This window comes from Pseudoprimorskyibacter insulae (assembly GCF_900302505.1).
Taxonomy (GTDB): domain Bacteria; phylum Pseudomonadota; class Alphaproteobacteria; order Rhodobacterales; family Rhodobacteraceae; genus Pseudoprimorskyibacter; species Pseudoprimorskyibacter insulae.
In genome coordinates this window covers 1-57,671 of the sequence record NZ_OMOJ01000014.1, presented here as the reverse complement: position 1 = coordinate 57,671, position 57,671 = coordinate 1, and the positions used below count along the sequence as shown (strand labels likewise).

At 62.8% G+C, this 57,671-nt stretch carries 36 protein-coding genes and 2 pseudogenes (1 of these 38 running past the window's edge); 16 read left to right on the top strand and 22 right to left on the bottom strand.

Features of this window, described 5'->3' with window-relative positions:
• Positions 1-95, bottom strand: the start of a protein-coding gene (gene rfbC, locus PRI8871_RS18035; protein WP_108887593.1) for a dTDP-4-dehydrorhamnose 3,5-epimerase. The gene continues 466 nt to the left of window position 1, outside the view; only the first 95 of its 561 coding nucleotides appear in the window; its start codon is at positions 93-95; its stop codon lies beyond the left edge, outside the window.
• A gap of 98 nt (positions 96-193) precedes the next feature.
• A complete protein-coding gene (locus PRI8871_RS18030) occupies positions 194-1,183 on the bottom strand; it encodes a replication initiator protein A (protein ID WP_108887606.1) in 990 nt (329 codons plus the stop codon).
• A gap of 453 nt (positions 1,184-1,636) precedes the next feature.
• Between PRI8871_RS18030 and PRI8871_RS18025 the strand changes: the two genes are divergently transcribed.
• Both PRI8871_RS18025 and PRI8871_RS18020 read left to right on the top strand, forming a co-directional pair.
• The gene (locus PRI8871_RS18025) at positions 1,637-3,034 is read left to right on the top strand and encodes an AAA family ATPase (RefSeq protein WP_108887592.1); all 1,398 of its coding nucleotides are present in this window, start codon (positions 1,637-1,639) and stop codon (positions 3,032-3,034) included.
• Between the two features lie 14 nt (positions 3,035-3,048).
• Entirely contained in the window at positions 3,049-4,032 is a 984-nt protein-coding gene (locus PRI8871_RS18020) for a ParB/RepB/Spo0J family partition protein (protein ID WP_108887591.1), read from the top strand.
• A gap of 56 nt (positions 4,033-4,088) precedes the next feature.
• Here the strand turns inward: PRI8871_RS18020 and PRI8871_RS18015 are convergent, their stop codons facing one another.
• Positions 4,089-4,766 (bottom strand): ABC transporter ATP-binding protein, encoded by a 678-nt coding sequence (locus PRI8871_RS18015; protein WP_108887590.1) that lies wholly within the window; start codon positions 4,764-4,766, stop codon positions 4,089-4,091.
• A 10-nt stretch (positions 4,767-4,776) separates the two neighbouring features.
• Positions 4,777-5,847 carry a KpsE/RkpR family capsule polysaccharide export protein gene (locus PRI8871_RS18010; protein ID WP_245897951.1) on the bottom strand — a complete coding sequence of 357 codons (1,071 nt, stop codon included), beginning with the start codon at positions 5,845-5,847 and terminating at the stop codon, positions 4,777-4,779.
• Positions 5,848-6,109: 262 nt separating this feature from the next.
• Here PRI8871_RS18010 and PRI8871_RS18005 point away from each other — a divergent pair, with 262 nt between their 5' ends.
• From PRI8871_RS18005 to PRI8871_RS17995, 3 genes are all read left to right on the top strand, one after another.
• Positions 6,110-6,904: an ABC transporter permease gene (locus tag PRI8871_RS18005; protein WP_245897949.1), complete on the top strand. Its 795-nt coding sequence runs from the start codon at positions 6,110-6,112 to the stop codon at positions 6,902-6,904.
• 73 nt (positions 6,905-6,977) lie between these two features.
• Complete coding sequence (locus PRI8871_RS18000) at positions 6,978-9,287, top strand: glycoside hydrolase family 99-like domain-containing protein (protein ID WP_108887589.1); 2,310 nt, start codon at positions 6,978-6,980, stop codon at positions 9,285-9,287.
• A gap of 26 nt (positions 9,288-9,313) precedes the next feature.
• Positions 9,314-10,303 (top strand): hypothetical protein, encoded by a 990-nt coding sequence (locus PRI8871_RS17995; protein WP_108887588.1) that lies wholly within the window; start codon positions 9,314-9,316, stop codon positions 10,301-10,303.
• 60 nt (positions 10,304-10,363) lie between these two features.
• On the opposite strand, the gene PRI8871_RS17990 is transcribed toward PRI8871_RS17995, so the two are convergent.
• Both PRI8871_RS17990 and PRI8871_RS17985 read right to left on the bottom strand, forming a co-directional pair.
• Positions 10,364-12,340 carry a calcium-binding protein gene (locus PRI8871_RS17990; RefSeq protein WP_181389521.1) on the bottom strand — a complete coding sequence of 659 codons (1,977 nt, stop codon included), beginning with the start codon at positions 12,338-12,340 and terminating at the stop codon, positions 10,364-10,366.
• Positions 12,341-12,492: 152 nt separating this feature from the next.
• Positions 12,493-16,686 (bottom strand): beta strand repeat-containing protein, encoded by a 4,194-nt coding sequence (locus PRI8871_RS17985; RefSeq protein WP_108887586.1) that lies wholly within the window; start codon positions 16,684-16,686, stop codon positions 12,493-12,495.
• Between the two features lie 236 nt (positions 16,687-16,922).
• Here PRI8871_RS17985 and PRI8871_RS17980 point away from each other — a divergent pair, with 236 nt between their 5' ends.
• The gene (locus PRI8871_RS17980; protein WP_108887585.1) at positions 16,923-18,317 is read left to right on the top strand and encodes a phosphomannomutase; all 1,395 of its coding nucleotides are present in this window, start codon (positions 16,923-16,925) and stop codon (positions 18,315-18,317) included.
• Between the two features lie 219 nt (positions 18,318-18,536).
• Positions 18,537-18,956 carry a DUF4279 domain-containing protein gene (locus PRI8871_RS17975; RefSeq protein WP_108887584.1) on the top strand — a complete coding sequence of 140 codons (420 nt, stop codon included), beginning with the start codon at positions 18,537-18,539 and terminating at the stop codon, positions 18,954-18,956.
• 111 nt (positions 18,957-19,067) lie between these two features.
• Here the strand turns inward: PRI8871_RS17975 and PRI8871_RS17970 are convergent, their stop codons facing one another.
• The 5 genes from PRI8871_RS17970 to glmM are packed head-to-tail and all read right to left on the bottom strand — an operon-like array spanning position 19,068 to position 24,066.
• Complete coding sequence (locus tag PRI8871_RS17970) at positions 19,068-20,072, bottom strand: NAD-dependent epimerase/dehydratase family protein (RefSeq protein WP_108887583.1); 1,005 nt, start codon at positions 20,070-20,072, stop codon at positions 19,068-19,070.
• A 9-nt stretch (positions 20,073-20,081) separates the two neighbouring features.
• Positions 20,082-20,921, bottom strand: coding sequence for a 3-deoxy-8-phosphooctulonate synthase (gene kdsA, locus PRI8871_RS17965; protein ID WP_181389520.1), 840 nt, complete (start codon positions 20,919-20,921; stop codon positions 20,082-20,084).
• Positions 20,918-21,712 (bottom strand): 3-deoxy-manno-octulosonate cytidylyltransferase, encoded by a 795-nt coding sequence (locus tag PRI8871_RS17960; protein ID WP_108887582.1) that lies wholly within the window; start codon positions 21,710-21,712, stop codon positions 20,918-20,920. The genes kdsA and PRI8871_RS17960 overlap by 4 nt, the downstream gene beginning before the upstream one ends.
• Before the next feature lie 49 nt (positions 21,713-21,761).
• Positions 21,762-22,718: a KpsF/GutQ family sugar-phosphate isomerase gene (locus PRI8871_RS17955; protein WP_108887581.1), complete on the bottom strand. Its 957-nt coding sequence runs from the start codon at positions 22,716-22,718 to the stop codon at positions 21,762-21,764.
• Positions 22,719-22,725: 7 nt separating this feature from the next.
• Positions 22,726-24,066: a phosphoglucosamine mutase gene (gene glmM / locus PRI8871_RS17950; RefSeq protein WP_108887580.1), complete on the bottom strand. Its 1,341-nt coding sequence runs from the start codon at positions 24,064-24,066 to the stop codon at positions 22,726-22,728.
• Between the two features lie 216 nt (positions 24,067-24,282).
• Here glmM and galE point away from each other — a divergent pair, with 216 nt between their 5' ends.
• Positions 24,283-25,266, top strand: coding sequence for a UDP-glucose 4-epimerase GalE (gene galE / locus PRI8871_RS17945; protein ID WP_108887579.1), 984 nt, complete (start codon positions 24,283-24,285; stop codon positions 25,264-25,266).
• Positions 25,267-25,326: 60 nt separating this feature from the next.
• Positions 25,327-26,676 carry a calcium-binding protein gene (locus PRI8871_RS17940; protein WP_108887578.1) on the top strand — a complete coding sequence of 450 codons (1,350 nt, stop codon included), beginning with the start codon at positions 25,327-25,329 and terminating at the stop codon, positions 26,674-26,676.
• Positions 26,677-26,681: 5 nt separating this feature from the next.
• Here the strand turns inward: PRI8871_RS17940 and PRI8871_RS17935 are convergent, their stop codons facing one another.
• Positions 26,682-28,154 carry a calcium-binding protein gene (locus PRI8871_RS17935; RefSeq protein WP_108887577.1) on the bottom strand — a complete coding sequence of 491 codons (1,473 nt, stop codon included), beginning with the start codon at positions 28,152-28,154 and terminating at the stop codon, positions 26,682-26,684.
• A gap of 268 nt (positions 28,155-28,422) precedes the next feature.
• Here PRI8871_RS17935 and PRI8871_RS17930 point away from each other — a divergent pair, with 268 nt between their 5' ends.
• The 5 genes from PRI8871_RS17930 (at position 28,423) to PRI8871_RS17910 (ending at position 34,676) form a co-directional block, all read left to right on the top strand.
• Positions 28,423-28,971: a hypothetical protein gene (locus tag PRI8871_RS17930; protein WP_108887576.1), complete on the top strand. Its 549-nt coding sequence runs from the start codon at positions 28,423-28,425 to the stop codon at positions 28,969-28,971.
• Between the two features lie 28 nt (positions 28,972-28,999).
• On the top strand, positions 29,000-31,801 hold the full coding sequence (locus PRI8871_RS17925) for a glycosyltransferase (protein ID WP_108887575.1): 2,802 nt from the start codon (positions 29,000-29,002) through the stop codon (positions 31,799-31,801).
• A 70-nt stretch (positions 31,802-31,871) separates the two neighbouring features.
• Positions 31,872-32,813 carry a glycosyltransferase family 2 protein gene (locus PRI8871_RS17920; RefSeq protein ID WP_108887574.1) on the top strand — a complete coding sequence of 314 codons (942 nt, stop codon included), beginning with the start codon at positions 31,872-31,874 and terminating at the stop codon, positions 32,811-32,813.
• Between the two features lie 119 nt (positions 32,814-32,932).
• A complete protein-coding gene (locus PRI8871_RS17915) occupies positions 32,933-34,342 on the top strand; it encodes a DUF2793 domain-containing protein (RefSeq protein WP_108887573.1) in 1,410 nt (469 codons plus the stop codon).
• Between the two features lie 10 nt (positions 34,343-34,352).
• Positions 34,353-34,676, top strand: a complete 324-nt coding sequence (locus PRI8871_RS17910) for a hypothetical protein (RefSeq protein ID WP_108887572.1) — start codon at positions 34,353-34,355, stop codon at positions 34,674-34,676.
• Here the strand turns inward: PRI8871_RS17910 and PRI8871_RS17905 are convergent.
• Both PRI8871_RS17905 and PRI8871_RS17900 read right to left on the bottom strand, forming a co-directional pair.
• Positions 34,603-36,477, bottom strand: coding sequence for a glycosyltransferase family 2 protein (locus PRI8871_RS17905; protein WP_108887571.1), 1,875 nt, complete (start codon positions 36,475-36,477; stop codon positions 34,603-34,605). The two genes, PRI8871_RS17910 and PRI8871_RS17905, sit on opposite strands and share 74 nt — an antisense overlap.
• Position 36,478: 1 nt before the next feature.
• Positions 36,479-37,768, bottom strand: a complete 1,290-nt coding sequence (locus PRI8871_RS17900; RefSeq protein WP_181389519.1) for a glycosyltransferase 61 family protein — start codon at positions 37,766-37,768, stop codon at positions 36,479-36,481.
• Positions 37,769-38,076: 308 nt separating this feature from the next.
• On the opposite strand from PRI8871_RS17900, the gene PRI8871_RS20050 reads away from it, so the two are divergent.
• Positions 38,077-47,958: a calcium-binding protein gene (locus tag PRI8871_RS20050; RefSeq protein ID WP_108887569.1), complete on the top strand. Its 9,882-nt coding sequence runs from the start codon at positions 38,077-38,079 to the stop codon at positions 47,956-47,958.
• A gap of 78 nt (positions 47,959-48,036) precedes the next feature.
• On the opposite strand, the gene PRI8871_RS17890 is transcribed toward PRI8871_RS20050, so the two are convergent.
• The 7 genes and pseudogenes from PRI8871_RS17890 to PRI8871_RS17860 form a co-directional block, all read right to left on the bottom strand.
• The gene (locus tag PRI8871_RS17890; protein ID WP_181389518.1) at positions 48,037-48,576 is read right to left on the bottom strand and encodes an NUDIX hydrolase; all 540 of its coding nucleotides are present in this window, start codon (positions 48,574-48,576) and stop codon (positions 48,037-48,039) included.
• A gap of 35 nt (positions 48,577-48,611) precedes the next feature.
• Complete coding sequence (locus tag PRI8871_RS17885; RefSeq protein WP_181389517.1) at positions 48,612-49,586, bottom strand: glycosyltransferase family 10 domain-containing protein; 975 nt, start codon at positions 49,584-49,586, stop codon at positions 48,612-48,614.
• Between the two features lie 49 nt (positions 49,587-49,635).
• Positions 49,636-50,811, bottom strand: a complete 1,176-nt coding sequence (locus PRI8871_RS17880) for a nucleotide sugar dehydrogenase (protein ID WP_108887566.1) — start codon at positions 50,809-50,811, stop codon at positions 49,636-49,638.
• 51 nt (positions 50,812-50,862) lie between these two features.
• Entirely contained in the window at positions 50,863-52,296 is a 1,434-nt protein-coding gene (locus PRI8871_RS17875; RefSeq protein ID WP_108887565.1) for a mannose-1-phosphate guanylyltransferase/mannose-6-phosphate isomerase, read from the bottom strand.
• A gap of 46 nt (positions 52,297-52,342) precedes the next feature.
• Positions 52,343-54,301, bottom strand: a complete 1,959-nt coding sequence (locus PRI8871_RS17870) for an SGNH/GDSL hydrolase family protein (protein WP_108887564.1) — start codon at positions 54,299-54,301, stop codon at positions 52,343-52,345.
• An 88-nt stretch (positions 54,302-54,389) separates the two neighbouring features.
• Positions 54,390-55,355, bottom strand: a complete 966-nt coding sequence (fcl, locus tag PRI8871_RS17865; RefSeq protein WP_108887563.1) for a GDP-L-fucose synthase — start codon at positions 55,353-55,355, stop codon at positions 54,390-54,392.
• Positions 55,356-55,550: 195 nt separating this feature from the next.
• Positions 55,551-56,060: pseudogene (locus PRI8871_RS17860) on the bottom strand (IS3 family transposase); the annotation flags it as partial.
• A 51-nt stretch (positions 56,061-56,111) separates the two neighbouring features.
• Between PRI8871_RS17860 and PRI8871_RS17855 the strand changes: the two are divergent.
• A protein-coding gene (locus PRI8871_RS17855) for an IS3 family transposase (protein WP_370742174.1) occupies positions 56,112-57,252 on the top strand; the annotation gives its coding sequence in 2 pieces (ribosomal slippage) (positions 56,112-56,369 and positions 56,371-57,252; 1,140 coding nt in all).
• 35 nt (positions 57,253-57,287) lie between these two features.
• Here the strand turns inward: PRI8871_RS17855 and PRI8871_RS17850 are convergent.
• Positions 57,288-57,542, bottom strand: a pseudogene (locus PRI8871_RS17850) (IS3-like element IS1133 family transposase); the annotation flags it as partial.
• Positions 57,543-57,671: the final 129 nt, after the last annotated feature.

Genomic DNA, 57,671 nt, shown 5'->3' with positions numbered 1-57,671 from the left:
TTGTTCCAGCTTTCCGAGAAGAACCCGCGATGATCGCCGAAGCGCGGCGGGGTCAGGATCAGCACGCCATTGAGGGCGGTCTTTTCAATCTGCAAGGTCAGGCTCGCTATTCATAAATGGGCATCAAATTCATTTGATGGCTTAACAATCCGGGGGGGCGGAGTCATCCCCTGATTTGCTGCGACTGCACAGATCAGCGCTTGGCCAACCAGCCAAGGAAGGCCTTATCGGGCGAGCGCAGGCGCAGCCCGCCGCGGGCCTGCCAATGGGCGTGCCACTCGGCTTGCAGGGCGTAGACGTCGGCCCCCGGCACAAGGCGGCGCGCCTGATCCAGCGCATTCTGTGACAGGATCGGAACGGTGCCCGGTTCCAGCACCGCATCGCGGCGGGAAAAGCGCATCAGATCGCCCGGCTCTTCTTCGATGCGGTAATCGGGCAGAAGATCGGCGGCGATCATGTCGCGCAGCATCTTGCGGAACACCCGGCGCGGGCTGGCGCTGCCGGATTTCTTCAGCAGCGTATCAACCGAGACCGTCCAGCCCGCCTGCCGCCCGCAATGTTTGCGCGCCAGCTCATAGATGCGGCGCTCCAGGGGCTTTCGCAGGCGAAAGTAATCGCGGCTGAGGGTCAGGACCGATTTCGACAGCACCGCCCGGAACAGCCAGTCGCTGAGGGTGATGGCCACGCTGACCATGCGCCCGCCGCGCGTCTTGCGCACGATCTGCCAGCTTTCGATCAGGCCAAAGCCGGTGGTCACCTCTTGGCCGCCGGTTTCGAAATTGGTGGTGATGCGCGTGCCGGCCAGCCGTTCCAGCGCATCGCGCAGACGCTTGTACCCATCGCCCGAGGTTTCGCGATTGGTGGCCACCAGCAGATCATGCGCCTTCAGATGCAGGGTGCGCGAAATCGCCCGGCCCGCATTCACCGCCGCCATCAACTGGCTGATGCAATAGATCAGCACATCCTTGTCGTGGATCGTCGCCAGCCCCCGCACCGAGGGCGTGACTTCGATCTGCACGCCGTTATGCTCATAGCTGAGGATGCGCCGGTCAGGCCGGGTCGAGAGCGAGAACATCGGATGCTCCATCGAGCCCATGTCATCCTTGGGCGCGGCATCGAAGATGTCGCAGACGAAAAAATCCGCCGTAGGATGGTGGTCGGGCAAGAGCCCCGCGCGCGTCATCGGCCTGTTCCCATTCGCCTTGGGTCCGGGTTGGCCCCGGATCGCCATGCGAATCTGCTTCGTGGTTTCAATTACGCTGATCCTAAAGTTATCCACAGACCCCGTCCAGAAGCCCGCCCGCCAAAGACGTGGTTTCAGAGTCGGCTTGCCGTGGTTTCGGAATCGGATATTCGTGGTTTCAGAGTCAGGCTGCCCCAGCGGATGGCCCCAAGAAGTCTGAAACAAAAGGCTTTTCAGAAGTCACCCAGACCCCTTAACTATAAAATAACAGAAAAAATAACAGGGGCTGATTAAGACCCCCCTGTCCTTGCGCCATAAGATGCCCCCGCGAGCCTATGGCAAACCATTGAATATACTTAGAAAAGTAAAAGCGTCTCACTAGATGTGCGCAGAACGCTTCCATGTGCTGTCTTTTTCGATATACTGCGCAAAACACAGCACATTGAGGCAGCAATGGCACAGGACACCCCCGAGCTTCCCCCCTATTTCAACATCTCCCCCGACAGCGCGTTGCACGATCTGGGCCGCCCCGTGACAGCGGATGGCTTTGGCCAGATCGCCGAGCGCTGCCGTCTGGGCCGCGAAGATCTGTCCGGACGCGGGCTGAATGAGGCGGGCGAAAAGACGCTGCGCAAATTCTCCACCTGGGAAATCACCCGCTATCTGATCCCCGTCGCCCAGGCCCATTTCCGCCGGGTGCTGCGGCAGAACCCGCACCTGCCCCAAGGCGATAGCGAAACCGATGGCGGGGCCAAATGGTTCACCCTCGATGAGGTGCTGCGCCTGCGGGCCCATTTCGCCGCCGAAGGATCGAAGGCCAAGGAATACCGCCCCTACCGCCCCGAGGGGCTGCCTGCGAAAATGGTTGCGGTCGCCAATTTCAAAGGCGGGGTCGGCAAGACCAGCACGGCGGCGCATCTGGCCATGAGCGCGGCGCTGGATGGCTACAAGGTTCTGGTGATCGATCTGGACAGCCAAGGCTCGATGACCTCGATCTTCAATGGCAAGGTCGAGGACGAATGGCAGACGGTCTTTCCGCTGCTGGCCCGCCATTACGCCACCGCCCTGCAATCGGAAAACCGCGCCCGGATCGACCGGGGCGACGATCCCAAGCCGCTGGATGACACGCTGTCCGATGCGCTGAAGGTCAAGGCCCCCGATCTGATCCAGAAAACCCACTGGCCCAATATCGACCTGATCGGCGCACAGCTGAACCTCTATTGGGCCGAATTCCAGATCCCCGTCTGGCGGATGCAAGGGCGGAGCTGGAAGCTGTGGGATGCGCTGACCGAAACGCTTGAGGCGGATGGCGTGCTGGATGCCTATGACGTGATCTTCCTCGATACCCCCCCTGCCCTTGGCTATCTGACGATCAATGGTTTGGCGGCGGCGGATATCTTGCTGGTGCCGATGGGCGCGTCTTTCCTTGAGTTCGATTCCACCGGCCGGTTCTTTGACATGCTGCATTCGACCTTTGCCAGCATCGAGGAGGGCGAGAACATGGCCGCCCGCGCCCTTGGCCGGCCTGAACTGAGCTTTGAATGGGATGCGGTGCGCACGGTCATCACCCGGTTCGATGCCAGCCAGCAGGCGGAACTGGCCGCGCTGATGCAGGCCTACCTGGGCGATACGCTCAGCCCGCACCGGCAGGATTTCACCGCGCTGATCGGACAGGCGGGGGAACAGGCCGCTGGCATCTATGAGGCCGATTATCGCGACTTCAACCGCGAAACCTATGTGCGGGGGCGCGCCACGTTCGATCAGACCTATGCCGCCTTCAAACGGCTGCTTCTGGGCGTGTGGCGCCGCGAAGAGCTGAGCGAGGCCGACGCGGCCCGCGCCGCCAGCTGAGAGGAGACAGAGCCATGGCAAAACGCAAACGTCTGACCCCGCCGCCCGGCGATGTCTTTGGCACCGCCCCGGCATCGGCCCCCAGCAGCGCGGCCGCCGGTCTTGGGGCGCGGGCGCCGATCTCGCAGGTGGCGGGCGATGTGGCGGTGAACGCTGCCTTCGAACAGGTGCAGGCCGAATTGCACGCCGCCCAACGCGACGGGCGCATGGTGCTGCAATTGCCGCTGAGCGCGGTGCGTGAGGATCATCTGATCCGTGACCGGATGGCCTGCAACGCCGACGAAATGACCGCCCTGAAAGACAGCCTGCGCGCCCGTGGTCAGCAGACCCCGGTCGAGGTGACGGATCTGGGCAACGGGCAATACGGGCTGATCTCGGGGTGGCGGCGTCTGCGGGCGCTGCGTGAACTGGCGGATGAGGGCGGCGCGACCACGGTGCAGGCGCTGCTGCGCCGACCCGAGGACCGGCCCGCCGCCTATGTCGCCATGGTCGAAGAAAACGAGATCCGCGCCGATCTGTCCTTTTATGAGCGGGCGCGGATCGTGGTTCAGGCGGTTCAGGCGGGCGTGTTCGACAGTGACAAGGCCGCGCTTCAGAGCCTGTTTTCCAGCGCCTCCTTTTCCAAGCGGTCAAAGGTGAAATCCTTCATGCCCCTGGTTGCGGCCTTTGACGGTGTGCTGCGCTTTCCCGAACAGATCCCCGAACGTCTGGGTCTGGCGCTGTCGAAGGCGGTGCTGGCCGATGATGGGTTTGTGGGGGCCGTGGCCAAAACCCTGCACGCCGACATGAGCGCCGAGGAAGAGCGCAGCGCGCTGGAGGCTGCCCTGCGCGGCCCCAAACCTGACGCGGGCAACCGCCCTGCCCCCATGCCTGCGCCCGAACCCGTGGCCCCCGGTATCCGCCTGCGCGCCCGTGCGGGCCGGGTTGAGCTGGACGGCGACGGGGTGACGGATGCGATGATCGCTCAGTTGAAAGAGTGGCTCAAACAGGCGCAATAGGGTCTGATATCAGACTCTGCGCAAACCTTTCGCGCGCGAAAGTTCCCGCCTTTCGGCTATCGCAGCCAGGGCGGGAAATTACCCTTCATCGTATGTTCGTAATGCTCGATCGCTTTTTCGATCCGGGCGTAATAGAAGAACCGCGCGTTCTGCAAAACGATCCCCGAGGTACACAGCCGTTCGACCTGCGCCAGCGAGTGCGAGACGAACACCGCGCCGCTGGTCTTGAGCCGTTCTTGCAGCATGGCCTCGCTCTTGGCCTGAAAGCTGCCGTCACCCACTGCGGTGATTTCGTCGATCAGATAGGTGTCGAACTTCACCGCCATGGACATGGCAAAGGCCAGACGCGACCGCATGCCTGACGAATAGGTCCGCACCGGCAGATGGAAATGCGCGCCAAGCTGGGAAAACTCTTTGGCGAAGGCGGTCATTTCATCGGTGTCCACACCGTACAGGCGGGCGACGAATTTCACGTTTTGCGATCCGGTCAGATCGCCGTGGAAACTGCCGGCAAAGCCCACGGGCCAAGACACCGATCCGTGGCGGATCACCTCGCCGCTGTCGGGCTGGATCGTGCCTGCGATCAGCTTGAGCATGGTGGATTTGCCCGCGCCGTTCGGCCCGATCAGCCCCACGCATTCCCCCGATGGAAAGGTAAAGCTGATGTCGCGGGCCACCGGTTTGGCGACCCCGTTCAGACGGTAGATCTTGGTCAGGTTCCGCAGCTCGATCATGGCCCGGACCTCAGCGGCGATCCCGGAGGCTGTAATAGATCAGCACGCCAATCGACCAGATCAACAGCAGCATCGCGCCGGTCACGGCCGACAGCTGGAACCGTTCGGGATATTGCGATGAGCGCGGCAGCGACGGGCGGGCATAGGTCGCCAGATAGCGGCTTTGACGCTGGGCATCGGCCTGGGCGGCATCCAGCGCGGTCTGGGCGGCCAGATAGCTTTTCTGGGCGTATTCCACATCGACGGTCAGGCGCTCAAACTCGCCCAATAGGGTCGAATAATCCTGTCCGCTTTCAGGGTCACTGCCCCGGCCAAGGCCGAACTTCTGGCGCTCTTCCTCGATCAGGGTTTGGATGACACTGATGCGGCGTTGCGCGGTTTCGACGCGCGGATCGCTGTCGCGGGCGGTTTCCAGCAGCAGGTTCAGTTCAATGATTGCCCCGGCCAGCTGTGCCTCAAGCGAATTGACCAGACCAAGCTGGCCCTGAATATCGGCGCTGGGGTCGACAATGCGGGTTTCCGACCGGAAGCGGGTCAGCGCCTCGCGGGCGGATTTCAGCCGGGCCACGGCCTGTTCCAGATCTTCGCGGGCATAGCGCGTGGCGTCTTCGCGGGCGATGGCGGACAGATCGTTGATCATGGTGGTCGATTCCACGATCACCGCATTGGCGATGGCAAGGGCATCCTCGGGGGCGAAGGCCTTGACCTCGACCTCAAGCAGGCCGCTGCCCGCAGCATAGCTGACATGTACCATCTTGTTCCAGAACCGGACCAGATCTTCGATTTCGCCGCTCGTGTCATAGGCAAAGATCGGATCGGCCTCGGGGCGCGAATAGATCGTCTCCAGGTCCAGCTGATCGTCGATCTTTTCCACCAAGGACCGGCTTTGGATGTATTCGTAAAGGATATCCGTATCGGAGGAACTGCTGCCGCCCGACAGGCTGGCAAGCCCGCCCAACAGGCCACTGGCCAGCGAGGTTTCCTCAGAGCGGACGGCAAAGCCGAAGCTGGAGGCATATTGATCCTCGGCCACGAAATACAGGTAATGGATCGTGGCCAGCAGCGGGGCGATCACCACCATGAACACGCTGAACAGGATGACGAAATGCCGTTTGCGGGCACGGGCCTTGCCCGCATTCCGGGGGATCTTCGGGCTGGGCTTGGCCGGGGCAGCGGCCGGCTGTGCCGGCGGGGTCGCGGGTGCTTGCGAAATGGGTCCGCCCTCACGTGATGAAATACAATGCGGGTAGAATTCGGGTTTTCTCTCTCGCAATGCAAGGGGGAATCTTCTAGACCGGCAAGGGTCCGGCAAAGGCCGGACAGGCAGAATAAGGGTGGGGCGCGTGTCAGACGCAGTGATTGCCAAACCGCGATTTGTGTTCTTCCGATCGGTCTTTGCGCTGATGCTGCGGGAAATGAGCACGACCTACGGCCGGTCCCCCGGCGGCTATGTCTGGGCCTTCGCCGAACCGATTGGCGGGATTCTGGTGATGACGGCGGTCTTTGGCATGATTGCCCGGACCCCGCCATTGGGATCGAACTTTCCGCTGTTCTTTGCCACCGGCATGCTGCCCTTCGTCATGTATCAGACGACCTCGGCCAAGGTGGGGGTGGCGATCCGTTATTCCAAGCCGCTGCTGTCCTATCCGGGCGTGACCTATGTCGATGCGATCATGGCCCGGCTGTTTCTGAACACGCTGACGCAGGTGATCATCACCGTGGCCTTGCTGGTTCTGACGGCGGTTCTGTTTGGCGGTGAATACCGGGTGAATTATCTGGATTGCGCCCGCGCTTTTGCCATGGCCACGGCGCTTGGCTTTGGGGTGGGGGTGGTGAATTGCTATCTGATGAGCATGTTCCACCTGTGGCAATTCATCTGGTCGGTGCTGAACCGGCCTTTGTTCATTGTCTCGGGCATTTTCTTTCTGCTTGATCCCCTGCCCGAACATATCCGCTCGATGCTGCTGTGGAACCCGTTCGCCCATCCGATCATGATGCTGCGCCGGGGCATCTATGACACATATGACGCGGTCCATGTGTCCGAGCTGTACGTCTACGCCGTCGCATTGGTTCTGAGCGCGCTTGGGATGCTGCTTTTGCATCGGTTCCACGCGATCATTCTGGATGAGGGCGCGTAAGGGGGCAAAAGCGTTTGCCACTGCCGGGGGGCGTTGCTATTCCGTGCAGGTCTGCAAGTAGGACCAAATTCATATGACCGAAGATTTGAACAGCCCGTTCGCGCGGATTTCCCGCTTTCTGCGTGTTCTGTTTCTGACCAAAGAAGAACGTGCGTTTCTAAAAGCCGCCAAAGCCACAGATCTGTTTGATCCGGTCTTCTACAAAGGCGCCTACCCGGCCATCCACCCGTGGTTCCACAGGTTTCCGCTGCGCCATTACATCGTTTATGGCGAAAAGCGCGGCTATCGGCCGAACCCCGATTTCTCGCCCCGTGCCTATCTGCGCTACAACCCGGATGTGGATGCGCTGGGGATGTCGCCCTTTTATCATTACGTGATCGGCGGGCATAAGGAATCGCGGGTCACCAAGGAATTGCCCAAGGTCGAAGAGCTGCCGCAGGTCGAACGCAAGGTGCTGCGATTCGATCCGGAGCGGACCCGCGCCCGCTATGCCGTCGTGGCGCATATCTATTATCCCGACGTCTGGCCGGAATTCGCCGAGCGTCTGGCCAATCTGCCGATTGATTTCGACCTCTTTGTCACCCTCACCTATCGGGGCGAGGAAAGCGACGCGCTGAGTGCCGAGATCCAGCAGCAATTCCCCAGCGCCACGATCCTGCCGGTGCCGAACCGGGGCCGTGATATCCTGCCCTTTATGACGCTGGTCAATTCCGGCGGTCTGGACGGCTATGAGGCCGTGGCCAAGATCCACACCAAGAAATCCCCGCACCGCGAAGATGGCGACCATTGGCGTCAGCATCTGGTGGGCGGCATCCTGCCCGAAGAGGGCCTGCAAGAGCTGCTGGACACCTTCCTGGCCGATCCCGACAGCGCCTTCTGGGTGGCCGATGGTCAGCATTTCACCGGCACCGAATGGTGGGGCTCCAACTATGAGATCACCCAGCATCTGATGCGCCGCCTTGAGATCGAAATCGGTTGGGACATCCTCAGCTTCCCGGCCGGGTCGATCTATTGGATGACGCCGCTGATGCTCGGGCTGCTCAAGGCGATGCGTCTCGAAGAGGGGCATTTCGACCTTGAAACCGCGCAGGTCGATGGCACGCTGGCCCATGCGCTGGAACGGACCATGGGCTTTCTGGCCATGTCGGCGGGGCAGGGGGTCGTGCAGACCACGCAGCTGGTCGAAAAAGCCAAGGCACCCGCGCCCGAACCGCTGCCGCGCCCGGCCTTCACCAGCGCGTTCTACCTGCCGCAGTTCCACCCGATCGCGGAAAACGATGCCTGGTGGGGCAAGGGCTTTACCGAATGGCGCGGCACTGTCGCAGCGCAAAGCCTGTTTGCCGGTCACACCCAGCCGCTGATCCCGTCTGACTTGGGCTTTTACGATCTGCGCGTCACCGAAACCCTGGGCGAACAGGCCAAGCTGGCCAAAGAGGCCGGGATCGACGCGTTCTGTGTCTATCACTACTGGTTCGATGGCCGCCGCGTGCTGGAACAGCCGCTGGACCGTCTGCTAAAGCGCCCCGACATCGATTTCCCCTTCTACCTGTGCTGGGCCAATGAAAGCTGGCGGCGCAACTGGGATGGTCTGTCGGGCACGGTGCTGCTGGAGCAGACCTATAAGGACGGCTTCGAAGACAAGCTGGTCGAAGACAGCCTGCCCTATATGCGCGATGCCCGCTATATGCGCCCCGATGGCACGCGCCCGCGTTTCATGATCTACCGCCCCGAAGACATGCCCGACCCCGCAGGCAGCGTTGCGCGGATGCGCGAGGCATGGCGCAAGGCCGGCATCGGTGAGGTCGAGCTGGGCGCTGTCTGCTTCCACGTCGATGGCGAGAACCCGGTTGCGGATGACATCTTTGACTTCTGGGTGGAAATGCCGCCGCACGGGCTTGTCACCGGCGAGGATTTCCTGTTCGGCGGGCCTTTGGGCAACCATCTTGGCCGCGAGGTGCATGGTGCCTTCGAAGGGCTGATCTACGATTACAACAAGGTCATCGCCAAGTCGGTCAACGAAGACTACGTCGCCAGCCTGCCCGAAAACACCATCGTCGGCGCGATGCCCAGCTGGGACAACACCGCCCGCCGTGGCCTGAAGGCGCATATCGCCTATGGGGCCAACCCCGCGCGCTTTGGCTATTGGTTGCGCCGGATTGCCAAGCACCGCCTGCCCACATCGTACCGGCAAGAGCTGTTCGTGAACGCCTGGAACGAATGGGCGGAAAAAGCGGTGCTTGAACCGACGACGATCTATGGCGATCTTTACCTGCAAGAGCTGCGTCAGCGCACCATTGGCCGTGGGGCCAAGGCAGATGCGGCCCCCGCGCCGAAGCCTGCCAAGACCGCCCCGAAGAAGGCCGCGCGGAAAGCCAAGGCATAACCAGAAAAAAGAGGCCAGAGCCCATCGTGTCCAAAGTCATTCTGCATATAGGCACCCATAAAACCGCCACCACCACGCTTCAGGATATGCTCTGGGAAAACTCGGCCCTATTGGCCGAGCATGGGGTGGTCTATCCGCGCCTGAACAAACACACCGGACATCACGGGCTGGTGCTGAACTGGGATGGCCGGCCAAAGGTCTATGAACTGCCCAAGGGCAGTATGGGCACGCTTGAGGAATTGGCCGCGGCCCATGCCGAGGGGAATCAGACCCTGCTCCTGAGCAGCGAGGAGTTTTCCCGCAACCGTTCGCTCAGTGAGATGGACAAGATCCGCGATGCGCTGTCGGCCTTTGATGAGATCGAGGTGATCTGCGTGCTGCGCACCCAGTGGCAGTTCCTGCAATCGGTTTATCTGGAAGTCTCCAAAAGCCGCATCCCGCCGCGCCCGCCTGAACTGGTGGCGCCGATCATCGACAGCGGCACGATCGAGGGGCTTTGGGTCGATTACAACGGATTGCTGGATTGCCTGGAGGCGACCTTTAAGCCTGAACAGATCACGCTGATGGATTTTGACAGCTGCCGTAAGGCAGAGGGCGGCATCATCGGCAGCTTCCTGCGCCACATGGGCGTGGATCTGACGGTGGACCAGCTTGAGGTGGTCAATGAGGGCATGTCCAATGCCTCGCCCATGTCGCTGGCCTCATGGGCGGGCAATATCCTGTCCGAACCCTATGCCGCGCCTGATTGGTTGGTGGCCATGGCGACCGAGGCGATGCGGGCCGAGTTTGGCGACAAGGTCAAGCCGTGCCTGTTCACCCGCGAAGAGTTTCGCGCGTTGAAAGATCACTATGACACGCGCAACGAAGACCTGCGCAAGCGCCGCGCGCCCTATCAGCCCGATTTCAAGCTGACCCCGGCCACGCCCGATGGGCTGACCCTGTTCCGCAACGAAGTGCCCAGTTCGTTCTGGGTGCGGATGGGCCGCCGGATGGCTTATGAAATGCGCCACGCCTAAGGGATCAGAGTCTTTCGCATGCGAAAGACTCTGTAACAGGCTCTGATCGGGTAGGGGGCCTCAGGCCAGCAGGTCGAACACCTGCCCGGCAGCTTGGACGTTCAGCGATGTCTGGGCGTCGCCATCGACAAGCGCCCAAAGCAGAACGCCCGTGGTTTTGTGGGTGATGAACACCTCTTGCACGGTGTTCGATCCGGCGCTGGTCGTGGTGGCGCGCTGCACCAGGAAATCGGACTTGGTCGCGGCTGCGCCGTAGAACAGCACATCGCCCTGTGCGGCGTCATAGTCCTGAATCCAGTCGCTGCCATGGCCCGCGTTGCCGGTGTGGAAGAACTTATCCGCGCCTGCGCCGCCATTCACCCGGTCAAAGCCGAAGCCCCCGTTGATGAAATCGTTGCCATTACCACCGAAGATCAGATCGGACCAAGCCGACCCGGTCAGCACATCGTTGCCGTCGCCGCCAATGACGGTATCCACACCGTAACCGCCCTCGATGCTGTCATCGCCCGCGTCGCCGCGCAATTCGTCATTGCCGTAGCCGCCATCGATCAGATCGTTGCCCGCGCCGCCGAAAACGATGTCGCGTATGTCGGCCTCGGTGCTGCCGCCGCGGATGGTGTCATTGCCATCCCCGCCATTGAGCGTATCGGCCCCATCGCCGCCCAGCAGGCTGTCATCGCCGCCAAGCCCCAGCAGCGTGTCATTGCCTTCCAGACCTTCCAGCGTGTCGTTCTGGTCGGTGCCTTCCAGCCGGTCATTGCCAGCGGTGCCTTGGGGCAGGGCGGTGCTGACCAGCTCAAAATGGTCCACCGTCAGCGGCGTGCCGGATTGGTTATTGTGGAAGACATCCACGCGGGTGCCATCGCTCAGGGTGATGGTCGAGACATTGGTGAAGTTCTTGGTGACCGACTGAAGCACGGCCTGTTTGCTGGCAAAGCCTGAATCGACAAACCTGATCTTGTCCTGGGCCAGATCGAAATCCGACAGGTTGGCCTTGCCGCCACCAAAGGCGCGGATTTCAAACACATCCGCCCCGTCCTGACCAAAGAGCGTATCCGTGCCCAGACTATTGAGCAGCGTGTCATTGCCCGACCCGCCGATCAGCATGTCATCGCCCGCGTTGCCCGACAGGCTGTCATCGCCGGTCTGACCAAAGAGCGTGTCATTGCCCGACCCGCCCAAAAGCGTGTCACTGCCGGCATCGCCCTGGATCTGGTCATTCCCCGCCAGCCCGTCGATCAGGTCGCCAAGGTTGGTGCCAAAGACGGTGATATCATCGCCTGTGGTGACGATTTCAGGGGTGCTGCCTTGCTTGGTGTAACCGGCGATTTCATAGCCGATATCGGCCAAGATCGCCAAATCATATGTGGTGGGGACGGTGCGCGACCCGGTGGTCAGGCGCGGATCCATCAGCGTAGCGTCCGAGGCGTAGTCTTCTTGGATATGGCTGATATCGCCTTCCAGCGGGATGCCCACGCCATTGGTCACCGCCAGCGCGTTCGGCCCGTTGAACAGGGCGCCCGCGCCGATGCTGTCAAAGATCGGCGCTGATCCAATCCCCAGAACATGGGCGATTTCATGCAAGGCGACGCTGTAGAAATCGTTCTTGCCAGATACCGGCCCGGCCAGATCGAAATTCCAGGTGGCAGCGGTGTCAAAGCTAACGGTGCCGACGAAGGGTTCGAAATCGGTCACCGGGCCGGTGCCGCGGAAATCGCTCGACAGGCGGGCCTTGTAGATATCGCCATCCGCGCTGGAACCGTTATAGCCGCCAAGCCCCAGCGGCCCGTTCAGCGCATAGGCCCCGGCAAACAGCAACAGATCGTCAATCGGCGCATCCAGCGTGATGCTGACGGTCTGATTGCGGTCCGAGGGATTGGCGATGGTAAAGACTGTGCCGGTTGGCACGTCGTCGAATTCGTCTTGGATCAGGGCCTCCCACGCGTCGGCGGCGGCCTCTAGCGCGGCGCGGGCGTCGGGGTTGTCGAAGAAACCTGAGGTGTCGAACCGATAGTCGATGGTGATGTTGAAGCTCATCTTGGCCTCCTTGTCGGATCTGTCTGGTTGGTGGGCAAAGCCCGCGCGCCTGTGCCCCAGCATAGGAAATCCTCCGGCCTGTGGCTACGGAGGATTCCCGGACCATCGATGCGGAAAAGGGCAGGGGCCTTGGCCCCATGCCCGTGTCTGGGTCAGGCCAGCAGGTCGAACACCTGCCCGGCGGCTTGGACGTTCAGCGATGTCTGGGCATCCCCGTCCACAAGCGCCCAAAGCAGAACGCCCGTGGTTTTGTGGGTGATGAACACCTCTTGCACGGTGTCCGCCCCCGCGCTGGCGGTGGTGGCGCGCTGCACCAGGAAATCGGACTTGGTCGCGGCTGCGCCATAGAACAGCACATCGCCCTGCGCGGCGTCATAGTCCTGAATCCAGTCGCTGCCATGGCCCGCGTTCCCGGTGTGGAAGAACTTATCCGCACCCGCGCCGCCGTTCACCCGGTCAAAGCCGAAGCCCCCGTTGATGAAATCGTTGCCATTACCACCGAAGATCAGATCGGACCAAGCCGACCCGGTCAGCACATCGTTGCCGTCGCCGCCAATGACGGTATCCACACCGTAACCGCCCTCGATGCTGTCATCGCCCGCGTCGCCGCGCAATTCGTCATTGCCGTAGCCGCCGTCGATGCTGTCATTGCCATTGCCGCCATAGACGATGTCGCGCAGGTCCGCCGCGCTGTCACCGCCAAAGATGAAATCATCGCCGTCGCCGCCAATCAGCGTATCGGCCCCATCCCCGCCATTGAGCGTGTCATTGCCCGCATTGCCGTTGAGCGTGTCATCGCCATCGCGGCCCGACAGGAATTCGGCCAATCCGGCGCCGATGATCTTGTCATTGGCATCGGTGCCGCGCACCCCGTCGATTTGCGAGACAGTGTCTGTTGCGCCGAAACCGTCTTGAACCGTTCCGGCGGTCAGGTCGGCGATGATGCCTGCCGTGCCGCCGTAGCCGCCGTCGACGCTATAGTCGATCCGGTCCCAGGCGCTGCTGCCGGTGATGGTGTCATTGCCATCCAGCCCGCGATAGCTGAGGAAGCTGAGCGCGGCCGACCCGACCATGCTATCGGCCAGTGCGGTGCCGCGCACGGCTTCGATGCCGGTGAAGATATCGACATTGCCGAAAGGATCGATGGCGGTGCCGGTGTCAAAGTTGATGGCGATCGCGCCCGTGCCGCCGTTGCTGGCGTCTTGATGGTACAGCAGTTCGTCATAACCGCCGCCGCCGTTGATCGTGTCATTCCCGGCGCCGCCGCCCCAGCCTTCCCACTGGCTGTTGTCCGACCCGTTGAACGTATCGCCATCGGGCGAGCCATCAAAGCGGTGGGCGTAGGTGAAGGTGTCATTGACCACCCCGGCCACCGCCGAGGTCGTGGTGCCGGTGCCGTTTTCGCCCACGGTGATCGTCAACCCGCCTGAGCCGGTGACATCTTGATAGCCGATGTCGATGCCATCGGTTTCAAACAGCAATTCATGCCCAATGATCGTGTTGGACCCGGTGCCCGGCATGACGTAATCGCCGAAATAGTTGGTCGAGGCGCTGCCGCCCGAGGCATCGAGCGTATCATCGCCCGCGCCGCCCTGAAGCGTGTCATTGCCGTCGCCGCCCGACAGGCTGTCGTTGCCATTGCCGCCGATCAGCTTGTCATCGCCATCAAGCCCGGTGACCGTGTCATTGCCGTCTTGGGCGTCGATGGTGTCATTGTCATCGGTGCCGGTCAGATCGTCATCGGCATTGGTCGGACCGCCGCCCCCCGCCGCCGAGACCACCTGCGCGATGGTCATGGTCTGATCGGCAAAGCGGATCTCTTCGACGCCGCTCAGAAGGGCGACCGTGCTGCCTTCGGCATTGGTCATCCGCAGATCGCCGGTGCTGCTGTCATACTCCAGCCCCATGCCCGAGGTCAGGAATTCGTCCAGCGTGACGCCAGAGGTTGTGTCGCCCTCCATAGTCAGGCGGTGCATCTGCAACTGGTCGGTGCCACCGCCGCCGTGGAAGGTCAGGGTGGACATATCGGCCAACAGGTCGATGGTGTTGTCGTTGTCATCGCCCAGCACCAGCAGATCGCCTTCGAAATCCACGGCGATGCGTTCGATGTTGTTGAGGGTGGCGGCGTAATAGACCGTGGCCGAGGCGCTATGATCGCTGCGCCCGATGATGCGCGGCTGATCGCCATTTACCCCGTCGGTGAAGTTGATGACCAGCGCCTCTGAGGTGTCATCGACGATCTCGACCGTGTCGTAATCGGCCCCGCCATCCACGGTGCTGTTGCCGCGCCCGATGGTGGCATAGTCTTCGCCAGACCCGCCCGAGATCGAGTTGTCGCCGTCCAGATCCTCAAAGCTGTCATCGCCGCCATTGCCGATCAGCGTGTCATTGCCGCCTTCGCCCGCCAGATAGTTGTCATTGTCATCGCCGATCAGCAGATCGTCATCATCGCGCGAGCCCGAGACCGCTTCGATGTTGCGCAGCGTGTCAAAGAACACCACGCCATCCCAGGTGCCAGTGGCGGTGCCTGCGCCCAGATCGACAGTGACCGCGCCCACGCCGCTGCGGTTGTAGCGCACCGTGTCCCAGCCGTCCGAGCCGTCGATCGTGTCATCGCCCTGTTCGGTGATGAACCGGTCGCTGCCGGCGCTGCCCATGATGGAATCGTCCAGATCGGTGCCGCGGATTTCCACCAGACGGGCGCCCACGTCGATGTTGATCTGATCGATATAGCCCAGCCCGTCATTGGCGACGATGCCGGAGGTCAGGTTGGCCAGCACGCCGCTGGTGGCCGAGCTGTCCATATAGTCGATGCGCACGGTGCCATTGCCCGCGCCGATATTGATCGTGTCATTGCCACGCTCGCCCTCGACCCCGACCCAATCGCCCGAGGTCAGGTCGATGTTGAACAGGTCGTCATAGCTGGTGCCATTGAGGGTCAGCCCGTCGCCTTGCAGCGCGGCGCGGACATTGACGATGGTCGTGATGCCTGCGCCGTTCTTGTCGATGCTGGCGGTATTGGCCGCCCCGTCCACGGCGGCGTTGATGCCTTGTGGCAGGTCATAGTGATAGAGCGCGGGGTTGAAGTACTGCGCGGTGATGCCGGTGAAATCGACCGTGTCATCCCCGGCCCCGGCGACGATCACGTTGAAGTTGTCAGAATTGCCGGGGTTCAGACTGTCATTGCCATTCCCGCCCAGAAGCGTGTCTTGGCCAGTGCCGCCGCTGAGGACATCATCGCCGTCATCGCCCCAGAAAAAGTCATTGCCCGCGCCGCCGGTCATCGTGTCGGCCAGCGCCGAGCCAAGCACCCGTTCGATGCTGCTGATGGTGTCATTGCCGACCCAGGCATCCACGATGGTGCCCGCGTTCTGGCCGGTCATGGTGACGGTGATGCCGCCCGCAGCCGCGCCTGCGCTGTCATAGCCATCGTCGCGATACGAGATTTCATCCGTGCCCGAGCCGCCTGCATAGCTGTCATTGCCGCTGCCTGCGTTGAACCGGTTGTCGCCCGCGCCGCCGATCACCGTGTCATTGCCGCCCCGGTCAAAGGTGTAGCCGCTGTAATCCAGCATGATGAGGTCGTCATGGTGTGACCCGTGCACGTTTTCGATCTCGATCAGGGTGTCGGTTCCGCCGGTCGCGCCCTTTTGGGCGGTGCCGCGCGTCACGCCATTGCTGGTGGTGTTGGACAGGTTGATCGATACGCCCGTGCTCAGGCCTTCGTAGAAGACCGTGTCGGAATCGTTGCCGCCGTCGATCGTGTCATTGCCGGTGCTGGCATGGAACGAGTCATCGCCATTGCCGCCTTGGAAATGGTTGTCATCATTGGTGCCGAAAATCTCGTCGTCATCGCCGACCGTATAGCCATCGGGCAGGGCGCTGAAGGAAATCGCCTTGCCGGCAGCAAAGCTGCTGGTGGCGGGCACATCGACGGCGGAAATGATCGAGTTGTTGAAGGCCACCATGCTCGAGACGCTGGAGACCGAAATCGGTGCGCCGCCCAGGACCACGGCATATTGCCCGCCCGCGCCGGTGGTGATGTCGACCGTCAGCACATAGGACACATTCGGAGACGAGGCCGAGCCCCAGGTCACCTTCAGCACATGGGCTTCGCGGTCGGCCGGATCGATGATCTGATCGTCAAACAGCAGTCCGTAGATATTGGTCGGATCGACCTCGATCGTGGTGGGGGTGCCGCTTTGCTGGGCCGTGTCATAGGCATAGGTGAAACTGGTGGTCTTGGGGGCCACCACAAGGGTCACGGTGGCCGCGTTGAACGTGTCAATCTCGCCCGTCAGATCGTCCGTTGCAAAATAGAACGCATTGAAATCATAGGTTGCCATTGCCGTGCCTCTTAATATCCCTGTTCACGCCGGGTGCTTTTGAAAAACGCTATCACGCGACGAGTCGCCTTCGCAATTAGTTCCCGGCAAAGGCGATTTCAGGGCAAGGCGCGGGCGTCTGTTGAATTTTCTGCCGCCGTTGCCGGGGCAGGGCGGGGTGCCGCCCTTACCTTGTGCGGGATCTGTGATATGTGCAGGTCAGCAAGACCCTCATATACTAAGAAGAGATCATTCATATGGCCCCCAAATTTGGCACCAGCGGATTGCGCGGACTGGTCACCGAACTGACCCCTGAACTGGTTCAGGATTACACCGTTTCCTTCACCCAGACCTGTGACACCGGCGGCGTTGTTTACGTCGGCTGGGATCTGCGCCCGTCCTCGCCCGATATTGCCCGCGCGGTGATTGCCGCGGTCCGGGCACAGGGGCTGACCCTGTGCGTGGCAGGCGTTCTGCCGACGCCCGCGCTGGCGGCGGCGGCTGCCAAGGCCGGGGCAGGGGCCATTATGATCACCGGCAGCCACATCCCCGCCGATCGCAACGGGCTGAAGTTCTACACCACGCAAGGCGAGATCAGCAAAGCCGATGAGGCCAATATTCTGGCCCATCTGGACAGCACACGCGCCTGGGCCGAAGAAACCCCGCTGCCCGCGTCGGACGAAGGCGCGCTGCGCGATTACGTGGCCCGCTATGCGGCGGCCTTTGGCGGCGATGCGCTGACGGGTCTGACGGTGGGCGTCTATCAGCACAGCTCGGTTGCGCGCGATGTCATGGTTGAGGTGGTCGAGGCCCTGGGCGGCACCGCCGTCCCGCTGGGCCGGACCGACACGTTTACCCCGGTCGATACCGAAGCGGTGGACGAGGACACCCGCAGCCAGTTCAGAGACTGGTGCACCGCAAACGGGCTGGATGCGCTGATCTCGACCGATGGCGATGCAGACCGCCCGATGGTCACCGATCACACCGGCCAAGTGGTGCCGGGCGATGTGCTGGGCGCTTTGACGGCGCGGGCGCTGGGGGCCTCGGTGATCTGTACGCCGATCTCGTCCAACACGATGATCGAAGCCATGCCCGCCTTCACCGATATCCGTCTCAGCCGCATCGGCTCGCCCTATGTGATCGCCGCGATGGAAGAGGTTCTGGCAGGCGATGCCGGGGCCGCAGTTGTGGGCTATGAGGCCAATGGCGGGTTCCTGCTGGGCTTTGAGGCCAAAGGCCCGACCGGGGCGCTGGCGCCGCTGATGACGCGCGATTGCCTGCTGCCGATCCTGTGCAGCCTGCATGCCGCAAAAGCCGCCGGTCAGCCGCTGGCCGATGTGGTGGCCGCGCTGCCGCCGCGCTTTACCGCCGCCAACCGGTTGACCGAGGTTCCGACCGAAGCCTCGGCCAAGCTGATCGCCGCCCTGCGCGACGATGCCGCCGCCCGCGCGGCGTTCTTTGAGACCGGCAGCGAGGCCAGCGACATCAACACGCTGGACGGCCTGCGGGTCAGCTTTGCCAATGGCGATGTGGTGCATCTGCGCCCATCCGGCAACGCGCCCGAGCTGCGCTGCTATGCCGAAGCCTCCAGTGCCGAGCGTGCCTGGGATCTGGTGAACACCCACCTGACCAAGCTGCGCGCGATGATCTGATCGCTTTGGGCAGGCACGGACCAGTCTCTGTTCCTGCCCAATTCGCATTTTATTAACATAATCTTAATTAGCGGATCGATTGTGCTGTCCTCGCCCATGTCAAAGTGGAGCAGGAGAAGGCCGCCCCACGGCCAAAGGTCAAACCGGTCAGCGCAAAGACCGGCTACAAGAAGACTGGTTGCCGTCCTCCGGGTCGCCCTTCAAAGATGGCCGCATATTATGAGCGCGCAGTCGTGCGGTTCAGCCGCCTCACTTCGGTTCTGTGGCGACGATTTAGACCCCGATGAACTCACCCGCCTACTCGGTTGTCAGACAACCAAATCCGAGAGGAAGGGAGAAGAGATTGTCGACAAGGGCACAGGGAACAAACGAACGGCCCGAAGCGGCGGATGGCGCTTGAGCGCAGAACGGCGCGAACCAGGCGACTTTGATGCTCAGATATCCGAGATATTCGATCGGCTCACTGACGACTTGAATATTTGGCAAGACCTCACCTCACGTTTCCGGGCAGACGTCTTTTGCGGCCTGTTCATGGAGGAAGGCAATGAAGGGATCAGTCTATCGAACGAGACGTTGCAGAAGCTGGCCGAGCGCGGTCTGACAATCGCCTTCGACATTTACGACGGTTCTGACGCGTAGGCCCGCAAGGATTTGCAGCCCTGCGCTATTTGAGGTCTGCGGGCTGCTAAGCCTTGCTACCGTCGCGCCTGGTGATGACACTTCTGCTTGGTTGCAACATTGCGGTGGCCCTTAAGCCCCGTAATAGTCCCTGTACCAGCGCACGAATTCGGCCACGCCTTCGATGATTGGCGTCTCTGGCACCTGCCCCGTCAGCCCGCGCAACAAGGTGGTGTCGGCCCATGTGGCCGGCACGTCGCCGGGCTGGATGGGCAGCAGGTTTTGCGTGGCACTCTGGCCGGTGGCCGCCTCAATCGCGGCGATAAAGGCGGTCAGCTTGGCGGGCGCATCATTGCCCACATTCACCATGCGCCATGGGGCCACGGGCGACAGGCTGTCGCCCTGACAAACGGCGGTGCCATTGGCGGGCGGCACAACCCCCGCCAGCCGCCAGAGCGCCTCGATCAGGTCGTCGATATAGGTGAAATCGCGCTGCATATCGCCGTAATTATACACGTCGATCGGATCGCTGTTCAGGATCGCGCGGGTGAATTTGAACAGCGCCATATCGGGCCGCCCCCACGGACCATAGACCGTGAAAAAGCGGAACATGGTGATCGGCAGGCCGTAAAGATGCGCATAGGAATGGGCCATCGCCTCGCCGGCCTTCTTGGTGGCGGCGTAAAAGCTCATTTGGTGATCGGCGCGCATGTCTTCGCGATAGGGCATGTCGGTATTGGCCCCATAGGCCGAAGAAGACGAGGCCAGCAGCATATGCGCGGGCGGATGGGCGCGGGCGGCCTCCAGCAATTCGAACGTGCCGGTGATATTGCTGTCCAGATAGGCGCGCGGGGCCTCGATCGAATAGCGCACCCCGGCCTGGGCGGCCAGATGCACCACCAGATCAAACCGGGTCTCGGACATCAGGCCCATCAGGCGGCCCGGCTCTTCGACGGCGGCGTGCACAAAGCGAAATCCGGGGTGATCCAGCCGGTCCAGCCGGGCCTGTTTCAGCCCGACGTCGTAATAGTCGCTGAGGTTGTCCAGCCCGGTGACCTCATAGCCTTCGGCCAGAAGGCGGCGGGCCAGATGAAAGCCGATGAACCCGGCCGCGCCGGTGATAAGAGCCTTGGGCATGGGCAGTCCTTACTGGGCCTTGATCAGATCGTCGATGGCGCGCAGCTGGCCGATCAAAACGCCCAGCTGATCCACCGGCACCATGTTCGGCCCGTCCGATGGCGCGCGGTCCGGGTCTTCGTGGGTTTCGATGAACAGCGCATGCACGCCCACGGCGCAGGCGGCGCGGGCCAGAACCGGCACGAATTCGCGCTGGCCGCCCGATGTGGTGCCCTGCCCGCCCGGTTGCTGCACCGAGTGCGTGGCATCAAACACCACCGGATAGCCGGTCTGGGCCATGGTCGGCAGGCCGCGGAAATCGCTGACCAGCGTGTTATAGCCGAACGAGGTGCCGCGATCACATAGCAGGATGTTCTGATTGCCAGTGCTGGCGATCTTTTCGGCGACATTGCCCATGTCCCACGGGGCCAGAAACTGGCCTTTCTTGACGTTGATCACCGCGCCGGTCTTGCCCGCCGCCACCAGAAGGTCGGTCTGGCGGCAGAGGAAGGCGGGGATTTGCAGCACGTCGCAAACCTCGGCTGCGGGGGCGCAATGGCTGGCCTCATGCACATCTGTCAGCACGGGGCAGCCAAATTCGGATTTGATCTGACCAAGGATCTTGAGCCCCTCTTCCATGCCCAGACCGCGCTGGGTGGTGATCGAGGACCGGTTCGCCTTGTCATAGCTGGCCTTGAAGATAAAGCGCGTGCCGGTGGCCTCGCAGGCCTCGGCGATACGGGTGGCCATCATGCGGGCGTGATCGAGGCTTTCAAGCTGGCAGGGGCCGGCAATCAGGGCGAAGGGCGCGGTGCCGCCAATTGCGATATCGCCCACCATCACGGTGCGGGTTTCGGGGATCAGGGTCATTGGGCTTGGGCCTCCAGTGCGCCTTCAATCCGGGCGACATCTTCGGGGTTGTTGAGTTCCCAGAACAGCCGTCCACGCGCATCGACTTCGACGCAGCGCACGGGCGTTCCGTTGTGCAGGAAACGCAGCTGTTCCAGACCTTCCAGCTTTTCGAGCTGGCAGGCGGGGCTGGCGACATAGGCGGCCAGCGCCTCGGGGCGGTAGGCGTAAACGCCCACGTGGTGAAACACCGGGATCGGATCGGGCAGCTTGCCCGGATCGATGAAGGGCAGCACTTCTTTTGAGAAATAAAGCGCGTTCATGTGACGGTCAAAGACGGCGGTGGTGCCGCCGACGCGGCCATTGCGGCGGTCTTCGGTGAAATTGGCATAGGTCTGGGCGTCGCAGCGCAGCACCGGCGTGGCCATGCCGATGCTGGTGTCGGCCTTCATCGCATCGATCAGCGCCTCGATGAACCACGGCGGGGTCAGGGGCGCATCGCCCTGAAGGTTGACCACCAGATCCGGCGATTGGCCCAGATTGGCCAGCGCATCGGCGCAGCGGGCCGTGCCGTTTTCACATTCGGGCGATGTCATGACGACCTGCGCACCAAAGCCTCTCGCATGGGTGCGGATGCGATCGTCATCTGTGGCCACGTAAACCGCATCGACCCCGCGAATGCCCTGCGCGGCTTCCCAGCTCATTTGGATCAGCGTTTTGCTGCTGCCGTCGGGCTGGCGCAGTGCGGCCAGCGGCTTGCCGGGATAGCGGGTCGAGGCATAGCGGGCGGGGATAAACAAAATGGTGCTCATGGCGGGGTTCCTTGGGGCCGGGTGCGCTCTCATAGCAGGGGTGGGCCGATCAGGCCACGCCTGCCCTCAGGCAATCGTGCAGATGCAGGATGCCCACGGGGGCGCCGGTGTCATCGACCACGAACAGCGCGCCGATCTTGCGCTGGTTCATCACCGCCAGCGCTTGTGCGGCAAGGCTGTCTTGGGAAATGGTCACCGGGTTGGCCGTGGCAATCTGGTGGGCCTTGCGGTCCATCAGCCCATCCATATGCCGCCGCAAATCCCCGTCCGAGATCACACCGCTGAGGCGGCCATCGCTCAGAACCCCGGCCATGCCGAACCCTTTGGAGGTCATGGTCAGCAGCACATCGCTCATGGGGGCGTTCGCTGCGACCAGCGGCAGGGCCTCGCCTTTGTGCATCAGGTCGGTGACGCGCATCATCTGTGCGCCCAGCTTGCCGCCGGGGTGGAAGACGTGGAAATCCTCGGGCGCAAAACCGCGCTGCGCCATCAGGCAGACCGCCAGCGCATCGCCAAGCGCCAGCGTCATCGTGGTTGAGGTGGTGGGCGCCATGCCGATGCCGCAGGCCTCAGCCACAGGCGGCAGCGTCAGCTTATAGCGGGCGGCCCGCATCAGGGTGCTGCCTTCGCGCGATGAGATGCCGATGACCGGGATCGAAAAGCGCTGGGTATAAGCGATGAGATCGCCCAGTTCCGCTGTTTCCCCCGAGTTTGAGATCAACAGGCAGATGTCCTGCGCGGTGATCATGCCCAGATCGCCATGGCTGGCCTCAGACGGATGGACGAAATAGGCCGGGGTGCCGGTGCTGGCCAGCGTGGCGGTGATCTTGTTGCCGATATGGCCCGATTTGCCGATGCCAGACACGACCACGCGGCCCCTGGTGTCCAAGATGGCCTGCACGGCAGGGGCAAAATCGGCTGGAATCGTCTCTGACAGGCGGTGCAGGGCATCGCCTTCCAGGCTCAGGACACGGCGGGCTTCGGTCAGGATGCTATCGGGGGCCATCACGGGATCAGCTTTCGCGGCGCACGGCATCGACAATATCGCCGAGCACTTTGTCCAGAAGGGCCAGATCGCCCGCTTCGCCCATCACGCGGATCAGCGGCTCGGTCCCGGATTTGCGGATCAGCAACCGCCCAGAGGTGCCAAGTGCCGCCTCGCCTGCGGCAATCGCGCTTTGGACGGCGTCGGTGTCCAGCGGGGTTTTGCCCGCCGCATAGCGCACATTGATCAGCTTTTGCGGCACCGGGGTGAAGACGCGGGCCAGATCGCTGGCGGTGCGCCCGGTTTCGACCATCGCGCCCAGGAATTGCAGCGCGGCAATCAGCCCGTCGCCGGTGGTGGCATGGTCGGTCATCACGATATGGCCCGACTGTTCGCCCCCAAGGTTGAACCCGCCGCCGCGCATCCGTTCGACCACATAGCGGTCGCCCACGCCGGTGCGTTCCAGCGCAATCCCCTTGCTGGCCAGATGCTGTTCCAGCCCGAGGTTCGACATCACCGTCGCCACCAGCGTATTGCCGGCCAGGCGGCCCTCTTCGGCCCAGCGGGTGGCAATCAGCCCCATGATCTGGTCGCCATCGGCCACTTTGCCGGTCTCATCGATCAGGATGATCCGGTCGGCATCGCCATCAAGGCAAATCCCCAGGTCGGCGCGGGTTTCGCGCACCTTGGCGGCGGCGGCTTCGGGATGGGTCGAGCCGCATTTGGCGTTGATATTGGTGCCGTTCGGCTCCACTCCGATGGGGATCACCTCGGCGCCCAGTTCCCACAGGACGGACGGCGCGGTCTTATAGGCCGCCCCATTGGCGCAATCGACCACGATCCGCAGACCGTCAAGCCGCTTGCCGCGCGGGAAGGTCGTCTTGGCATATTCCACATAGCGCCCGCGGGCATCTTCAAAGCGGCGGGCGCGGCCGATGTTTTCGGGTGCGCAAGGATCGACGCCCTTGTCCAGAAGCCTGGCAATCCCGGCTTCGGCATCATCCGACAGCTTGAACCCGTCGGGGCCAAAGAACTTGATCCCATTGTCCGAGGCCGGGTTGTGGCTGGCCGAGATCATCACGCCCACATCGGCCCGCAGGCTGTGGGTCAGATAACCGATGGCCGGGGTCGGCACGGGCCCCAGCAGAAAGACGTTCATCCCGGTTGAGGTGAACCCGGCGGTCAGCGCGTTTTCGATCATGTAGCCTGACAGGCGCGTGTCCTTGCCGATCACCACCCGGTGTTCTTGTTTGTCCCGGCGGAAATAGCGCCCGGCGGCGGCCCCCAGTTTCAGGGCCATTTCTGCGGTCATCGGCCAGCTGTTCGCGCGGCCCCGGACACCGTCGGTGCCAAATAGCGTGTCGGTCATGGCCGGTCCTTTCCTGCTCGGGCTTTGCTTGCTCATAGCCCGGAGCATGGGGCGAACTCAACGGTTCCTGCATGCCGAAGGTGCAAGCTCTTCCCACGTCGGCGGTGCTCTGCTAGGTAAAATGCAAATTTGTCAGCCATCTTAAGGCTATTTGGTTCCTGTCTCGGTTCGTTTCCATCGCGGGGCTGTCGCTCCGAAAAGAGTATTGGAGGTCTCATGTCATATGTGTTGGTCACCGGAGGCGCGGGTTATATCGGCTCGCATGCCTGCAAGGCCCTGCGCGCGGCAGGCTATATGCCCGTTACCTATGACAACCTTGTCACTGGCTGGCAGGATGCGGTGAAATTCGGCCCTTTCGAGCAGGGTGATCTGATGGATAGCGCACGACTGGATGAGGTTTTTGCCAAATACGCCCCCGTCGCAGTGATGCATTTCGCGGCCCTCAGCCAGGTTGGCGAGGCCATGTCTGAGCCGGGCCGCTACTGGCGCAACAACGTGGCCGGATCGCTGACCCTGATCGAGGCCGCCGTGGCGGCGGGCTGTCTGGACTTTGTCTTCTCCTCGACCTGCGCCACCTATGGCGAGCATGACAACGTCGTGCTGGACGAGCAGACCCCGCAAGAGCCGCTCAACGCCTATGGGGCCTCGAAACGGGCGGTCGAAGACATCCTGCGCGATTTCGAAGCGGCCTATGGGTTGCGCAAGGTGATTTTCCGCTACTTCAACGTGGCGGGTGCCGATCCCGAGGCCGAGGTAGGCGAACATCATCGCCCCGAAACCCACCTGATCCCGGTGATGCTGGAGGCGATCGATGGCACGCGCCCTGCCTTGACCATCAACGGCACTGACTATGACACCCCCGATGGCACCTGCGTGCGCGACTATGTGCATGTCTGCGATCTGGTGGATGCCCATGTTCTGGGCCTGAAATGGCTCAAGGACGGCAAGGGCAGCCAGGTGTTCAACCTTGGCACCGGCAAGGGCTTTTCCGTCCGTGAGGTGATCGAGGCCAGCCGCGCCGTCACCAACCGCGAAGTGCCCCACTCCGAAGGCCCCCGCCGCGCAGGGGACGCGACCAAACTGGTCTCGGGATCTGTCCGCGCGATTGAGGATTTGGGCTGGCAGCCCACCCGCTCGACGCTTGAGCAGATGATCGGCGACGCCTGGCGCTGGCATCAGACCGGACATTACGACAAGTAACGCAATAACTCTGCCTTTACTTATCCTGCGCCAAGATCCCTCTGAAAGGGGGCGCGGGACATGGCATTTTGGGGAACGGGCGCGGTTCAGGATCGTTTGGGCGGGGCGCGGGGGTTTGGCTCTTGGGAACTGGCGCGCAACGATGACGGGTCAACCATTGTCGATGCCTCGGCGGTGCTGCCGGATGGGATCACCATTGCCGGTGTGACCTATGCGGCGGACCGGCTGCATGTGAACACCAATGGCACGGTCAGCCTTGGCGGTGCCTATAAACGCCTGCCGCAAGACAACCCCGCCCGCCCGATGATCGCGCCCTTCTGGGGCGATGTGGACACGCGGCTCGATGGCGAAGGGGCCGAAAGCGGCGGCATCTGGGTGCATCTTGCCCCCGATGCGGGGGTGGTGACGATCACTTGGGATCATGTGGGGGTCTATCGGCGCAATGCGGATGTGACCAACCTGTTTCAGCTTCAGATCGTTGATCGTGGCGGCGGCAATGTGGATCTGTTGTTCCGCTATGAGGCGATCGGCTGGACCCAAGGCACCGCCGAGGATGACCCCGGCGCGCGGGCGGGCGTCTTTACCGCCAATTCGGCGCTGGCAATTGGCGGGGGCGATCTGATGCGCCTGCCCACAGATCCGGGCAATAGCGGCATCGCGGGCCTGTGGGGCATTGCCTTGCGCGGCGGGCAGGCCAGCTTGCTGCCGCCTGACGACAGCACCACCAAGGGCACGGCGGCGGCCGATCTGCTGGTGGGGGGCTATGGCGATGATCTGCTGGACGGGCTGGCGGGCAATGACACGCTGCAAGGCGGGGATGGCAGCGACACGCTTCTGGGCGGCGAGGGCGACGATCACCTGCAAGGCGGGGCCAGCGCCAGCGATCTGCGCGATGTGCTTTATGGCGGTGCGGGCCGCGACGTGCTGGAGGGCGGGCATGGCAATGACGAACTGCGCGGCGATGCGGGCGATGACACGCTGTCGGGCTGGTTCGGGGCCGATACGGTGATTGGCGGCGCGGGCAATGATGTGCTGACCGGTGGGGCCTGGGGTGATGCGCTGTTTGGCGGGGATGGGGCGGATTATCTCAATGGCGGGTTTGGCTATGACCGGCTGAATGGCGGCGCGGGGGCGGACCGGTTCTTTCATCTGGGGCTGGCCGATCATGGGTCGGACTGGATACAGGATTTTTCCTGGCGTGACGGCGATGTGCTGGCCTATGGCGGGGCGGCAACGGCGGCGCAGTTTCAGCTGAACCGGGCCGCGACGCCCAATGCGGGCGATCCGCTGATCCCCGAATATTTCGTGATCTACAAACCCACAGGCCAGATCCTTTGGGCGCTGGTGGATGGGGCGGCGGCGGCCAGCATCCTCCTTCAGGTCGATGGCCAGCAGTTTGATCTGCTGTGACTGGGCTAGAACAGGAAATCGCTATTGTCCCAGCCAGTGGCGGGCAGGCTGCTGCCAGTGGCGGTCTGCACCCGCAGCTCCTCGCCCTGCCACAGGATCAAGGCGCCATCGTCGCGGCTGCGGATGTCCAGCGCCGACACATCATAGAGCCTGCCCCAGCCGCTCAGGTCGATGCGATCCTGCCCCGGCTGGAAATCGGTGATCGTGTCGCGGGTGCGCCCGGCCTCAAGGACAAAGACATCGGCCCCGGCCCCACCGGTCAGCGTGTCATATCCGGCCCCCGCGATCAGCGTGTCATCACCCGGCCCCCCCGACAGGGTGTCATTGCCGCCCTGCCCCAGCATCAGATTGTCGAGTGCGCCCCCGGTCAGGCGGTCCGCGCCGGGGGTGCCATCGTGGCGGGCGGGCAGATCGGCCAGGGGCAGAACGAACAGCGGCAGGTTCCCCCGCGTGCCTGCGGCCAGGATCTGCACCTCGGAGGTCAGCACCATGGCGCTGAGCGCGGTGATCGGGCCGATGTCCCATGCGGTGCTTTGCGCCAAGGATTGGTGGTGCAGCAATTGCCCGTCCGGCAGCAGTTCCAGCAGGCTGAGCCCTGCGTCCGATCCGCCGACCACGGCAAAGCCCCGGCCGTTTGCCTCAAACGTGGCCAGATGCGCGGCCCCGCCAAAGCGGGTGTCTTGGCTGTCGGTCAGGATGTCAGTGACAAAGAACACCCCCATCGGGTTCAGCCGCAGGGCCGCTACGGTGCCGCTGATGGGCGAGACCCCGAGCACAAAGCTGAGGCCCGACAGGGTCAGCGCGGCGATGGCGGTCAGGCCAGACACCCACAGCCCGTCCTTGTCGGCGATGCTGTCGGTCAGCTCCATCCGGCCGCCGGGATGGATGCGAAAGGCGGTCAGCCCGGTGTCTTGCTGTGCGGCGGTGATCAGGAAGGTCTGGCCCGCCACGCTGAGGGACAGCATGTCTGACACGCCCTTCAGCGCGGATTTGGCACTGTCTTGGACATTGGCCACCTCGCCCATCCCCCAGGATCGGGACATCGAGTAGAGCGTGATGCCATCCGCATCGGCGGCGGCCAGAAAGCTGGTTGATCCGCTGGTCACCTGTTCAAAGCTTTGCCCCCGGATCACCCCGCCGCTTTTCAGTCGCAGGGCCGCCGGGGCGCCCAGATCGGGGCCGGATTTCAGATCCATCAGCCCGGCGGTGCCACCGGTATCGACCCGCAAGATGCGCGTATCGCCGCCTTGTGTCAGGATCAGCCCCTCGGCCATCGACAGCCCGCCTGCCCTGTCCGGTTGCCAGCCGCTTTCGATGCGGGCGATTTTGCCGCCGTCGTTCAGCCGCAGCAGGCTGACCCCGCCCGAAACGGACGACCCGGCCAGAACCCAAGGTGCGCCGTCCAGAATGATCGGTTCGAAATAGACAATGGCCGCCAGCGAACGGTCTGCCCGTCCGGCCACCTGCCGCAGATCCATGCCCAGCAAGAGAATATCCTACCATGGCCCCCGCCTTTTGCCTAAAGCACCGGGGCGTGCGCCCATGTGCTGGAATTGTGGCTGGTTTGCGCAAAGCCCCGCGAAGTTTAGCGATCTGCCGGGGCGGCGTGACCGAAAAACAGCCTATGCGCGGGGCGGTCCGCGTCAAAGGCATGTGAGGGGCGTTTGCGGGTGTGCATCCGGGATTTTGGTGATACACCTTTTGGCAGTTGAATCGAGAATGCATTAGAACGGAGACGCTGTCACGATGTCCGCATCCCAGGCGCAAACCCCCGCTATCAGCCCGGCCCAGAGCCATGAAGACATCCAGAAGCTGCTGCGGGCAGAAATCGACGCCCTGAAGGACATGCTGGACGCGCGTTTTGCTGAAATCGCCAAGCTGACCGATCAGCTGGAAACGATCGATGTCTCGGCCAGTTCGGCGGCGAACGAAGAAATCGAAGCGATCAAGCGCCGCCATGCGGTGGAAATCACCCTGCTGCACGCGCGTTACGCCAGCTGGGCCAATGGTCCGGCCAATGGCGTGCCGTCTTTTGGCCGCCAGATTGAAATCTTAGGCGAAAGCGATCTGTTCAACGCGACCTGGTATCTGAACACCTATCCCGATGTCTCGGAAAGCGGCATGAGCCCGCGTGAACATTACGTGCGTTCGGGCGGGTTTGAAGGCCGCAATCCGGGGCCGGATTTTGACAGCATGTCCTATTATGTCGCCAACCCCGATATCGCCGCCACCGGCTGGCCGGCGCTGGTGCATTACGCGGCCTTTGGCAAAACGGAAGGCCGCCCCCTGTCCTAAGGACTGTTGGGGCGTGTGAGGCGAGGCAATGCCGTCTGACCCCGTGCGGCAAGGCGATCTGAACGACTTTGATCCGGTCTGGTATTTGCAGACCTATGAGGATGTGCGTGCGGCGGGCATGGACCCGCTGGACCACTACCTGACCCTTGGCCGCGCCGAAGGGCGGCAAGGCGCGCCTGTGCAGGCGCTGGAACTGGATCACATGCTTTGGCGTGGCTATGAGGCGATGGCCCTGCCCGCCCTTGAGGCGCTTTTGGCGGATGGATCGCCCCGCGAACGGGCGGTGGCAGGCTGGGCGCTGGCCCGCTGGCGCAAGGAACAGGGCGATATGATGGGCGCCCGAGAGGCGATCCTTGCCTTTCACGACGGCAATGCAGGCATGCAGACCCTGCGCCATCCCGGCCCCTTCCTGCTTGGTATCCAGATCTGCCTGACCTGCGGCGACCCGGCCGGGGCCGAGCGGATTTTGCTGGCGGGGGTCAACCGATTTGGCCCCCTGCCCGATTTCGAACTGGGCGGTTTGTTGCAGGCGCGGTTCCACAAGGCCGACGATTGGGAGTTGGACGCCTATCTGCACCGGCTGCACGGGCCGCATGGGCTGGTGCCGGTGTGGCTGGATCAGATGGCGACGGGGCCACGGTTTGACCGGCTGCGCGCCGATGCCGGCCCGCGCCTTGACGACCGCCTGCCCGAGGCCCCGCCACTGGTCAGTGTGATCGTGCCGGTGTTCAATGGCGCGCGCGGTCTGGCCACGGCCTTGCGGGGGTTGTCGGCCCAAAGCTGGCCCAATCTGGAAATTCTGGTGGTCGATGACGGCTCGTCTGATGACAGTCTGGCGATTGCCCGCGCCGCCGCCGAGGAAGACCCGCGCATTCACGTGCTGGCGCATGCGCAGAACCAGGGCGCCTACCCTGCCCGCAACACCGGGTTCGCCGCCGCGCAGGGCGCGTTTATCACTGTGCATGACGCCGATGACTGGTCGCATCCGCAGAAGATCGAACTGCAGATCCGTCCGCTTTTGGCCGAACCGGACTTGCAGGCCACGGTGTCGCATTGGGTGCGGGTCAGTGACGATCTGGACATGACGCGCTGGCGGATGGAAGACCGCTGGGTCTATCGCAATGTGTCGTCCCTGATGGTGCGGGCCGAGATGCGCGATAGCTTGGGCTATTGGGATCGGGTGCGGGTTAATGCCGATACCGAATATTACTACCGGGTGATTGCCGCCTTCGGGCCGCAGTCCATCCGCGAGGTCTGCCCCGGCGTGCCGCTGGCCTTTGGCCGGACCGAGGCGCAGTCGCTGACCAACCAGAGCGCGACCCATCTGCGCACTCAGTTCAAGGGGCTGCGCCGCGACTATATGGAAGCGGCCCATGTCTGGCATGCCCGCCGCTGCGCCGATCAGTCGGGCCTGTTCATGCCGCAACACCCCGAGGTCCGCCCCTTCCGGGTGCCTGCGGCGATCGGGCTGGGCGATCCCGAAGGCCCGCCCAGCGATTTCGATATTCTGTCGGCTTCGGATCTGTTCGATCAGGATTGGTATCGTCTGTGTCACCTTGATGTGCTGATGGCCGATGTCAGCCCGGTGCGGCATTACCTGTCGGGCGGGGCGCGGGAAAACCGCGATCCGGGGCCGCTGTTCAGTTCGGGCGGGTATCGCCGTGTGGCCGGTCTGGATGAGGCGACGGTGCCCTTGCTGCACTATGAGCTTGAGGGCCGCGAGGCGGGTCTGCCCCCCTTGCCAAGCTTCCCCGGTGCCTTGGCGGATGTGGATGAAGACCAGCCGCGCACCTTGGTGTTTGCCCATACCTCGGGCAAGACGCTGTTCGGGGCCGAACGCAGCCTGCTGGGCGTGCTGGAGCGGATGGCCCGGCGCGGCCGGAATCCGGTGGTGGTGGTGCCGACCCTGCGCAACATGGCCTATCTGAACCAGCTGTTGCAGGTCTCGGTCGCGGTTGAGGTTCTGCCACAGATCTGGCGTCATGCCCTGCGCCGCCCGCCATTGGCGACAGTTCAGGCGATACAGGGTCTGATTTCCAAACACCGGGCGCAGGACATTCACGTCAATACGCTGGTGCTGGATGCGCCTTTGGCGGCGGCTCGCGCCGAAGGGGTGCGCAGCCTCGTGCATGTGCGTGAATTGCCCGATCAGGACGTGGCGCTGCGGCGCAATCTTGGCAGTGATGCTGCCAGCCTGCGCCGCGCCCTTCTGGATGAGGCAGATGGGTTTGTCGCCACCTCGCAGCCGGTGGCCGATTGGCTGGCCTGCCCCGGTCGTGTGGCGATCCGGCCCAACTCGGTGGATGAGGCGCTGTTCGAGATGCGGTTTGCGCCGAAACAGACCCTGAATATCGCGCTTATCAGCAGCAATATCGCCAAGAAGGGCATCGCTGATTTTCTGGCGATTGCGCGGCTTGTGGCGCAGGAAAAACGGCCCGTGCGGTTCCGTCTGATCGGGCCGGGCACGCCCGATCTGCACCTGATGCGGCCGCTGCCGGCCAATGTGGAATTCCGCGGCTATGCCCAGACCCCGGCCGAGGCGCTGGCGCAGGCCGATGTGGTCATGAGCATTTCCAAGTTCGCCGAAAGCTTTGGGCGCACGGTGATGGAGGCCATGGCCGCCGGGCGTCCGGTGATTTGTTATGATCGCGGCGCACCGCCATCGCTGGTGGAAAACGGTGTCAGCGGGTTCGTGGTGCCTGCCGACAATCCGCGCTGTGCCGCCAATGCCGTGCTGGCGCTTGAGGCCGCGCGCGGGCAGTTGGCCGTCATGAGCGATGCCGCCCGCATCCGCGCCCGGTACTTGCAGGAAATGGCCTTGCAGGCGTGATCCCGCTCGGGGATGTGGACCGGATCGCAGAATATCGCTATAGCCGCCTCTGGCAGGAGGAGAGCCCCCGATGAGTGACAGCGCAGCGCCGAAGATTGCGATCCTTCTGGCAACCTATAATGGTGCGGCCTGCCTACAGGAGCAATTGGACAGCCTTGCGGCCCAGAGCATGGCCCCGGCGCTGATCCTGGTCAGCGATGACAATTCCGCCGATGACACCCGCGATATTGTCCGCGCCTTTGGGCAGGCGAACCCGGCGCTGACTGTGCAGCTGATTGACGGGCCGTGCGATGGTGCGGCGCAGAATTTCCTGTGGTTGCTGCGGCACTGCCCCGACTGGGTCGATTATGCCGCCTTCTGCGATCAGGACGATGTCTGGCTGCCCGATAAGCTGAAACGCGGGGTGCGGGCCCTGCGCGAGGATGCGGCGCCTTCGGATATGTTGCTGTATTGCGGGCGCAGCTGGGAATGCGATGCCGATCTGAACAACCGCCGCCTGTCGCGCGGGGCGCGTCGTCCGGCGGGCTTTCGCCATGCCTTGGTGCAGAACGTGGCGGGCGGCAATACGATGATCCTCAACCATGCGGCGCTGGATCTGGTCCGCGCCGCCAGCCATGAGCCGCGCAAACTGGTGGTGCATGACTGGTGGGTCTACCAGATCGTCACCGGGGCCGGTGGCCGCGTGATCTTCGATGATGCGCCTTTGCTGCTGTACCGGCAGCACGCGGGCAATCTGATCGGGGCGAACCGGGGGCTTGAGGCGAAGAAACGGCGCTTGCGCATGCTGGTGTCAGGGCGGTTCCGGCGGTGGAACACGGTCAATATATCGGCGCTGCGGGCCTCGGCCCATCGTCTGACCGAAGAAAACCGCGAGGTGCTGCGCCTGTTCGCCCGCGAACGCAACCGCGGGCTTGTGTACCGGCTGTGGATGCTATGGCGCACGGGCGTTTACCGGCAGGGGCTGCAAGGCACGCTGTCGCTTTATCTGGCCGCTTTGCTGCGCCGGATCTGAGCGGGGCCGTTGCGCCCCGGCGGGACCAGCGCACGCAGGCCCAAGAGCGCGTTCACCCTTGGTGACTAGAACCGAACACCGTCCGGGGCCTTGCGGCCCGCGCAATTCGGGAAAGTCGCATGTCAAATCTATCGCCCCGGATGGGGTTGCCTTTTTTGCTGCCATCACAGGCGCAGAAACACGTCACCCACAATGAGGCCCTACAGCAGCTGGATGCGCTGACGCAGCCTGCGGTTCTGGCTTTGGCCGAGGTCGCGCCGCCTGCATCGCCTGAGGCCGGTGCCATGTATGGCATTGGGGCCGGGGCCACGGGCGTTTGGGCCGGGCGCGATGGTGCGCTGGCCTATTGGGACGGCACGGCCTGGCTGTTTGTGTCGCCGCAAGAGGGCTGGCGCGTTTGGGCGCAGGATGTTCAAGAACTGCATGTCTGGCGCGGCGGAAGCTGGGCGCCGGCGCTGCAAAGCACCGTGCAGCTGGGGATTGGCACCACCGCTGATGCCACGAACCGGTTGTCGGTGGCCTCAGACGCCAGCCTGTTCAGCCATGCCGGCGCGGGCCACCAGATGAAGCTGAACAAGGCCAGTGCGGGGGATACGGGTTCGGTGCTGTTTCAATCCGACTGGGTTGGTCATGCGGAAATGGGTCTGGCGGGCGATACGGCGTTTTCGGTTAAGATCAGCGCCGATGGGGCGTCTTGGGACACGGTCCTGCGGGCCGATCCCGCCGCGCAAGAGATCACCTTTGCCCCGGCAGGCACGGCCCGCATGGTCCTGAGCGACACCGGGCTGCAACTGGATGCGCCAGTGACCGGCAGCGCGGTGCAAAGCGCGGGCAGCGATGGGGCCGCGGGCAAAATCCTGATGACCGGGGCGCAATGCCTGACCAATGACAGCGCGGCCTATAGCGGCCTTCTGCCCGATGCCATGGGCAGCTGGCTGGTGGGGTTCAATGACAAGGCCGATGGCCCGGGCGCGCTGACTGGCCATGGTTCGGATCGGTATGGGATGATGGTGCAGGTCCAGCGATCCAGCGGCCGGCGTCACCGTATTTTCCAGACCCTGACAGGCCAGATGTTTCACCAGACTGAAAGCGCCGCCGGGCTTCAGGCGCCCAAGCGGGTCTATGATACGGGCAACCTTCTGGGGACCGTGTCGCAGGCGGGCGGCCTGCCCACCGGGGCGATGATGGAGCACGGCAGCAATGCCAACGGGGCCTATGTGCGCTATGCCGATGGCACCCAGATCTGCCACAAAAAGCTGACTTTGAGCGGTCAGGATCTGAACATCGCCTATGGGGCGCTGTTTCGCTCGGGCAGTCTGCTGAGCGGCAATACGGTCTTTGCGGCAATGTTTTCCGAGCCGCCCGCCTGCACCATCACCGCCCATGTTGAGAACCTGTCGACGATGACCGCTGTTGGCGGGCTTGGCGATGTGGGCAACACACCGGCCACGGTCTATGCGGTGGCCCATACCGCCGTCACCGGCCGGGTGATCCATGTGAATGTCATGGCCATTGGCCGCTGGTACTAAGGAGAGCCCCATGCATCTGAGCTTTACCCCCATGCGCCGGGATGATGCGCTGACCCTGACCTGCGAAGGCGAGACGCTGTATTTCAACGGTGTGGCGCTGGATCTTTCGGCGATTGCGGACGGGGCGTGTTTGGCCGCGTCTGATCTGGGCTGCGACTGGCTGGCCGGGGATGTTTGCCGCACCGGAGGCGCGCTGCATGTGTCGGTGATCTTGCCGCATGGTGCCCGCGCCCCGCAACAGACCCTGTTCCCCGCGCCGGTTACGGTTGTGGCGGATGGGCCTGTGCCGCTTCCGCCCTATGATCTGCCGCCAGATCCCGGCCCCGAAGTGTAAGCGTTTCGCTGGCCTCGGTCGCCTTCTCTGGGCAGGCGATCGAGACGGTGCCGCGCCGAAGCAGGGCAAAAAGGCCCATGTCGAACTGCATGGCATAGCCTGTCTGGCGCTGCGTCAGATCCGGGTCCGGCACATGAGAGAGCGCTATGGTCTGACTTGGCGCAGCTTCGATCTGGCGGGCCATCTGGGCAATCACCGCCCGATCACAGAAATCCCCCCGCAGCAGCAGATCCACCTGCTGCGTCCCCGATTGGCCGGGCAGCATCGCAGGGGGCAGCATGGCGCGTTTTTCGGCCTGTTGGTCTGGGGTCAGCCCGCCGGGGGCCTCGTGCTGCCAGAACCGGCAGATTTCGCGATAATAGTGACGCAATCCGCGATAGCTGGTCTGAATATGGGTCAGCGGATTGCGGGTCAGGCTGCTGGTGTCATCCAGCGCGAAGGCCAGCGGCAGATCTGGCAGGATGCGCCGCACCGAGGCTGCGCCAAAGGCCGCCTCGCAGCGCCAGATATAGTCCATATCCCCTGAAACCCGCACCTCATCCCAGCCGCCCAGCCTGTCGGCGACAATCCGGTGGAACAGGAAAGACGAATGGCTCCATTGCAGAAGGCTGGGGCCAAGCCGCCAGTTGGTGGTGATCTGGAAGGGCGGTGCGACCCGTGCCCAATGGGCAATGACCCCGACCAGCCCGCTGTCTTGGGCCAGCGCATCCAGTTGCAGGGCAATCTTTTGCGGATGAGACCAGTCATCGGCGTCATGGGTGGTGATGATCTCGCCGCGCGCCTCGGACAGGCCGCGGTTGCGGGCGGCATAGGCCCCGCCATTGACAGCCTGGCGGATGGGCCGGATGCGCGGGTCTTCCTTGGCAAGGTCCGAGACGATCTGAAACGTGTCGTCATCGCTGGCATCGTCCACGACGATGATTTCCAGGTCTGTGTGGGTTTGGGCCTGTAGGCTGGCGATGGCCGCGCGGATGGTGCGGGCGGCGCGAAACACCGGCATGATGACCGACACAAGCGGCCCTTCGGCGGGGCGCGCGGGGCAGCCTGTGGCGGTCAGATTGCCAAGGCTCAGCAGGGCGGCGGCATCGCGCCGGGTCAATTGCGCCAGCCCGCGCGGCGCATAAAGCCCGTTGATCAGATCGAGCTTGCCCGCATCGTTTTCCAGATTGGCCAAGGCCAGCACCTGATCGCTGCCCTGATCCTCGGGCAGGATGGCCTGCAAGGCGGCCCGTGCCGCCTGCCGCGCCCCGCGCCGGGCGTAAAGCGTGGCCAGCGGGATTTGCCGGAACGAGGCGCGGGAATAGCGCGGCGGCAGGCCCCCCAGCCGGTGCAACAGCGCCTCGGCCCCGGCGGCATCGCCGCTGTAATCGCGCCAGAAGGCCAATTGGCACCCGGCCTCAAACCGGACCTGATCGGGCAGATCGGGGGTGTTCACCAGATCCATCAAACCCGTGGCGGCGCTGTCTTCCAGACCGCCCCAAAGTTCGGCCTGAAGGCGGCGCACGCGGGTCATGCCGTCATGGGTTTGCGCGGCGGCGGGGGTGGGAAAGCGCCCCTCGGCCTGCCCGTGGAACAGGTAGTGGCGCAGGGGGGTGATATCGCCGCTGGCCACATCCGGATAGCGCGCCAGGTAAAAGCCCGGATCAAAGCCCGGCCCCGGCGCGCGCCCCAGATCCAGCCCGTATTTCACGAAATGCCACATCGGATCGAGCCCGGTCTGCGCGACATCGGCATAGGTGGCGCAGTACCAGTCCCGGTCAAACAGCCCCGAGGCGTGCAGCTTCGTGATCAGGTCATCCATGTCAGGCCTTGGGCAGGTGGTCGATCAGATGGTCCAGCCCCAGCGCCGCGAAGTCTTTGCGGACCTGCACCACTGAGGCCGCATGGTCGATCGGCTGGCGCGGATCAAAGCGTAGCTGAATCCAGTGGCGGATCGCGTGATCGCGGGCTGCCAGATAGGCTTTGGTGTCCCAGGCCTTGGACAGCGGAATGCCAAGCGCATCGAAGGTGCCCAAAAGCACATCCACATCGTAAAGCGAGATCGCCCGCACGATCCACGGCTTGCCGCCGGGCCAGAGCACCGAGGCCGTGCCAATCGTGGTTTCGGCATAGGCCAGCGACGAGACGCGCGGATGCAGGGCCGACAGGCCAATGCGCATGTTCGGGCGGCGGTTCAGCACGACGATGGTCTGGTCGCGGCGCCCCAGAAGTTGCCGCCCATGCATGGCCGAACCTTCGGCAAAGATCAGCGTCTCGGCCCCGTGGTAATACTCCAACTGTTCGCGCAGTGGCATGGCCTCGGGGCGGATGACGGTCACGCCAAGGCTTTGCAGCACTTGGGTCAGGTAGGTTTCACCGGCGTTATGCCCTTCGGCGGTGGCCTCCATCCGGTCGCGGGCCACATAGACCACGCTGTTGGGGCGGCGGGTCAGGCCCTGGCTTTCGGTATTGGCGGCCAGCAGATCCAGATAGCTGTCCGAGGTGGGCACATGGGCCCATTGTTCGGCCATCGGCGCGGCCCATAGCTCGCGCACCTTCAGGGGCTTGTGCACGAATTGCAGCCGTTTGGCATCGACCTGAAACCACGACAGGATCTGCCAGAAGAACTTGGGCAGCTGATTGGCCGAGCTGTTCGGCTCTAGCGTGAACAGCATGGTCTTGTCGCCATGTTCGGCGCTGGCCTGCAAAATGCGGGTGCTGTGTTCGGCGATGAAATGTCCAAAATGCGACACCGCATGGCCGCCCCAGGTGGCAGGGGTGTCAAAGGGCTGTTGCTGATCGGGATAGGCGGGGGGATGGCGATCGACCGGCGTGCCCGACCGGTTGTGCCGCAAGGGGCCATGGCTGCGCCAGTTCGGCCAGACCGGCCCGCCCAGCAGGACCATGTTTTCGGTCTGGCTGACGGGAACCACGGGGATGTCTTCGAACCGGGCCATCGCAGGCAGGGTCGTGCGGGGATAAAGATAAAGGCCCGGGGCTTTGGACGACAGGCGATCAGGGTTGGTGTCCAGCGTCAGGGACGGGGCATCCGGGTTCACCTCAACTGCGGGCAAGTCCGACTGTTTTTGGCGAATTTTATTGAACCAGCTCATGAAATATCCTGAAATCAAGATCTGTGATGACAATTTTGCGCCCCGCCTAAATTGGGAATGGCGCGAAAATTGGCGTGTTGGTGTGTTTGACCACATCCCCCCCCAGACGGGCAAGGCCGTTTGCGGGGATTACAATTGCACTTTGCATGGCGAAATGTCACAAATCTTCGCGATAAGGCAAGAAACTTGCAAAAAGTCAGAGTGTAGCCGCATTTTTTCGTACCCTGCGGCCAGAGCAGTCAAATCGTAATACCTACGGTGTCTTGTCGGGCACTCGAATAATCGCATTTTGAGGAAGGGTTGTCGTCATGGCAGTAATCAATGGGGACGCAACGAATAACGGTCTTGCAGGCACCGATGCTGCGGACACCATCAATGGCCTGGGCGGCGATGACATTCTGGACGGCCGCGCCGGGAATGACTCGTTGGATGGCGGCACCGGCAATGACACGCTTTATGGCGAGGCCGGCAATGACACCATCAATGGTGGGGCGGGTGTAGACCGGGTCTTTTATTTCAAGGAAACGGGCACACGCGGCATCAGCGCCGATCTAGGCACCGGCAAGGTGACCGACACCTGGGGCAATCTCGATACGCTGATCGGCATCGAATACCTGTACGGGTCGGTCTTCAATGACACGATCAAAGGCACGGCCACCGGCAACGACACCCTGTTTGGCGATGCGGGCAACGACAATATCAACGGCCTTGGCGGCGATGACATTCTGGTCGGCGACAAGGGCAACGATACACTGCAAGGCGACGCCGGCTCTGACCAGGTCGCCTATTTCTTTGAGACCGGCACGCTGGGCGTTGTCGTCAACCTGATCACCCAGACCGCGACGGACACTTGGGGCGATACCGATACATTGTTCAATATTGAACGGATCATCGGCTCGGATCACGACGACATCCTGAAAGGGTCAGGGGCTGCGAACTTTTTCTATGGCCGCGATGGCGCGGACCTGATCGAAACCTTCAATGGCGTCGATACGCTGGTCGGGGACAAGGGCGCCGACACGCTTGATGGCGGCGACAGCGAAAACGACGTTCTGTCCTACTATCTGGAATCCGGCACGCTGGGTGTGACGGTCAACCTCAAGACCGGCACCGCGATCGATACCTGGGGCGACACCGACACCATTCGCAACCTCGAAGTGATCCACGGCACCGATAAGGCCGACCGTATGATCGGCTCGGACGGGGTCGGGCATGACGGCAAGCTGTATGACGAACGTTTCATCGGCTATGACGGCGATGACTATATGGATGGCGGCGACGGCAAGGATTACTATTCCACCGGCGCAGGCAACGACACGATCATGGTCGGCGCGACGCTGGCCGAAGCCCGCGACACCATCGTCATCAGCGGCTCGGGCAATAAGGTCATCAAGGGCGGCAATTCCGAGGGCACGCTTTACGGCCACCACCTGATTTTTGAAATCGACGAAGCGATTACGGTCAACCTCAAGGACGGTACGGCCAGCTCGGCCACGATGACCACCGATTTCACCGAAGGCCTCTATATCCTTGAGGTCAACGGCACCATGCATGACGACCACCTGATCGGTGGCAACCCGTTGTTCGACTATCTGGAATGGTACACCGGCAACCAGGGCAACGATACGATCGACGGCGGCACCGGCACCGCCGATACGGTCATTTACGAACCCGAAGAACAGATCGGCGCCTATAACTTTGATCTGGGCCGCACCGAATACGGCATGTTCGGCGTTGTCGTCGATCTGGGCGCAGGCACCGCGAAAGACGCCTTTGGCGACACCGATACGCTGATCAACATCGACCACGTGCGCGGCACGAACTGGGACGATTACATCAAGGGCAGCGACGAACAGAACGCCTTCTGGGGCCTGAAGGGCAACGATACGCTGGATGGCGGCGAAGGCGAAGACATCGTCCACTATCGCGAAGACGCGCTGCGCGAGGGTAACGCGGGCGTCACGGTCAACCTGTTCAACGGCACCGCGATTGACGGCCACGGCACCACCGACACGCTGATCAGCATCGAAAACGTCCATGCCACGGATAAGAACGACTTTGTCGTCGGCAACAATGTGGACAACCGCCTGTTCGGCTATGACGGCAACGATACGCTGCGCGGCTTTGGCGGTAAGGACGTGCTGGTTGGCGGCGTCGGCGATGACAGCCTGTCGGGCGGCGACGATCACGACGAACTGGTCGGCGGCGCGGGCAACGACCTTTTGGATGGCGGTCAGGGCGATGACCTTGTGCGCTATCGCGATGACACCGCCGGGATTGCGGCAGACCTGACCTCGGGCAAGGTGACCGATGGCGATGGCGGCATCGACACGCTGATCAGCATCGAGAGCGTGCACGGTTCGGACTTTGGCGACACGCTGGCCGGGGATGGCGGCGCGAACGAGCTTTCGGGCTTTGGCGGCAACGACCTGATCGAAGGGCGCACCGGGGCGGATACGCTTCTGGGCGGCACCGGCAATGACACGATCCGCGGCGGCGCACAGAACGACGAACTTTGGGGCGGTGCGGGCGATGACACGCTCGATGGTGGCGACGGCACCGACCTTGTCCGCTATCGCGATGCAGCGGCCGGGGTCAGCGCCAATCTGGCGACCAATTCGGCCAATGACGGCGAAGGCGGCACCGATACCTTTATCGGCATCGAAGGAATCCACGGCTCTGAACATAATGACACGCTGAAAGGCGACAGCGCCGGGAACGAGCTGTCGGGCTTTGGCGGCAATGACCTGATCGAAGGTCAGGACGGCAATGACACCCTGCTGGGCGGTGGCGGTCAGGATACGATCCGCGGCGGCACCGGCGATGACGAACTTTGGGGCGAAGGCGGCAATGACACGCTGGATGGCGGCGCAGGCACCGACCTTGTGCGCTACCTTAGCTCGACCGCGGCGGTGGTTGTCGATCTGGCGGCGGGCACGGCGCAGGATGGTCTGGGCGGCACCGACACGCTGATCGGCATCGAAGGCGCGCATGGCTCTGAATTTGGCGACACGCTTAAGGGCGATGCCGGCGGCAATGAGCTGTCGGGCTTTGGCGGCAATGACACGCTGATCGGCCAGGGCGGCGAAGACACGCTGATTGGCGGCGTGGGCAATGACTCGATCCTTGCCAGCGGCGGTGACGATACCCTGCTGGGCGGCGATGGCTTTGACACGCTGGACGGCGGCGATGGCACCGACCTTGTCCGCTATCGCGATGATGTGGCGGGCGTCACGGTCAACCTGGCCTCGGGCTCGGCTGTGGATGGCGCGGGCAACACCGATGTTCTGGTCAATATCGAAGACATCGACGGCTCGGACCACAATGACAAACTGACCGGCAGCAGCGGCTCCAACCGCCTGTTCGGCTATGCTGGCAATGACTTGATTTCCGGCACCGGCGGCAGCGATACGCTGAAGGGCGGCACCGGCAATGACACCCTGCTGGGCGGCGATGGCGACGATGAGATCTGGGGCGAACAAGGCGCCGATAGCATCGACGGCGGCACCGGCATCGACCTGATCCGCTATCGCGGCGCGACGGGCGGTGTGACGGTCGACCTCAATGGCGGCAGCGCGCTGGACGGCCATGGCGCACAGGACAGCCTGAAGAACATCGAAAACGTTCACGGCTCGGATTTCAGCGACATTCTGCGCGGCGACCTGAACGACAACGAACTGGCGGGCTTTAAGGGCAACGACACCCTGTCCGGCTTCCAGGGCAATGACAAACTGCTGGGCGATGAAGGCAACGACAGCCTGTCGGGCGGCGGCGGCGAGGACGAACTGAGCGGCGGCGCAGGCGTGGATACGCTGAACGGTGGCGCAGGCCGCGACCTTGCCCGCTATCGCGACAGCACCTCGGGCGTTGTGGTGGATCTGGCGGCAGGTCAGGCCCAAGACGGCTTTGGCACCAGCGACACGCTGATCGACATCGAAGGCGCGCATGGGTCGGACTTTGGCGACACGCTGCGCGGTGATACTGGCGACAACGAATTGTTTGGCTTTGATGGCGATGACACCATCCAAGGCTCGCTTGGCAATGACACCCTGCTTGGCGGCGCGGGCAACGATAGCCTGCACGGCGGCGGCGGCAACGACCTGATGACCGGCGATGCCGGGGCCGACACGCTGGACGGCAGCACCGGCATCGACCTTGTCCGCTATCGCGATGATGCGGCAGGCGTCACGGTCAACCTGATCTCGGGTCAGGCGCTGGACGGCGGCGGTGCGCTCGATACGCTGATCGATATCGAAAACGCCCACGGCTCGGACTTTGACGACAAGCTGACGGGCGATGTTTCCGCGAACGAGCTGTCGGGCTTTGCCGGGGCAGATACGATTGCGGGCAACGGCGGCAATGACACCATCCTTGGCGGCGCGGGCAACGACAGCCTGTCGGGCGGGGCCAACAACGATGAAATCTGGGGCGAGGCCGGCAATGACACGATTGACGGCGGCGACGGCACCGACCTTGTCCGTTATCGCAGCGCGGGCGCAGGGGCCAATGTCAACCTGGCCACCGGCACCGCCACGGATGGCGATGGCGGCAATGACAGCCTGACCAGCATCGAAAACGCCCACGGGTCGGACTTTGGCGATACGCTGACCGGCAACGCCGGCAACAACGAGCTGTCGGGCTTTGCCGGCAATGACCTGCTTCAGGGCGGCGCGGGCGTCGATACCCTGCTGGGCGGCGAAGGCGATGACACGATCCAGGGCGGCGACGGCGACGACGAAATCTGGGGTCAGGCGGGCGCCGATAATATCGATGGCGGCGCAGGGGCGAACGACCTTCTGCGCTATCGCGACGATGAGGCGGGCGTCACGGTCAACCTGACCACCGGCACGGCCACCGACGGGTCGGGCAGCACCGACACGATCACCAATATCGAACATGTCCACACCTCGGACCACAACGACAGCATCGTCGGCAACAGCGCGATCAACCGTCTGTTCGGCTTTGCCGGTGACGACACCATGCGCGGTGAGGCGGGCAATGACATCCTGCTGGGCGATGGCGGCGACGATAGCATCGACGGTGGCACCGGCGACGATGAGATCTGGGGCGGCGCGGGCGCTGACACGATCGACGGTGGCGCAGGCACCGACCTTGTGCGCTATCTCGATGCGATCGGCTCTGTCACGGCCAACCTGGCCACCGGCGTGGCCAGCAGCGATGGCTTTGGCAGCTCGGATGTTCTGAGCAATGTCGAAGACGTGGACGGGTCGAACTTTGCCGATAGCATCACCGGCGACAGCGGCGCGAACCGTCTGTTCGGCTTTGGTGGCCGCGACACGCTGGAAGGCGGCGACGGCAATGACGTGCTGGCCGGCGATGACAACAAGGCCGACACCTCGACCGACGAAGATGACAGCCTCTCGGGCGGTGGCGGCAACGACACCATGCTGGGCGAAGGCGGTGACGACACCTATGACGGTGGCGATGGCACCGACCTTGTGCGCTTTATCTACGCCACCTCGGGCCTGAACGTGAACCTGCTTCTGGGCACGGCCACCGGCGAAGGCAATGACAGCCTGTCCAATGTCGAAAACATCGACGGGTCGAACTTTGACGACCTCATCGTCGGGGACAGCAATGTCAACGTTCTGTCCGGCATGGGCGGCGCTGACACGCTGATCGGCAACGCGGGCAATGACGTGTTGTCGGGCCGCGGCGGCGGCGACGTCTATGAATTCATCGCGGGCGACGGCAATGACGTGGTCAACGATCTGGGTGGCGACGGCGTCGATAAGATCATCTTCCACGATTACTATGCGCGCAATGCCACGGTGATCATGCAGAACCCCAATGATCCGAACAACAAGGCGATCCAGATCAGCTTTGGCATCACCGGGGATGTGGTGGTGATCGCCAATGGCCGCGACGCCAGCAGCGCCAGCGCGATCGAACAGATCGTCTGGGCCGATGGCACCACCTGGAGCCACGCAACCCTGATTGCAAACCTTGGCCAGCAAGGCACCGTGGACAGCGCGGGTCCGACCCCGCTGGACAACGTTCTGAACTACACTCCGAACGACGACGTGCGCGATGGTCTGGACGGCAATGACCTGATCCGCGGCCTTGGCGGCAATGACAGCCTGTCGGGCAGCGGTGGCAATGACACGCTGATCGGCGGCGAAGGCGATGACACGCTTCTGGGCGGCGATGGCAACGACCTGCTGGAAGGCGGGCCGGGCAATGACGTCAAGGACGGCGGCGCAGGCACCGATACGGCGGTCTATGGCGTGGCGCTGTCCGATGCGGCGGTCTCGCTCAGTGGTGGCGTCTTCACCATCACCAGCCATCTGGGCACCGACACGGTGTCGAATGTCGAAAGCTTCAAGTTCACCGATCAGACCCTGACCTTGGCGCAGATGACCGCGATCGGCACGAACCAGGCGCCGGTCTCGACCCTGCCTCCCACGCTGAGCAATTCCGAAGGGGCTGTCTCGGTCAACTTCGCGCAGTTCTTCAGCGACCCCGAAGGCGCGACCCTGACCTATGAGATCAGCGGCCTGCCCGATGGTCTGACCGTTTCCGGCACGGGCCTGACGGTGTCTGGCACGGTTGAGGGCAGCCTGACGCCCTATCTGGTGCGCATCACCGCATCGGACGCGCTTAATGGTCAGGTGACGGCCTCGGTCCGCTGGACGATTGAGAACATCAATGCCGCGCCCACGGGCGGCGTGTCGATCACCGGCACCGCCACCGAAGGCCAGACCCTGACCGCCGACACTTCGACCCTGGCCGATGGCGATGGTCTGGGTGAGCTGAGCTATGTCTGGATGCGCGACGGCGTGGTCGTGGCGGGTGCGGACACCCAGACCTATCACCTGACAGCGGCCGATATCGGCGCGCAGATGTCGGTCAAGGTCAGCTACACCGATGGGTTCGGCACCGCCGAAAGCGTCTCGAGCACGGCCACATCGGCGGTTCTGAACGTCAACTCTCTGCCCACGGGCGGTGTGTCGATCTCGGGGACACCGACCGAAGGCCAGACCCTGACAGCACAGACCAGTAGCCTGGCCGATGCCGATGGTCTGGGCGCGCTGCGTCTGCAGTGGCTGCGGGACACGATCGAAATCGAAGGCGCCAATGGGGCCACCTATACCCTTGGCGATGATGACATCGGGGCCCGGATCCGCCTGCGCGTGACCTATACCGACCAGCAAGGCACGTTCGAAACCGTCACCAGCTCGGGGACGACGGCGGTGCGCAACGTCAATGACGCGCCCACCGGATCCGTTGTGATCGAAGGCTCCCCCAGCGAAGGCCAGACCCTCAGCGCCGATACCTCGACGCTGGACGATGGCGACGGCATGGGCGCCCTGTCTTACCAGTGGCTGCGCAATGACAACCCGATCTCGGGGGCCAATAGCGGGGCCTATACCCTGACCGCCGATGATATTGGCGGCACGATCACCGTCAAAGTCAGCTATACCGATGCCCATGGCACCGCCGAGAGCGTGACCAGCGCGGCCACCGCCGCCGTGACCAACACCAATGACGCGCCCACCGGCGCGGTGGTGATTGATGGTACGGTATCGCTGGGTCAGACCCTGACGGCCAACACCTCGACCCTGTCGGATGCCGATGGTGTCGGCCAGCTGTCCTATCAGTGGATGCGCGATGGCACCGCCATCACCGGCGCCACGGCCAGCACCTATAAGGTGGTCACCGCCGATATTGGCAGCCAGCTGACGGTCGTTGTATCCTACGAGGATGGCGGCAACACCCAGGAAACCGTTACCAGCGATCCGACGGCCACCGTCATCAGCGGCAATGAGCTGCCCACCGGCAAGGTCGTCATCACCGGCACGGCGGCCCAGCATGAAACCCTTGGGATCGACAGCTCGACGCTGGCTGATGCCAATGGCATGGGCAACCTCAGCTATCAGTGGCTGCGCGATGGCACGGCAATCACCGGCGCCAAGGGTGCGACCTATACGCTGGTCACCGCCGATATCGGCAAGAAGATCTCGGTCAAGGTCAGCTACACCGACGGCATCGGCACGCAGGAAAGCGTGACCAGCGCGGCAACAGCGGCGGTCTCCAATGCCAATGACGGGCCAAGCGGAACTGTTGTTCTGACGGGCACGGCCAAGCAGGGCGAAACCCTGACCGCCGATCTCAGCGGGCTGAGCGATGAAGACGGGCTTGGCACGGTCTTTACCTATCAGTGGCAGCGCGGCGGGGTTGATATCGCAGGCGCCACCAGTGCCAGCTACACGCTGGCGCAGGCGGATGTCGATCAGGCGATCACGGTCAAAGTGGGCTATACCGACGGCATCGGCACCGAAGAAAGCGTGACCAGCGCCGCCTCTGCTCCGGTCGAAAACATCAACGACGCCCCGGTCGGCAAGCCGATCATCACCGGCAAGGTGGCACGCGGCGAAACGGTGACGGCCGATGGCTCGGGCGTGACCGATGCCGATGGCATCGCCAGCCAGCTGTTCTATGAATGGTTCCGCGATGGCACCAAGATCATGGGCGCCAATAGCGAAACCTACACCATTCAGGCCGAGGACGATGGCGCCAACCTGACGGTGAAGCTGAAGTACACCGACCAATTCAGCCAGCTGGAAGAAGTCTTCAGCGATCCGGTCAATGTCAATGACGCCAATGATGCGCCCACCGGGTCCATCCCGATCACCGGCGACAAGGTGCAGGGCGCGACCCTGACGGCGGATGTGTCGAACTTCAACGATCCCGATGGTCTGGGCACGCTCAACTATCAGTGGCTGCGCGACGATGCCGAAGTGTCCGGCGCAACGGGCCAGACCTATGTTCTGACCCAGGCCGATGTGGGGGCGCAGATCTCGGTCCGCGTCAGCTACACCGACCAGCAGGGCTATGATGAAAGCGTGACCACCGGCAAGACCATGGCCATTGCCAATGTCAACGACGCCCCGGTGGGCAAGCCGGTGCTGACCGGCACGCCGAATCCGGGCAATGTTCTGACCATGGACACCTCGGGGCTCTCGGATCCTGATGGCATCGCCAGCAATCTGTTCTTCGAATGGTTCCGCGATGGCACCAAGATCCCCGGGGCGCTCGCCGAAACCTACACCCTGACCAGCGCCGATCTGGGCACCAAGATCACCGGCATGGCCAAGTTCGTTGACGGTGGCGGCACGCAAGAAGAGGTGTTCAGCACCGCGATCACCGTGGTTGAGGCGACCAACACCGCCCCGGCGGGTGCGCTGGTGGTGACGGGCACGGCAAAACCGGGTCAGGTTCTGACCGCCGATGCCAGCGGCATCACCGATGTCGACGGCATCCAGAGCAACCTGTTCTACGAATGGTTCCTGGATGGCACCAAGATCCCGGGTGAATTGGCCACGACCTACACCGTGCGCGATGGCGATGCGGGCCACAGCATCACCGCCTTGGTGAAATTCGTGGATGGTCTGGGCAAACTGGAAAGCGTGACCAGCTCGCCTGTTGCGGCCACCTCGGGCGTGACGGTCAAGACCGGCACGGCGGGCAATGATCGTCTGGAAGGCACCGATGGGGCCGATAGCCTTGTGGGTCTGGGCGGCAATGACACGCTGATTGGCGCAGGCGGTGACGATACGCTGGAAGGCGGCGACGGTGTGGATGTGCTCAATGGCGGTGACGGCGATGACTTCATCTACGGCGGCGCAACCGAGGCGGACCTGCGCGACGTGGTCTATGGCGGCAACGGCAATGACTATGTCGAAGGCGGCTATGGCAACGACGAACTGCGCGGCGATGCCGGCAATGACACGCTGGCGGGCGGCTTTGGTGCCGATACGATGATTGGCGGCGACGGCGATGACCAAGTCACCGGTTCGGCCTGGGGCGACGTGCTGTTTGGCGGCAACGGCGATGATTTCATCAACGGGGGCTTCGGCTATGACCGCGTGAACGGCGGCACCGGCGCGGATCAGTTCTTCCATATCGGCAATGCCGGTCACGGGTCGGACTGGATTCAGGACTATAACGCCGCCGAAGGCGACGTGCTGTTCTATGGCGCAAGCGCGGTGAAAGACGACTTCCTGATCCAGCGCGCCACCACGGCCAGCGCCGGGGCGGACACCGTGCAAGAGGTGTTCATCACCAACAAGACCACGGGCGTCCTGCTCTGGGCGCTTGTCGATGGCGATGCCCAGTCCGAACTGAACGTGAAGGTCGGCGCCAACGTCTTTGACCTGCTGGCCTGATCCAGCCCTTTGAAACAAGAAAACCGCCGCCCCAAACCGGGCGGCGGTTTTTTCATGTCTGGGTAATGGGGGGCGGGCCTAGCGCTGGCCCAGCATCGTCCAAAGCCCCCAGGCCGCCGCGTGGTGAATGACGGCGAACTGCCCCGCGCGGATCGCTTGGGTGATCTCATCTGGGGTCAGTTCGAGATAAGCAAAATCCTCAAGGTCGCCGGGGTCAGGCCGGGCCACCCGGCGGCACCCGGTGGCATAGAAGTAATGCCCGCCGCCGCAGCCCTGATTGCCATCGTTGATGAAATGCCCCAGCCCTTGCAGGCTGGGCGCCTCCAGCCCGGTTTCCTCAAGCAATTCGCGGCGGGCGGCGATGTCGGGCGCTTCGCCCGGATCCAGAAGCCCGGCCGGAAAGCCATAGATTTCCTTGCGCGGCCCGTGCTTGTACTGGCGGATCACCAGCACCTTGCCGTTTTCCAGAAACGGGATAACCATGGCGAATTCCACCAGATCCACCTGATAGAAATCGTCGATCACCTGACCGGGGCGCACCTCGACCTGTTCCTGACGCACCCGCAGATAGGGCGGGCGGTCTAGGATGATCTGATGGTTGATGACTTTCCAGGCCATAGAGCCTCCTTGGAAGACGGACATAGTGTGTTGGGTTATCCCGCCAAAAGCTGGGAAAACTCGTGAACCAGTGCTTGGCCCAAGCGCTCCAATTCGGCTCGCCATGTCTCGGATGTGCCAACAAGACGGGCGATGATTTTCTGTTGAGCGGTGTACGCTTCCAGAAACTCGGGGGTTTGAACATGGGCTGCAAGGTGTGCCGGCACGTCTTCGGGCTGGATGTCCATCAGATTTAGCCAAGTGCCCGGCAGAGCCAACTGATGCACCCGATGCTTTGGTCCTGCCATATACAGCGGGACAGCACCGACGGCCCAAGCATCAAAGATCTTCTCGGTTATGTACTGGTGCTGATGTGTATTCTCTATGGCGCTGACAAAGTGAAAGCGGTTCTTCAACCTGAGATACTTGTCCAAGTGCCAGTCGGTAATGGTTTGGCGTGGTGGGCCATCCTGCCAACGCTGACCAAGATACATCACATCGTTGCCACGACAGGCCTCCGCCACAGCAGTTCGCTGATTGCATAGCGACTGCACCTCAGTGCCTGCAAAGGCCACGTCATAACGGGGGGACTGGCGATGGGCCATCACAAAGGCGGTCCGACCATTCACCGCTTTGAAATGCTCTGCCCAATCGGCAGGGCGGTAGTGCGCCATTTCCGAGAACCACACACCATAGCGTGTCGTATAATGCGTATCTGTCAGCAGGAAGTAGGGGATTTGCCTGAACTGGAAAATAGCGCTTGTTTGGTGGTTCAGTTGCGCAACCCGAAGGGTGCCGTGCTTGGTTGGGTGTTGCAAATCACGCGCCAGAGGGCCGTACCCCCAAACCGTATCCCAAAAGGGTTCCTCGGATAGCAAGGCAAGGCGCTGAGATGGGGACAGCCGCGCCAGCTGTGTGGCGTGGCTGTCTAGATCCTTGCTATGGGCGACGACCACCAGATCGGCACTCTCTGGGCGTTCGACCAGTTGAATGCGACGACAGACTTCCGCCCGGATCTGGGGGTAGGCCAATGGCTGTCTATGGGCATAGGTGCCAATAGCACAGACGCGGATCACCTGATTAATCCGACCCAAACAGATCGCGGGTGAAGACCTTTTCGGCGACATCGGCCAAATCGTCTGTCCGGCGGTTGGCGATGATCACGTCGCAGTCCTGTTTGAAGGCCTTAAGATCATGGGCGACGATCGATCCGAAAAAGCTGTCTTCTTCCAGCGCCGGTTCATAAACCATGACTTCGATGCCCTTGGCCTTGATCCGCTTCATGATCCCTTGGATCGAGCTTTGGCGGAAATTGTCGGACCCGGCCTTCATCACCAGCCGGTAGATCCCCACGCGGGCCGGTTTGCGGGCAATGATCTGATCGGCGATGAAATCCTTACGGGTGCGGTTGGCATCGACAATCGCCGCCATCAGGTTCTGCGGCACGTTGGAATAATTGGCCAGCAGCTGCTTGGTGTCCTTGGGCAGGCAATAGCCGCCATAGCCGAACGAGGGGTTGTTGTAATGGCTGCCAATGCGGGGATCGAGGCCGACGCCATCAATGATTTGACGAGCGTCCATGCCATGGCTCATGGCATAGCTGTCGAGTTCGTTGAAATAGGCAACCCGCATCGCAAGATAGGTGTTCGAGAACAGCTTGATCGCTTCGGCTTCGGAGGAATCCGTAAAGAGTACGGGCACATCCTTGGTGATCGCCCCCTCAAGCAGCAGATCCGCAAAGACACGGGCGCGGTCAGATTGCTCGCCTACAATGATCCGGCTGGGGTGCAGGTTGTCATATAGCGCCCTGCCCTCACGCAGGAATTCGGGGCTGAAGATCACCTGATCGGTGCCAAGCTTTTCCTTAAGGCTTCGGGTGTAGCCCACCGGGATGGTCGACTTGACCACGATCGTCGCGTCCTTGTTCACCGCAATGACCTTTTCAATCACCGCCTCCACGCTGGATGTGTCGAAGTAATTGGTCTCAGGGTCATAGTTCGTGGGCGTTGCCACGATGACGAAATGCGCATCCTTGAAAGCCGCCTCAGCATCGGTGGTGGCCGTCAGGTTTAGCGGCTTCTCCGCAAGATAGGCTTCCAACTCAGCGTCAATGATCGGGCTCTTGCGAGCGTTGAGCAGATTGACGCGCTCTTCACTGATATCAAGCGCGCAGACGTCGTTGTTTTGGGCCAGCAAAACCGCGTTCGAAAGTCCTACATAGCCGATCCCGGCAACAGCAATCTTGGTTTGGAGCATTCTTAAACTTCTTTTGTAAAAGGGCCGGCCACAGGGACCGGCCGTTGATTTTTAGTTTCGGGCGTAGATGTCTTCGTAGCGGACGATGTCATCTTCCCCAAGGTAGGACCCGGTCTGAACCTCGATCAGGACCATGGGCACCTTGCCGGGGTTTTCCATCCGGTGGACAGCGCCCAGCGGGATGTAGACCGACTGGTTTTCGGTCACCAGCTTGACGGTTTCATCCACGGTGACCTTGGCAGTGCCTTCAACGACGATCCAATGTTCGGACCGGTGGTGATGCGACTGCAGCGACAGCGATGCGCCGGGGGTCACAACGATGCGCTTCACCTGGAAGCGGCCGCCGATGACCAGGCTTTCGTACCAGCCCCAGGGGCGATAATCGCGCGGAAGTTGCACCGCTTGGCTGGCGCCTTTGGCCTTCAGGGCCGACACTGCCTCTTTGACGCGCTGCGCCTCGGCCTTGGGGGCGACAAGAACCGCGTCGGACATGGCCACGACCATCATATCCTCAAGCCCGATGCCCACGACCTGCTGGCCATCGGTTTCAGAGCGCAGCAGCGTGCCTTGGCAGTCGATCGCGGTGGCCTGCGCCGAACAGGCGTTGCCAGCCTCGTCTTTGGCGCTTTCCATCCAGACCGCATCCCAGCCGCCCAGATCCGACCAACCGGCCGCATAGGGCATGACGGCCAGATTGTCGGCCTTTTCCATGATCGCATAGTCGATCGAGATATCCTTGGCACCTGCCCAGGCTTCAGGGGCCAGACGGGTGAAGCCCAGATCGGTGCCCGCCCCCTCGACCGCGGCGCTGACGGCCTCAACCAGATCGGCGGCATGGGCGCGATAGGCGGCCAGAATGGTGCCGGCGGTGAACAGGAAGATGCCCGCGTTCCACAGGAAATTACCCGCGGCCAGCATTTCGGCGGCGCGCTCGGCATCGGGCTTTTCGACGAACCGGGCCAGGCTTTGCGGCTCGGCGGCGGTGGCATCGGCGCCGGCGGCCAGTTCCAGATAGCCATAGCCGGTCTCGGGGCGGTCCGGGGTGATGCCAAAGGTCACCAGATCACCGGCCTTGGCGCGCGGCGCGGCGGCGGCCACCGTGGCGCGGAAGGCCTCGGCATCGGGGATCACGTGATCGGAAGGGGCCACCAGCATCAGCGCATCGTCGCCCTTTTGCGCGGCCAGCCAAAGCGCAGCGGCCAGGATCGCAGGCGCGGTGTTGCGGCCTTCGGGTTCTATCAGAATGCCCGAGGGGCCCATTTCGATCTGCGCCAGCTGTTCGGTCACGATAAAGCGGAACGGATCGCCCGTCAGCACCACCGGCGCGGCGAACCCTTCGCCCGACAGACGGCGGGCCGAGGCCTGAAACAGGCTTTCATCGCCCATCAGCTTGGCAAATTGCTTGGGATAAGATTTGCGCGACAGGGGCCAAAGGCGTGTGCCGGAACCGCCGCAAAGAAGGATAGGATGGATTTGCGCGGACATGAGAATCACTTTCTGAAATGGGGGAACGGTGGAAATGGGCGGGCGCTCAATCGCTTACCCGCTCAAAGAGTACATGGGTGATGCCGCCGGAGCGCGGCCCGAGATCTTTTTCCCCCTTGAGCAGATCATCGGGCGGCAGATCCGGGGTCTGCATCACCGCGATACGGCTGGCCAGGCGCGGGGTCAGCGGCTTGCCGCCCACCCGCTCGTAATAGCAATGCCGGTCGTAACAGTACATCTTGTCGACCTTGTCCCCGACCATCAGCCGTAAGGTGCCGCTTTTGGGGCCCATGAGCATAATCAGTCCCGTCACCGTTACCAGCTCGGGCAGGTTGATGCCGATGGGGCGGCCTTCGGGGAGCTCGAGCATCGGCGTGACGAAACCGGCGCGGGAGAACTGCCGGAAGGTGCCGTTGGGGATGTCCAGCGTCTGAACCGGATAGGCCCCGAAGCTGCGTTCAGCCGTCATCGCGGCGAAATCAGGCCGGGTGCGCACGACCTTTTCGACCAGCTCGAACAGCACCCGGGCGTAATGGTCCTTGCCCTCTTCGTTGGGGTGCACGTTGTCACGTAGCAGCGCATTGTTCAGCGGCTCGCGGTGGAAGGGCACGTTGTAGCGCTTTGAGAAGCCGGCGTCGGTTTCCGCCATCCAGTCGTCGTCGTCGCAGATCCCGTCCAGCGGCAGGTCGAGAATACCGCAATGCATGCCCCGCTCCCTGCACAACGCGAACACCGCCTCCATACCTGCGGTGTGATCCGCGATCTGCGCACTCGAGCGCGGGCGCAGCCGGTATACCGCGGTTGCGACCTCCATGATGATGGCATCGGGGGCGTGGGTGGCGACCACGTCTTCGAGTAGGTGGCGGGCATGGTCGGGCTGAAGCCCGCCGATGGCGACTTTCACCACTTCGACTCCGGGCAGTTCGGTTTCGCAAATCGTGGCGCAGCGTTCGACATAGCCGCCGGTCTCGGCGGTGACGCTGAAGCCGAAGACAAGCACTTTCATTGGGGTGTTCCTCCTGCCCGGCCGGGCGCAGCGCGGGGCATCGGTTTCAATGAAGAGATGGCCCAGCCCTCCGAGGCGCGGGCCGGTGTCGGCTTCGCCCTTGCGCAAGGCCACGTCGGGCAGGTCCGGCAGCTGGGTGATGCGCAGCGTCTCGCAGACCTTGGCCGCGCTGGCGTTCTGCCCGCCGAACAGCGCGGCGCCGACGCGGTTGTAGTAGCAGAACTGGTCATAGCTGGCCTGGCGCAGGGTGCTGCCGCCCATCCGCAATTCCAGCGTGCCGGTGCGCGGCCCCATGCGCGATGTCAGCCCGCAGACCTTGACCGGCTCGCCTAGGTCGATCTCGACGGTCTGGCCGGCGGCCAGCTCGACCAACTCGACCGCAAGGTCGCCCCGGTCGATATGCTCGCGCGGCAGCTCGGGCGGGGCGATGTCGTCGACCGCGACGGCATCGAACCAAGGCAGGTTCTCGATCATCTCCGGCGGCAGCTCCGGGACCAACGCCGCTTGCCCCATCAGATCCAGCAGAACATCGGCATAGATCGCCTGGCCTTCGGAGGTGGGGTGCACCTCGTCACGCAACAGTCCGTCGGTCAGCGGCACGATGTGGTGCGGGAGGCCCAGCCTAGCGCAGACTTTTGCGTTGTAGCGCGTCACCCAGTCATCCGCGTAATCCACATCGTTGCGAGGCAAGTCGAGCAGCGCCAGCCGGATACCCTGGTCACGACATGTCCGTAGCACCGAATGCAGCGAAGCCTTGTAGGGGGCCTGCGAAGTCGAGAAGTTACGGAAGGCCGGCGTAGCGATGTCCAGCACAATGGCATCTGGCTGGTGCCGCTCGATGATGGACGGGAATAGGTAGCGCCCGTGGTAGGGCTGCATCCCGCCCATGCCTGTCTTGACCAGCACCGGCGCGTCCGGCCCAGATAGGCGCGCGCGCGCCTGCTCGACGAAGCCGTTGTTTTCGACGGTGACGCTAAAGCCCAGAACCAAAATTTTCATGTGATCGTCCTATGTCGTTTCTGTGGCTAAACCATAGCAGCACGGGCAAGGCTGCGACGGACAGCCCACATCGAGGCTCCTTCCGGTTTCAAAGCCGCAGCCCTTCTGCAAGCTTAAACCAATCGTAGGTCTCGGCCACGCCCTGTTCGAGCGGCACCCGCGCCTTCCAGCCCATATCGGCCAGGCGGCTGACATCCATCAGCTTGCGCATGGTGCCATCGGGTTTGGTCGGGTCTTGGGTGATCTTGCCCTTGAAGCCTGTCACCTCGGCGACCATCTCGGCCAGCTGGCGGATGGTGACATCGGTGCCGGTGCCGACGTTGATATGGCTCAGCATCGGTTCGGTATTGGCCTCATAGGTCGCTTTATCCAGCTCCAGCACATAGAGGCTGGCCTCGGCCATATCGTCGACATGCAGGAATTCGCGCATCGGCTTGCCCGAGCCCCAGATCACCACCTCATCGACGCCATCGCGCACGGCCTCATGGAAGCGGCGGATCATGGCGGGCAGCACATGGCTGTTTTCCGGGTGGAAGTTGTCGCCCGGCCCGTAGAGGTTGGTCGGCATGACCGAACGGTAATCCACGCCGTACTGACGGTTGTAGCTTTCACACAGCTTGATCCCGGCGATCTTGGCCACGGCATAGGGCTCGTTCGTGGGTTCCAGCGTGCCGGTCAGCAGCGCGTCTTCCTTCATCGGCTGTGGCACCGCCTTGGGATAGATGCACGAGCTGCCAAGCTGCAGCAGCGTTTTGACCCCCGCCGCATAGGCCTGATGGATGACGTTGCATTCGATCATCAGGTTTTCATAGATGAACTGCGCCGGATAGGTGTTGTTGGCGTGAATGCCGCCCACCTTGGCCGCCGCCAGGATCACCACATCGGGCTTTTCGGTCTGGAAGAAATCGCGCACCGCCACCTGGTCGGTCAGGTTCAATTCAGACGAGGTGCGGGTGACCAGCTCAATTGCTTCGCCCGCATCCTTACGAGCCTGAAGGTTGCGAAGGATCGCCCCGCCGACCATGCCACGGTGGCCTGCTACGTAGTATTTCATAGAGTGTCGTGCCTCGAAATATAATGCCCAAAAAAACAGCAGAACGGGCTGCTTATCCTGTCGGTATAAACCGAGGCTCCCTTCGCCGCAAACGCGAAACGCCAATTTGGCAAGCATCTGGTTGCTTTGCAGGCGGGGATGATCAAAAAGAAAACACTGGACGTGTAACGGCTGCGTTCCGGTGTGTTGCTCATTTTAGGCGGCGATCTTTTCGAATGCCACGGGTGATTTCCCATCCAGTGCTGAATGGCGCCTGCGCGGGTTGTAGAAGCCGTTGATGTATTCGAACACAGCGACCTCGGCGTCCCGGCGCGTTTGCCAAGCCTTTCGCCAGATCAACTCGGCCTTGAGGGATTTGAAGAAGCTCTCAACAGCCGAGTTATCAAAGCAATTTCCCTTGCCGCTCATTGAAGGTCGCCGTTTGTGACGGCGAAGGCGTTTCTGGTACTCGTGAGCACAGTATTGTGCTCCGCGATCGGGGTGGTGAATACAGCCAGGTGGTGGGCGGCGCAGGGCGGTGGCCGTGTCCAAAGCACGTAGGGCCAGGTCCTGCTTCATGCAATTACTGCTCGCCCAACCGATCACGCGACGCGAATATAGATCAATGATGACAGATAGACAGGACCACCCTTCACGCGTCCAGATGTAGGTGATGTCCCCGGCCCACTTCTGATTTGGCACCGTTGCCGTGAAATCCTGGTTTGGACTTGCCCTGAAAAAGTGGAGAGCACCAACTGAGGAACCAGGAGGTGTTCTATGGGAAACGGAAACAGACCGACGCCGGAGTTTCGGCGAGAAGCGGTCAGGCTGGCACTGACCAGTGGCCGGACGCGGCGAGAAATCACGGAAGATTTGGGGATCGGGCTTTCGACGTTGACACGCTGGCTCAGTCGAGAGCGGGATGCCAGTGAGCCGGTCGATACCTCGGTTGACCTGCACGCAGAACTGAAGCGGTTGCGGCGCGAGAATGCGGTTCTGAAGCAGGAGCGCGATATCCTAAAAAAGCCGCAGCCTTCTTCGCGAAAGACGCAAGTCGATGAGCTTCGACTTTATTGAAGCGGAGAAGGCCAGCTTCCCAATCAGTCGCCTGTGCCAGGTGCTGGACGTCAGCCAGAGTGGCTACTTCGCCTGGCGTGATCGTCCGGCATGCCAGCGCCAGAAGCAGGACATGGTCCACCTCGCCCACATACGCACAGTGTTCGCCTTGTCAAACGGCACCTATGGCAGTCCCCGGATGTATCGCGACCTGATCGACGAAGGCCATCAGATCGGGCGGCATCGCACGGCGCGGCTGATGCGACAGAACGGCCTTGTGGCAAGGCAGAAACGGCGGTTCAAGCGGACCACAGACAGCGAGCATGCTTGGCCAATTGCGCCAAACCTGATCGCGCAGGACTTCCGGGCCGAACAGCCCGACCGGAAATGGGGAGCGGACATCTCCTACATCTGGACCGCACAGGGATGGCTCTACCTTGCGGTCGTGCTCGATCTCCACTCGCGGCGCGTCGTCGGTTGGGCAACAAGTGACCGCCTGAAGCGAGGCCTCGCCGTCGAAGCTCTGCGCCGAGCCATCGCGAACCGCAATCCTGCGCCCGGGCTGGTTCATCACAGCGATCGCGGCAGCCAGTATTGCTCTGTCGACTACCAGGCCGAACTCAGAAAGCGCGGCATCCAGATATCCATGAGCGGCAGGGGCAACTGTTACGACAATTCCATGGTCGAGACATTCTTCAAGACCATCAAGTCGGAGTTGATCTGGCCAGTCGCATGGCAAACCCGCCCGCAGGCCGAAAATGCCATCGCCAGATACATCGACGGATTCTATAACCCTGTCAGACGGCATTCATCGCTCGGCTACCAAAGCCCCATCGCCTTCGAGCGAAAGGCCGGAAAGTGAGCTAAACGCTCTCCACCAAATCCGGACAAGTCCACCTTCAATTCCAGGGCCATGCGTGGACGACCGTAGCTGCCCAAGCTGAGCCGATGTTGTTCGCGGATATGGGCCAGAAGGATCATGTCGCGCCGCTGACGATTTGATGGCGGCCTGCGACGCCAAGCACGCAGACCGCGGTCCGAAACCTGCATAGGGCGACACAGATGCGCGCGCGAGAGATCTCCGCGATACTCCGCAATGAATTGAAATCTCATTGCTTTTGGCTCGCGAAGAAGATCGCGGCCTTTTTTAACACTGACCTGCCACGGGATTTTTCCTCCACCGTTGATTAGAGTCCGATCCAACTTGAGGACGGACAATGAAGCGAACGAGATTCACGGACGAACAGATCATCGGCATCCTGACCGAGCACGAAGCAGGCG

Coding starts and splice junctions, on each gene's coding strand:
- fcl (WP_108887563.1), bottom strand. CDS start 55,355: ATGAAATACTACGTAGCAGGCCACCGTGGCATGGTCGGCGGGGCGATC.
- PRI8871_RS18015 (WP_108887590.1), bottom strand. CDS start 4,766: ATGATCGAGCTGCGGAACCTGACCAAGATCTACCGTCTGAACGGGGTC.
- PRI8871_RS17935 (WP_108887577.1), bottom strand. CDS start 28,154: ATGGATCTGCGGCAGGTGGCCGGACGGGCAGACCGTTCGCTGGCGGCC.
- kdsA (WP_181389520.1), bottom strand. CDS start 20,921: ATGACCCTGATCCCCGAAACCCGCACCGTGATGGTGGGCGATATCGCA.
- PRI8871_RS17990 (WP_181389521.1), bottom strand. CDS start 12,340: ATGAGCTTCAACATCACCATCGACTATCGGTTCGACACCTCAGGTTTC.
- galE (WP_108887579.1), top strand. CDS start 24,283: ATGTCATATGTGTTGGTCACCGGAGGCGCGGGTTATATCGGCTCGCAT.
- PRI8871_RS18000 (WP_108887589.1), top strand. CDS start 6,978: ATGACCGAAGATTTGAACAGCCCGTTCGCGCGGATTTCCCGCTTTCTG.
- PRI8871_RS17940 (WP_108887578.1), top strand. CDS start 25,327: ATGGCATTTTGGGGAACGGGCGCGGTTCAGGATCGTTTGGGCGGGGCG.
- PRI8871_RS17925 (WP_108887575.1), top strand. CDS start 29,000: ATGCCGTCTGACCCCGTGCGGCAAGGCGATCTGAACGACTTTGATCCG.
- PRI8871_RS17900 (WP_181389519.1), bottom strand. CDS start 37,768: ATGAGCTGGTTCAATAAAATTCGCCAAAAACAGTCGGACTTGCCCGCA.
- PRI8871_RS17985 (WP_108887586.1), bottom strand. CDS start 16,686: ATGGCAACCTATGATTTCAATGCGTTCTATTTTGCAACGGACGATCTG.
- PRI8871_RS18020 (WP_108887591.1), top strand. CDS start 3,049: ATGGCAAAACGCAAACGTCTGACCCCGCCGCCCGGCGATGTCTTTGGC.
- PRI8871_RS17930 (WP_108887576.1), top strand. CDS start 28,423: ATGTCCGCATCCCAGGCGCAAACCCCCGCTATCAGCCCGGCCCAGAGC.
- PRI8871_RS17870 (WP_108887564.1), bottom strand. CDS start 54,301: ATGAAAATTTTGGTTCTGGGCTTTAGCGTCACCGTCGAAAACAACGGC.
- PRI8871_RS17955 (WP_108887581.1), bottom strand. CDS start 22,718: ATGGCCCCCGATAGCATCCTGACCGAAGCCCGCCGTGTCCTGAGCCTG.
- PRI8871_RS17875 (WP_108887565.1), bottom strand. CDS start 52,296: ATGTCCGCGCAAATCCATCCTATCCTTCTTTGCGGCGGTTCCGGCACA.
- PRI8871_RS20050 (WP_108887569.1), top strand. CDS start 38,077: ATGGCAGTAATCAATGGGGACGCAACGAATAACGGTCTTGCAGGCACC.
- PRI8871_RS17970 (WP_108887583.1), bottom strand. CDS start 20,072: ATGCCCAAGGCTCTTATCACCGGCGCGGCCGGGTTCATCGGCTTTCAT.
- PRI8871_RS17960 (WP_108887582.1), bottom strand. CDS start 21,712: ATGAGCACCATTTTGTTTATCCCCGCCCGCTATGCCTCGACCCGCTAT.
- PRI8871_RS17890 (WP_181389518.1), bottom strand. CDS start 48,576: ATGGCCTGGAAAGTCATCAACCATCAGATCATCCTAGACCGCCCGCCC.
- PRI8871_RS17910 (WP_108887572.1), top strand. CDS start 34,353: ATGCATCTGAGCTTTACCCCCATGCGCCGGGATGATGCGCTGACCCTG.
- PRI8871_RS17915 (WP_108887573.1), top strand. CDS start 32,933: ATGTCAAATCTATCGCCCCGGATGGGGTTGCCTTTTTTGCTGCCATCA.
- PRI8871_RS18025 (WP_108887592.1), top strand. CDS start 1,637: ATGGCACAGGACACCCCCGAGCTTCCCCCCTATTTCAACATCTCCCCC.
- PRI8871_RS17980 (WP_108887585.1), top strand. CDS start 16,923: ATGGCCCCCAAATTTGGCACCAGCGGATTGCGCGGACTGGTCACCGAA.
- glmM (WP_108887580.1), bottom strand. CDS start 24,066: ATGACCGACACGCTATTTGGCACCGACGGTGTCCGGGGCCGCGCGAAC.
- PRI8871_RS17920 (WP_108887574.1), top strand. CDS start 31,872: ATGAGTGACAGCGCAGCGCCGAAGATTGCGATCCTTCTGGCAACCTAT.
- PRI8871_RS17905 (WP_108887571.1), bottom strand. CDS start 36,477: ATGGATGACCTGATCACGAAGCTGCACGCCTCGGGGCTGTTTGACCGG.
- PRI8871_RS17975 (WP_108887584.1), top strand. CDS start 18,537: ATGAGCGCGCAGTCGTGCGGTTCAGCCGCCTCACTTCGGTTCTGTGGC.
- PRI8871_RS17880 (WP_108887566.1), bottom strand. CDS start 50,811: ATGCTCCAAACCAAGATTGCTGTTGCCGGGATCGGCTATGTAGGACTT.
- PRI8871_RS18010 (WP_245897951.1), bottom strand. CDS start 5,847: ATGGTGGTGATCGCCCCGCTGCTGGCCACGATCCATTACCTGTATTTC.
- PRI8871_RS18030 (WP_108887606.1), bottom strand. CDS start 1,183: ATGACGCGCGCGGGGCTCTTGCCCGACCACCATCCTACGGCGGATTTT.